Annotated in this window: 53 protein-coding genes (2 of these 53 cut by a window edge); 30 read left to right on the top strand and 23 right to left on the bottom strand. The window is 70.7% G+C overall.

All coding sequences use genetic code 11. The annotated features are described in order from the left end of the window. Positions 1–1,535: the 5' portion of an ATP-binding protein gene (locus ACWCRB_RS08025; RefSeq protein ID WP_450995217.1), read on the bottom strand. It extends 685 nt beyond the left edge of the window; only the first 1,535 of its 2,220 coding nucleotides appear in the window; it begins with the start codon at positions 1,533–1,535; its stop codon lies off the left edge, out of view. Between the two features lie 267 nt (positions 1,536–1,802). On the opposite strand from ACWCRB_RS08025, the gene ACWCRB_RS08020 reads away from it, so the two are divergent. From ACWCRB_RS08020 to ACWCRB_RS08010, 3 genes are all read left to right on the top strand, one after another. Then, positions 1,803–4,625, top strand: a complete 2,823-nt coding sequence (locus ACWCRB_RS08020) for an FAD-binding and (Fe-S)-binding domain-containing protein (RefSeq protein ID WP_450995216.1) — start codon at positions 1,803–1,805, stop codon at positions 4,623–4,625. After that, positions 4,622–5,416: a metallophosphoesterase family protein gene (locus ACWCRB_RS08015; protein WP_450995215.1), complete on the top strand. Its 795-nt coding sequence runs from the start codon at positions 4,622–4,624 to the stop codon at positions 5,414–5,416. Before ACWCRB_RS08020 ends, ACWCRB_RS08015 begins: the two co-directional genes overlap by 4 nt. 373 nt (positions 5,417–5,789) lie before the next feature. Next, a complete protein-coding gene (locus ACWCRB_RS08010; protein ID WP_450995214.1) occupies positions 5,790–6,851 on the top strand; it encodes an EamA family transporter in 1,062 nt (353 codons plus the stop codon). Between the two features lie 150 nt (positions 6,852–7,001). Here the strand turns inward: ACWCRB_RS08010 and ACWCRB_RS08005 are convergent, their stop codons facing one another. Next, on the bottom strand, positions 7,002–7,664 hold the full coding sequence (locus tag ACWCRB_RS08005; protein ID WP_450995213.1) for an O-methyltransferase: 663 nt from the start codon (positions 7,662–7,664) through the stop codon (positions 7,002–7,004). A 66-nt stretch (positions 7,665–7,730) separates the two neighbouring features. On the opposite strand from ACWCRB_RS08005, the gene ACWCRB_RS08000 reads away from it, so the two are divergent. Next, positions 7,731–8,381 carry a TetR/AcrR family transcriptional regulator gene (locus ACWCRB_RS08000; protein WP_450995212.1) on the top strand — a complete coding sequence of 217 codons (651 nt, stop codon included), beginning with the start codon at positions 7,731–7,733 and terminating at the stop codon, positions 8,379–8,381. A 35-nt stretch (positions 8,382–8,416) separates the two neighbouring features. Here the strand turns inward: ACWCRB_RS08000 and ACWCRB_RS07995 are convergent, their stop codons facing one another. Then, positions 8,417–8,668 carry a hypothetical protein gene (locus ACWCRB_RS07995; protein WP_450995211.1) on the bottom strand — a complete coding sequence of 84 codons (252 nt, stop codon included), beginning with the start codon at positions 8,666–8,668 and terminating at the stop codon, positions 8,417–8,419. Positions 8,669–8,808: 140 nt separating this feature from the next. On the opposite strand from ACWCRB_RS07995, the gene ACWCRB_RS07990 reads away from it, so the two are divergent. Continuing rightward, positions 8,809–9,567, top strand: a complete 759-nt coding sequence (locus ACWCRB_RS07990) for a GntR family transcriptional regulator (RefSeq protein WP_450995210.1) — start codon at positions 8,809–8,811, stop codon at positions 9,565–9,567. An 80-nt stretch (positions 9,568–9,647) separates the two neighbouring features. Here ACWCRB_RS07990 and ACWCRB_RS07985 read toward each other — a convergent pair whose 3' ends face one another. Together ACWCRB_RS07985 and ACWCRB_RS07980 are read right to left on the bottom strand one after the other, a co-directional pair. Further along, the gene (locus ACWCRB_RS07985; protein ID WP_450995209.1) at positions 9,648–10,013 is read right to left on the bottom strand and encodes an SDR family NAD(P)-dependent oxidoreductase; all 366 of its coding nucleotides are present in this window, start codon (positions 10,011–10,013) and stop codon (positions 9,648–9,650) included. A 385-nt stretch (positions 10,014–10,398) separates the two neighbouring features. Then, positions 10,399–11,340 carry a zinc-binding dehydrogenase gene (locus ACWCRB_RS07980; protein ID WP_450995208.1) on the bottom strand — a complete coding sequence of 314 codons (942 nt, stop codon included), beginning with the start codon at positions 11,338–11,340 and terminating at the stop codon, positions 10,399–10,401. A gap of 107 nt (positions 11,341–11,447) precedes the next feature. On the opposite strand from ACWCRB_RS07980, the gene ACWCRB_RS07975 reads away from it, so the two are divergent. After that, positions 11,448–12,068: a TetR/AcrR family transcriptional regulator gene (locus tag ACWCRB_RS07975; RefSeq protein WP_450995207.1), complete on the top strand. Its 621-nt coding sequence runs from the start codon at positions 11,448–11,450 to the stop codon at positions 12,066–12,068. Positions 12,069–12,290: 222 nt separating this feature from the next. On the opposite strand, the gene ACWCRB_RS07970 is transcribed toward ACWCRB_RS07975, so the two are convergent. Both ACWCRB_RS07970 and ACWCRB_RS07965 read right to left on the bottom strand, forming a co-directional pair. Then, positions 12,291–13,109 carry a class I SAM-dependent DNA methyltransferase gene (locus ACWCRB_RS07970; protein WP_450995206.1) on the bottom strand — a complete coding sequence of 273 codons (819 nt, stop codon included), beginning with the start codon at positions 13,107–13,109 and terminating at the stop codon, positions 12,291–12,293. A 21-nt stretch (positions 13,110–13,130) separates the two neighbouring features. Further along, on the bottom strand, positions 13,131–14,228 hold the full coding sequence (locus ACWCRB_RS07965; protein WP_450995205.1) for a DUF4037 domain-containing protein: 1,098 nt from the start codon (positions 14,226–14,228) through the stop codon (positions 13,131–13,133). Between the two features lie 169 nt (positions 14,229–14,397). Between ACWCRB_RS07965 and ACWCRB_RS07960 the strand changes: the two genes are divergently transcribed. The 8 genes from ACWCRB_RS07960 (at position 14,398) to ACWCRB_RS07925 (ending at position 24,591) form a co-directional block, all read left to right on the top strand. After that, entirely contained in the window at positions 14,398–15,204 is an 807-nt protein-coding gene (locus tag ACWCRB_RS07960; protein ID WP_450995204.1) for a TIGR03084 family metal-binding protein, read from the top strand. A 14-nt stretch (positions 15,205–15,218) separates the two neighbouring features. After that, entirely contained in the window at positions 15,219–16,916 is a 1,698-nt protein-coding gene (locus tag ACWCRB_RS07955; protein WP_450995224.1) for an acyclic terpene utilization AtuA family protein, read from the top strand. Beyond that, on the top strand, positions 16,913–18,517 hold the full coding sequence (locus tag ACWCRB_RS07950) for an acyl-CoA carboxylase subunit beta (RefSeq protein ID WP_450995203.1): 1,605 nt from the start codon (positions 16,913–16,915) through the stop codon (positions 18,515–18,517). The genes ACWCRB_RS07955 and ACWCRB_RS07950 overlap by 4 nt, the downstream gene beginning before the upstream one ends. A gap of 10 nt (positions 18,518–18,527) precedes the next feature. Next, the gene (locus ACWCRB_RS07945) at positions 18,528–20,375 is read left to right on the top strand and encodes an ATP-binding protein (RefSeq protein ID WP_450995202.1); all 1,848 of its coding nucleotides are present in this window, start codon (positions 18,528–18,530) and stop codon (positions 20,373–20,375) included. Between the two features lie 81 nt (positions 20,376–20,456). After that, positions 20,457–21,620 (top strand): acyl-CoA dehydrogenase family protein, encoded by a 1,164-nt coding sequence (locus ACWCRB_RS07940; protein ID WP_450995201.1) that lies wholly within the window; start codon positions 20,457–20,459, stop codon positions 21,618–21,620. A 36-nt stretch (positions 21,621–21,656) separates the two neighbouring features. After that, on the top strand, positions 21,657–23,258 hold the full coding sequence (locus tag ACWCRB_RS07935; protein WP_450995200.1) for a 4-coumarate--CoA ligase family protein: 1,602 nt from the start codon (positions 21,657–21,659) through the stop codon (positions 23,256–23,258). Further along, complete coding sequence (locus ACWCRB_RS07930; RefSeq protein ID WP_450995199.1) at positions 23,255–23,989, top strand: enoyl-CoA hydratase family protein; 735 nt, start codon at positions 23,255–23,257, stop codon at positions 23,987–23,989. Before ACWCRB_RS07935 ends, ACWCRB_RS07930 begins: the two co-directional genes overlap by 4 nt. Beyond that, on the top strand, positions 23,977–24,591 hold the full coding sequence (locus ACWCRB_RS07925; RefSeq protein WP_389351724.1) for a TetR/AcrR family transcriptional regulator: 615 nt from the start codon (positions 23,977–23,979) through the stop codon (positions 24,589–24,591). The genes ACWCRB_RS07930 and ACWCRB_RS07925 overlap by 13 nt, the downstream gene beginning before the upstream one ends. 22 nt (positions 24,592–24,613) lie before the next feature. Here ACWCRB_RS07925 and pdxH read toward each other — a convergent pair whose 3' ends face one another. Next, positions 24,614–25,321: a pyridoxamine 5'-phosphate oxidase gene (gene pdxH, locus ACWCRB_RS07920; RefSeq protein WP_450995198.1), complete on the bottom strand. Its 708-nt coding sequence runs from the start codon at positions 25,319–25,321 to the stop codon at positions 24,614–24,616. 199 nt (positions 25,322–25,520) lie between these two features. On the opposite strand from pdxH, the gene ACWCRB_RS07915 reads away from it, so the two are divergent. The 4 genes from ACWCRB_RS07915 to ACWCRB_RS07900 all read left to right on the top strand — a co-directional run bounded on the left by ACWCRB_RS07915 (position 25,521) and on the right by ACWCRB_RS07900 (position 28,280). Further along, complete coding sequence (locus ACWCRB_RS07915) at positions 25,521–26,621, top strand: citrate synthase 2 (protein ID WP_450995197.1); 1,101 nt, start codon at positions 25,521–25,523, stop codon at positions 26,619–26,621. Positions 26,622–26,729: 108 nt separating this feature from the next. Beyond that, positions 26,730–27,215: a hypothetical protein gene (locus ACWCRB_RS07910; protein WP_450995196.1), complete on the top strand. Its 486-nt coding sequence runs from the start codon at positions 26,730–26,732 to the stop codon at positions 27,213–27,215. Next, positions 27,212–27,571 (top strand): hypothetical protein, encoded by a 360-nt coding sequence (locus tag ACWCRB_RS07905; RefSeq protein ID WP_450995195.1) that lies wholly within the window; start codon positions 27,212–27,214, stop codon positions 27,569–27,571. Before ACWCRB_RS07910 ends, ACWCRB_RS07905 begins: the two co-directional genes overlap by 4 nt. 88 nt (positions 27,572–27,659) lie before the next feature. Beyond that, complete coding sequence (locus ACWCRB_RS07900) at positions 27,660–28,280, top strand: lipoprotein (RefSeq protein ID WP_450995194.1); 621 nt, start codon at positions 27,660–27,662, stop codon at positions 28,278–28,280. A gap of 14 nt (positions 28,281–28,294) precedes the next feature. Here the strand turns inward: ACWCRB_RS07900 and ACWCRB_RS07895 are convergent, their stop codons facing one another. From ACWCRB_RS07895 to ACWCRB_RS07885, 3 genes are all read right to left on the bottom strand, one after another. After that, positions 28,295–28,789 (bottom strand): hypothetical protein, encoded by a 495-nt coding sequence (locus tag ACWCRB_RS07895; protein WP_450995193.1) that lies wholly within the window; start codon positions 28,787–28,789, stop codon positions 28,295–28,297. 393 nt (positions 28,790–29,182) lie between these two features. Then, the gene (locus tag ACWCRB_RS07890; RefSeq protein ID WP_450995192.1) at positions 29,183–29,551 is read right to left on the bottom strand and encodes a DUF6415 family natural product biosynthesis protein; all 369 of its coding nucleotides are present in this window, start codon (positions 29,549–29,551) and stop codon (positions 29,183–29,185) included. Further along, positions 29,548–29,772, bottom strand: a complete 225-nt coding sequence (locus ACWCRB_RS07885; protein WP_450995223.1) for a hypothetical protein — start codon at positions 29,770–29,772, stop codon at positions 29,548–29,550. Before ACWCRB_RS07885 ends, ACWCRB_RS07890 begins: the two co-directional genes overlap by 4 nt. Before the next feature lie 314 nt (positions 29,773–30,086). Between ACWCRB_RS07885 and ACWCRB_RS07880 the strand changes: the two genes are divergently transcribed. The 5 genes from ACWCRB_RS07880 (at position 30,087) to ACWCRB_RS07860 (ending at position 35,964) form a co-directional block, all read left to right on the top strand. Beyond that, on the top strand, positions 30,087–31,535 hold the full coding sequence (locus ACWCRB_RS07880; protein ID WP_450995191.1) for a hypothetical protein: 1,449 nt from the start codon (positions 30,087–30,089) through the stop codon (positions 31,533–31,535). Between the two features lie 9 nt (positions 31,536–31,544). After that, a complete protein-coding gene (locus ACWCRB_RS07875) occupies positions 31,545–32,033 on the top strand; it encodes a hypothetical protein (RefSeq protein ID WP_450995190.1) in 489 nt (162 codons plus the stop codon). A gap of 27 nt (positions 32,034–32,060) precedes the next feature. Further along, entirely contained in the window at positions 32,061–32,684 is a 624-nt protein-coding gene (locus tag ACWCRB_RS07870) for a 2'-5' RNA ligase family protein (protein WP_450995189.1), read from the top strand. A gap of 118 nt (positions 32,685–32,802) precedes the next feature. After that, a complete protein-coding gene (locus ACWCRB_RS07865; protein ID WP_450995188.1) occupies positions 32,803–33,483 on the top strand; it encodes an HAD family hydrolase in 681 nt (226 codons plus the stop codon). A 111-nt stretch (positions 33,484–33,594) separates the two neighbouring features. After that, positions 33,595–35,964 carry an NACHT domain-containing protein gene (locus ACWCRB_RS07860; RefSeq protein ID WP_450995187.1) on the top strand — a complete coding sequence of 790 codons (2,370 nt, stop codon included), beginning with the start codon at positions 33,595–33,597 and terminating at the stop codon, positions 35,962–35,964. A 45-nt stretch (positions 35,965–36,009) separates the two neighbouring features. Here the strand turns inward: ACWCRB_RS07860 and ACWCRB_RS07855 are convergent, their stop codons facing one another. Next, a complete protein-coding gene (locus tag ACWCRB_RS07855) occupies positions 36,010–36,390 on the bottom strand; it encodes a winged helix-turn-helix transcriptional regulator (RefSeq protein WP_389351746.1) in 381 nt (126 codons plus the stop codon). Between the two features lie 108 nt (positions 36,391–36,498). Between ACWCRB_RS07855 and ACWCRB_RS07850 the strand changes: the two genes are divergently transcribed. Next, positions 36,499–36,906: a RidA family protein gene (locus tag ACWCRB_RS07850; RefSeq protein WP_450995186.1), complete on the top strand. Its 408-nt coding sequence runs from the start codon at positions 36,499–36,501 to the stop codon at positions 36,904–36,906. Here ACWCRB_RS07850 and ACWCRB_RS07845 read toward each other — a convergent pair. After that, positions 36,896–37,492, bottom strand: coding sequence for a YrhB domain-containing protein (locus ACWCRB_RS07845; protein WP_450995185.1), 597 nt, complete (start codon positions 37,490–37,492; stop codon positions 36,896–36,898). The genes ACWCRB_RS07850 and ACWCRB_RS07845 overlap by 11 nt on opposite strands. Next, the gene (locus tag ACWCRB_RS07840; RefSeq protein WP_450995184.1) at positions 37,489–37,932 is read right to left on the bottom strand and encodes a GNAT family N-acetyltransferase; all 444 of its coding nucleotides are present in this window, start codon (positions 37,930–37,932) and stop codon (positions 37,489–37,491) included. Before ACWCRB_RS07840 ends, ACWCRB_RS07845 begins: the two co-directional genes overlap by 4 nt. Positions 37,933–38,000: 68 nt before the next feature. Here ACWCRB_RS07840 and ACWCRB_RS07835 point away from each other — a divergent pair, with 68 nt between their 5' ends. Together ACWCRB_RS07835 and ACWCRB_RS07830 are read left to right on the top strand one after the other, a co-directional pair. After that, entirely contained in the window at positions 38,001–38,483 is a 483-nt protein-coding gene (locus ACWCRB_RS07835; RefSeq protein ID WP_450995183.1) for a GNAT family N-acetyltransferase, read from the top strand. A gap of 208 nt (positions 38,484–38,691) precedes the next feature. Then, entirely contained in the window at positions 38,692–40,149 is a 1,458-nt protein-coding gene (locus tag ACWCRB_RS07830) for a PAS domain-containing protein (RefSeq protein ID WP_450995182.1), read from the top strand. 28 nt (positions 40,150–40,177) lie between these two features. On the opposite strand, the gene ACWCRB_RS07825 is transcribed toward ACWCRB_RS07830, so the two are convergent. Then, the gene (locus ACWCRB_RS07825; protein ID WP_405536715.1) at positions 40,178–40,945 is read right to left on the bottom strand and encodes an SIS domain-containing protein; all 768 of its coding nucleotides are present in this window, start codon (positions 40,943–40,945) and stop codon (positions 40,178–40,180) included. A 293-nt stretch (positions 40,946–41,238) separates the two neighbouring features. Between ACWCRB_RS07825 and ACWCRB_RS07820 the strand changes: the two genes are divergently transcribed. Beyond that, positions 41,239–41,931: a metal-dependent transcriptional regulator gene (locus ACWCRB_RS07820; RefSeq protein WP_235477446.1), complete on the top strand. Its 693-nt coding sequence runs from the start codon at positions 41,239–41,241 to the stop codon at positions 41,929–41,931. A 557-nt stretch (positions 41,932–42,488) separates the two neighbouring features. Continuing rightward, entirely contained in the window at positions 42,489–43,397 is a 909-nt protein-coding gene (locus ACWCRB_RS07815) for an alpha/beta fold hydrolase (protein WP_450995181.1), read from the top strand. Positions 43,398–43,556: 159 nt separating this feature from the next. Here the strand turns inward: ACWCRB_RS07815 and ACWCRB_RS07810 are convergent, their stop codons facing one another. From ACWCRB_RS07810 to ACWCRB_RS07780, 7 genes are all read right to left on the bottom strand, one after another. Next, positions 43,557–44,216 carry a hypothetical protein gene (locus tag ACWCRB_RS07810; protein WP_450995180.1) on the bottom strand — a complete coding sequence of 220 codons (660 nt, stop codon included), beginning with the start codon at positions 44,214–44,216 and terminating at the stop codon, positions 43,557–43,559. After that, positions 44,213–44,377 (bottom strand): hypothetical protein, encoded by a 165-nt coding sequence (locus ACWCRB_RS07805; RefSeq protein WP_369033036.1) that lies wholly within the window; start codon positions 44,375–44,377, stop codon positions 44,213–44,215. Before ACWCRB_RS07805 ends, ACWCRB_RS07810 begins: the two co-directional genes overlap by 4 nt. A 38-nt stretch (positions 44,378–44,415) precedes the next feature. After that, positions 44,416–48,642 (bottom strand): CHAT domain-containing protein, encoded by a 4,227-nt coding sequence (locus ACWCRB_RS07800; protein ID WP_450995179.1) that lies wholly within the window; start codon positions 48,640–48,642, stop codon positions 44,416–44,418. A gap of 2 nt (positions 48,643–48,644) precedes the next feature. Next, positions 48,645–49,460 (bottom strand): hypothetical protein, encoded by an 816-nt coding sequence (locus tag ACWCRB_RS07795; protein WP_450995178.1) that lies wholly within the window; start codon positions 49,458–49,460, stop codon positions 48,645–48,647. Between the two features lie 152 nt (positions 49,461–49,612). After that, positions 49,613–51,211, bottom strand: coding sequence for a transporter (locus ACWCRB_RS07790; protein WP_450995177.1), 1,599 nt, complete (start codon positions 51,209–51,211; stop codon positions 49,613–49,615). Continuing rightward, positions 51,208–51,984, bottom strand: coding sequence for an ABC transporter ATP-binding protein (locus tag ACWCRB_RS07785; protein ID WP_450995176.1), 777 nt, complete (start codon positions 51,982–51,984; stop codon positions 51,208–51,210). Before ACWCRB_RS07785 ends, ACWCRB_RS07790 begins: the two co-directional genes overlap by 4 nt. Positions 51,985–52,129: 145 nt before the next feature. Further along, positions 52,130–52,783, bottom strand: a complete 654-nt coding sequence (locus ACWCRB_RS07780) for a bifunctional DNA primase/polymerase (RefSeq protein ID WP_235477456.1) — start codon at positions 52,781–52,783, stop codon at positions 52,130–52,132. A 327-nt stretch (positions 52,784–53,110) separates the two neighbouring features. Here ACWCRB_RS07780 and ACWCRB_RS07775 point away from each other — a divergent pair, with 327 nt between their 5' ends. Continuing rightward, on the top strand, positions 53,111–54,496 hold the full coding sequence (locus ACWCRB_RS07775; RefSeq protein ID WP_450995175.1) for a transcriptional regulator: 1,386 nt from the start codon (positions 53,111–53,113) through the stop codon (positions 54,494–54,496). Positions 54,497–54,626: 130 nt separating this feature from the next. Next, positions 54,627–56,738 carry a hypothetical protein gene (locus tag ACWCRB_RS07770; RefSeq protein ID WP_450995174.1) on the top strand — a complete coding sequence of 704 codons (2,112 nt, stop codon included), beginning with the start codon at positions 54,627–54,629 and terminating at the stop codon, positions 56,736–56,738. A 23-nt stretch (positions 56,739–56,761) separates the two neighbouring features. On the opposite strand, the gene ACWCRB_RS07765 is transcribed toward ACWCRB_RS07770, so the two are convergent. Next, on the bottom strand, positions 56,762–57,017 hold the 3' end of the coding sequence (locus ACWCRB_RS07765; protein WP_450995173.1) for an ABC transporter substrate-binding protein. Its footprint extends 1,049 nt past the window's final position; 256 of the gene's 1,305 nt are visible here — the last part of the coding sequence; the start codon falls outside the window, past its right edge; it ends in the stop codon at positions 56,762–56,764.

The raw sequence follows: 57,017 nt of genomic DNA, 5'->3' as shown, positions 1-57,017 counted from the left end.
GCGTAGGACGTCTCCGCGTAGGAGCCCTCCGCGTACGACGTCTCCGGGTACGACCCCTCCGCGTACGACGTCTCCGGGTACGGCCATTCCGGGTGGGCCTCTTCGGCGTACGACACGCGCGGACGCTGTTCCTGCTGCTGCTCCTCCTCCTGCTCCTTGGAACGTGCCTCCCAGGGTTCACCGGGCGTGGGCACCGGGGCCGCGGGAGTCTCCGGTACCGGCTGTGCCGCGCGCGTGGGCGGTGTCGGCATCGGCAACGGCTCCGCGGTCACCGCGCCCCCGGCCAGGATGTCCTGCGGGATGAGCACCAGGACGCCGGTGCCGCCGCGTGCCGAGGGGCGGAAGGAGACCTTGAGGCCGTACTTGCGGGCCAGCCGGCCGACGACGGAGAGACCGAGGCGGGTCCCGGTGAGGCCGCCGAGGCCGATGGCGTCGGCGTTCCTGCCCTTCCGCCCGTTGCCCTTACCGCGCTGCCCGCCGTCCCCGCGTGTCCCGGGTTCGCCATGGTCCCCGGACTCCCCGTCGTCGCCGGAGACGGCCCGTTCGGCGCGGCGCAGTTGTACCTCGCTCATGACCAGGCCGCTGTCCTCGACGGACACGATGACCCCGGAGGGGACCTCCTCCACGTACACGTGGACCTCGGCGGTCGGCGGTGAGAAGTTCGCGGCGTTGTCGAGGAGTTCGGCGAGCGCGTGCATGACACCCTCGGCGGCGTGTCCGGCGACGGCGGCGGTGCTGGCGGAGTGCACGCGCACGCGCTGGTACCCGCTGATGCGGCCCATGGCGCCGCGCAGGATCGACTCCATGACGATCGGGCGGGCCCAGCGGCGGCCGGAGCGGGCGCCCGAGAGGACGGCGATCGAGTCGGCGAGCCGGCCCGCCTGGGCGGTGCGGTGGTCGAGGTGGAGGAGGTCGGCGACGACGTCGTCGTCCGAGTGCCGGTCCTCCATGGCGCGCAGGTCGGCGAGGGTGCCCGTGGCCAGCGCCTGCATACGGCCGGCCGCGTTGGCGGTGGCCGCGAGGATCGCCGCGCGCTCCTGGCCGGCCCGGCGCAGCTCCTCGGTCAGCCGGGCGTTGTCCTCGGTGAGCAGGGTGATCTCGTACGCCTTCTCCTGCTGGAGGCGGGTGAGCTCCTGGGCGGAGGCCTCGGTGAGGCGGGCGCGTTCGCGGGCGAGATCGGCGGACACGCGCGCGCGTTCCCGTTCCAGGTCGGCGGTGAGGCCGGCCCGTACCTGGTTCAGCTCCTCGGTGAGGCGGGAGCGGTCGTGCAGCAGGCGGCCGGCGTCGTCGATGACGCCCGCGAGCTGTTCGCGCAGCAGCCGGGTGGAGTGGATGCCGCGGGCGGCCACGGCGACGGCCGCGCACAGCAGCAGCGCGGCGCAGGCCCCGCCCAGGGCGAGCGGGACGCGCACCTCGTCCGGCGCCCGGGCGACCGCGCCGGCCACCGCGAGCGCGGCGAGTGCGGCGGTGAGCAGCGGGGCGGGCAGGAGGGCGCGGTAGGCGGGGCGTTCGCCGGACTGTCGGGGCGCGGTCATCAAGCGGTCCTCGGTCGGGTCCTGGGGTGTGTCCCCGGTCTGTTCCTGGGGCGGTTCCTGGGTCTGTTCCTGGGGGTTCTGTGGGGCGCCTGTGCGATCAGTGCGATCGATTTGTGAGCGAGAAGTGACTGATGGTGTTCAACTCGCCGTCACTATAGGGGAGTTAGTGATCGAATTTGCGGTGTTCCGGTTCGGTTCCCACAAACTGTGCACGTTTCCCTGGCCGTCCGGACGGTCACTGTCAGTGGTGGGATGCATGCTGGGGTCATGACGGATCTTCGGCCGCTGGAGGCGGAACTGCGCGGGGCCGTCCGGGGCGAGGTCGGTTTCGACACCACGTCCCGGGCGCTGGCCACCATGGACGCGTCGAACTACCGGCGCGTCCCGCTGGGCGTGGTCGCCCCGCGCGACGCGGACGACGTGGCGGCGGCGCTGGCCGTCTGCCGGGCGCACGGCGTGCCGGTCGTGGCGCGCGGCGGGGGTACGTCGATCGCGGGCCAGGCGACAGGCACAGGGGTGGTTCTGGACTTCACCCGGCACATGAACCAACTCCTCTCCCTCAACCACGAGGAACACACGGCGGTGGTTCAGCCGGGCCTGGTCCTCGACCGCCTCCAGGAGGCCGCCGCCCCGCACGGGCTGCGTTTCGGCCCCGACCCGTCGACCCACGGCCGCTGCACGCTCGGCGGCATGATCGGCAACAACTCCTGCGGCGCGCACTCGGTCGCCTGGGGCACGACCGCGGACAGCGTGCGCGAGCTGACGGTGATCCGCGCGCGGGGCGACCGGCTCCGCCTGGGCCGGGACTGGGCGGGTGCCCCGGAGGGCCTGCGGCAGCTGGCGGAGGGCGAGTTGGCCCGCCTGCGCACGGGCTTCCCGGACCTCCCGCGCCGTATCTCCGGGTACGCGCTGGACGCGCTGCTCCCCGAGAAGGGCGCGGACGTCGCCCGCTCGTTCTGCGGCTCGGAGGGCACCCTGGGCATCGTCACGGAGGCGGTCGTACGCCTGGTGGAGGCCCCGCGCGCGCGTGCGCTGGCCGTGCTGGCGTACGCCGACGAGAGCGCGGCGGCGGAAGCGGCGGCGGGCCTGCTGCCGTACGGCCCGCTGACGGTCGAGGGCATGGCCGCCGACCTGGTCCGCACCGCCACGGACCTCCCCCGGGGCGGCGCCTGGCTGTTCGTGGAGACGGGCGGCGCGGACCCGGCGGAGGCACGCGCGCGTGCGGAGGCGATCGTGCGCGCGGCGGACGTCGTGGACGCCCTCGTCATGTCCGACCCGGCCGGCCAACGCGCCCTGTGGCGCATCCGCGAGGACGCGAGCGGCACGGCGACACGTATGCCGGACGGCACGGAGGCCTGGCCCGGCTGGGAGGACTGCGCGGTACCACCGCCCCGACTGGGCGCGTACCTACGGGACTTCAGGAGCCTCCTCCGGGCCCACGGCCTCCGAGGCACGCCGTACGGCCACTTCGGGGACGGCTGCATCCACGTACGCATCGACTTCGACCTGCTGACGCCCGGCGGGGTGGCGCGCTTCCGCCACTTCTCGGAGGAGCTGGCGGACCTGGTGGTGGCACACGGAGGCTCCCTCTCGGGCGAACACGGCGACGGCCAGGCCCGCGCGGAACTCCTCCCGAAGATGTACGCCCCCGAGGTGATCGCCCTCTTCGAGCGCACGAAGGCCCTCTGGGACCCGGACGACCTCCTGAACCCCGGCATGCTGGTCCGCCCGGCCCGCCTGGACGAGAACCTCCGCTTCGCGGTCCTCCCCCGCAAGCCGGTGGACGTGGCCTTCGGCTACCCGGCGGACGGCGGGAACTTCTCGGCGGCGGTGAGCAGGTGCGTGGGCGTGGCCAAGTGCCGCACACCGGCACTTGGTTCAGGCGGCTCGGACGTGATGTGCCCGTCCTTCCGGGCGACGGGCGAGGAGGCGCACTCCACGCGCGGGCGGGCACGGTTGCTGCACGAGATGCTCGCGGGCGAGGTGATCACGGACGACTGGCGGTCGGAGGAGGTCCGCGACGCACTGGACCTGTGCCTCTCCTGCAAGGGCTGCCGCTCGGACTGCCCGGTCGAGGTCGACATGGCCACGTACAAGGCGGAGTTCCTCCACCACCACTGGTCCGGCCGACTGCGCCCGGCGGCGCACTACGCGATGGGCTGGCTGCCGGTGTGGCTGGGAGCGGTCGCACGTACGCGCACGGCGCGGCTGATCAACTCCCTTGCTGGGGTGGGGGTGTTGGCGGCACTGGCGAAGAGGCTGGGCGGAATCGCGCCCGAGCGGGAGATCCCGGGGATGGCGGGGGAGACGTTCAGCAGGTGGTGGAGGAGGCGGAAGGCCGGGCGTGAGACTGGGGGGAGCGGGCCGACGGTCATGCTCTGGCCCGACACGTTCACGGAACACCTGACGCCGTCGGTGGGGCGGGCGGCGGTACGGGTGCTGGGGGCGGCGGGCTTGGGGGTGAGCCTGCCGCCGACTGGAGGGGCCCGGGTCTGCTGCGGCCTGACGTACGTCTCGACGGGCCAACTGGACCGGGCCCGCAAGGTATTGCGCCGCACGCTGGATGTCATGGAACCGATCCTGGACACGGGAACCCCGGTGACGGTCCTGGAACCGAGCTGCGCGGCGGCCCTCCGCACGGACCTGCCGGAACTACTGCCCGACGACCCCCGAGCACGACGCCTCGCGGACGCGGTCCACACCTTCGCGGAAACCCTGGAACACCACGCCCCCGACTGGACCCCGCCTCGCGTGGACCGCCCGGCAACGGGCCAGACGCACTGCCATCAGCATGCGGTCCTGGGCGATGCAGCAGACCGTCGTCTCCGTCAAGCCGCTCTGCTCTCGGGCGAACTGAGCGGTGGCTGCTGCGGTCTGGCGGGTAACTTCGGTTTCGAGAAAGGCCACTTCGAGGTGTCGGTGGCCTGCGCGGAGGAACAACTGCTGCCGGCGGTGCGGGAGGCGACACCCGACACGGTGATCCTGGCGGACGGCTTCTCGTGCCGGACGCAGCTTCAGCAGCTGGCGGGAGTACGGGGACGGCATCTGGCGGAGGTGCTGGCCGAGGGACTGGAGGGGGACGAAGCATGAGCAGCACCGAGCTGAAGCGGGTGGCCGTCCTCTCCGACATCCACGGGGTGCTCCCCGCCCTGGAAGCGGTGCTCGCCGAGCCGGAGGTGACCGCCGCGGAGCGCATCGTGCTCACGGGGGACATCACTGCGGGTCCCCAACCCGCCGAGGTTCTCGCCCTTCTCCAAGCGCAGGGTGACCGGGTGTTGTGGATCGCCGGGAACGCCGACCGGGAGCTGGTCGAGTACCGACGAGGGAAGCGGATGTCGATCCCGGACCCGATCGCCCCGTTCGCCGCCGACCGGCTCACGGACGAACAGGTCGAGTTCCTCGCAGCCCTGCCCACGTCCCTCACGCTCCCCGTCCGAGGACTCGGCGACGTCCTCTTCTGCCATGCCACTCCCCGCGACGACGAGGAGGTCGTCCTGGTCGACTCCCGCCTCGACCGCTGGACGGAGGTCTTCGCGGACGTCCCCGAGACGGTCCGCACGGTGGTCTGCGGCCACACCCACATGCCGTACGTCCGCCTGGCCCACGGCCGCCTCGTCGTGAACCCCGGCAGCGTCGGTATGCCGTACGGCCGCGCGGGCGCCCACTGGTGCCTGCTCGGCCCCGGCACCGACCTGCGCGTGACGCGGTACGACATCCCGGCCGCGATCACCCGCCTCGTCGCGGAGTGCGCGTACCCGGAGATCGCCGACTGGGCCGACCACTACCTGCACGCCCGGGCGACGGACGCGGAGGCGCTGGAGGCGTTCGGGCCGCGGGACGGGAGAGAAACGGCGCTGCGCGTCGAAGTGACTGAAGCGTGATTCCGACTGAGTGTTCCAGTTGCCTCTGACCGCGCTTCCGCGGCAGCTACGGCCGATGCACTGGTCGGGCTCGACAGCAGCGGATCGGTGAGCCGGCCGGAACAGGCGAAGGCGGCACGGTGGCGGGAGGAGTGGCCCGAGCTGAGCGTGTTGGACTGGCCTGGGTCGAGTGGTGTGGTGGCTGGGCCCGGCGACTGACGCGCTGCTCGCTGCTCGCGGGTCTGGTCGGCCGGGCTCGGAGGCGCCGGAGTGCAGGCCGGGGCGCGTCGGTTGTACATAGGTTCGTATGCTCTTCCTGGTCCATTACTCTGGACGGGAAAGTGCATCGCGTTGTACGGAGATCGCGCGTAAATTCTGGGAAGGCCCTGTAAAGATGCCCAGTGCTGAGCGTCTGCCCGCGTGGGTTGCCGTGGCCGGACCGGTCGTGCCCGCCACCAACCTGCCCGCTGTCGTCGAGCCCGCCCCCGGGGGCTCTCGGGGGCGGCATCGAGGGGCGCGCAAGGGGTGGGGGACCCTCGGGGCCGTCGGGCTCGTACTGTCCGGGGGGATATCCGTGCAGTTCGGTGGGGCGCTCGCCGTGACCCTGCTGCCCCGGGCGGGGGCCTTTGGCATCGTGACACTGCGGCTGGTGGCCGCCGCCCTGATCATGATGCTGGTCTGCCGGCCCAAGGTGCGCGGGTACTCGCGCGGCGACTGGGGAGTGGTCCTGCTGTTCGGGCTCACCATGGCCGCCATGAACGGGCTGTTCTACCAGGCCATCGGGCGGATCCCGCTCGGGCCCGCCGTCACGCTGGAGGTGCTCGGGCCGCTCGTGCTGTCCGTCGTCGCCTCCCGGCGTGCGCTCAATCTCGCCTGGGCCGGGCTCGCCCTCGCCGGAGTGTTCCTGCTCGGCGGCGGCGGCTTCGACACCCTGGATCCCGTAGGGGTCGCCTACGCCCTCGGCGCCGGTGCCATGTGGGCGGCGTACATCATCCTCAGTTCCCGTACGGGACGACGGTTCCCGCAGGCCGACGGGCTTGCGCTCGCCATGGTCGTCGCCGCGGTGGCGTTTCTGCCCCTGGGTGTCGTCGAGTCGGGCGGGAAGCTGCTCGACCCGACCACTGTGGCGCTGGGTGCGGCGGTGGGCGTGCTGTCGTCCGTACTGCCGTACACCCTCGAACTCCTTGCCCTACGGCGCCTGCCCGCCTCCACCTTCGCGGTCCTGATGAGCCTGGAGCCCGCCGTGGCCGCGCTCGCCGGTTTCCTGATCCTGCACCAGACCCTCTCCGCCCCCGAGGCCCTCGCCATCTCCCTCGTCATCGTGGCGAGCATGGGGGCCGTACGGACGCAGGTGGGGCGGGGGAAGGCCCCGGTCGGCCTTGTCGCGGAGACCGAGGAGTCCGCTGAGTCCCCTCACGTGCCGACGCCCAGGAAGCCCTTGGAGCTGGAGGCCTAGGAGCTGTGTGATGTCGTGACAGATCGGCTGCTCGCACGAGGCTCCGGCCACGTAGGCACGTCAGTCACGTAGGCACGTCAGTCACGTAGTCACGTAGGCACGTAGGCACGTAGGCACGTAGGCACGTCGGCTACATCGCCGCGCCTGCGCTCAGAGGCGGCAGCTGATCTCCATGCCGTCCTCGACGGGGAACGTCACGCTCTGATATCCGTTCGCCGGGTCGCGTACGTAGTCGAGGTACGGCCGCAGACTGCCCAGGTCGACGTCGTCGGCGACGACGAGTGTGCCGGGCCGCAGACGCGGCTCGAGAAGCCGCAGGACGGGCAGGCACAGGTCTTTCCAGCCGTCCAGCAGGACGAAGTCCGCGGGGGCGTCGAGGTCGCAGAGGGTGTCGCGGGCGTCTCCCTCCAGCACGGTGATCAGGTCGTCCAGACCGGTCTCGGCGAAGGTCCGGCGGGTTGCGGCGATCTTGTCCTTGCTGAGTTCCGTGGTGATGACACGTCCGGCGCCGTTGTCCCGTACGGCCGCGGCCAGGTACAGCGTGGAGATCCCGAAGGACATGCCGAACTCGACGACCGTGGCCGGGCGGACGGCCCGGACCAGGTTGTAGAGCAGTTCACCGCCCCTGGCCGAGATCGGCATGTAGACCTCCGCCACGGCGTCGGCCCGCTCCTGGGGTGTCAGCGGCGTGAACCCGCCGGGCAGCTGTGCGCTGACGCGCGCGTCAGTGACTTCGTCCTGCTCGGCGCGCTCGAACATCCGACTGAGGGCTGCCTCGATGCGGGGGTCGGCAAGCGTGTTGGTGTGTGTCATGGGCGCTAGAGTAGACGCAACGTTGCGTTAATTCTAGGGCCGATACTCTGACCGGCAGGAGGCGAAATGGCACCTACGACAAACGCCGCCGAGGCGAGCGGCACCGGCGGATCGGCGCGGCGCCACCACGGCAACCGGCACGGACGCAGCGAACAGGCCAGGCTGGCGGTACTGCAGGTGGCCGACGGTCTGCTCGTCGAGAAGGGTTTCGCCGGCGTCACGATGGAGGGCATCGCCGCGCGGGCCGGTGTGGCCAAGCAGACCATCTACCGCTGGTGGAAGAGCAAGACCGACGTCCTGATGGACGCCTTCCTCCAGGACGCGACCGAGGACCTCACGGCTCCCGATTCCGGCGACATCGCCCTCGACCTGCGCGACTACCTGCGGCGACTGGCGTGGTTCCTCAGCGAGTCCGACTCCGGCGCCGTCTTCAAAGCGCTGATCGCCCAGGCGCAGCACGATCCGGTGTTCGCTCAGGACTTCCGGTCCCGATACCTCGACGGGCAACGCCGCCGCGACCGCCTGCCGTTGGAGCGGGCCGTGGACAGGGGTCAGCTGCCTGCGGACCTCGACATGGCGGCCGAGACGGACCAGCTCGTAGGCCCTCTCTACTACCGCGTCCTGGTGACCGACGAGCCGATCAGCCATGAATTCACCGACGGGCTCGTCGACGCGTTCCTCCGACGGCACAAGTCGACTGCGCGGACGAAGTCCTGACCGATCGGCACACGCAGGCCCTGGACAGGGTGGTCCTACGCGTCGATGTCCAGTGCCGTCCCGTACAGCCGGTGTGTCCTCAAGCGGATCACCAGTTCCAGGCCGAGATGGTCCGCGAGGGTGTTCAGGTCCCCGGAGGCGGTGTCGGCCTCGGCGCGGCTTCCGGCCACGGAGCCGTACGCGCCGCGCCGCGAGTAGCCGATGACCCGGAAGCCCGCGGCGGAGAACACCGGTTGCTGGTAGGGCCAGCTCTCGCCGCTGCCCGAGCCGGGGTGGAGGAGGATCACGGGCTGACCGTCGCCGCCGGTGGTTGACTGTTGTCTGTCGACAGAAGGCCGGGAGATCGGGTATATGTCGGCTGGCGAGTGGGATAGTGTCGACACCGCGTGTTTGCTGTGTGTCGCTCTGAGTCAGGGAGAATTGCCGGATGGCTGCCGAAGAGGATGAGGACACGCACGCCGTGGTGCTCGCGCGCCTGCTGCGCCTGCGGGACAGACGTGAGCCGTTGGTCGCGCAGATCGCCGAATGGGTGGGGTCGGGCATCATCGAGGGCCGGCTGGAACCGGGCCAGGACCTCAACAGCGTTGATCTGTCACGCCGGTTCGACACCAGCCGTACGCCGGTACGCGAGGCGCTGATGGTGCTCGAACAGGAGGGCCTGGTCGAGATGAAGGCCCGCCGCCGGCCCCGGGTCGCCGCGCCCTCCCTCCAGGACATCCGCGACATCTACCAGGTGCGCCGCCAACTCCTTTCGATGCTGGCCGGGTTGCTCGTCGAGCGCGCCACCGACGAGGAGCTGGCCGAGCTGCGGCTCCGGGTCGGGCGGATGCGGAAACTGGCCGACGACGGTGACGTGGACGCGTACTTCTGGAGCCATGTGCAGCTCCAGGAGCGGATGACCGAGATCGTCGGCAACAGCACCCTGAAGCAGATCCTCGACTCCCTCGCCCTGCGCACCCTGATGCTGCGCCACCTCAGCCTGACCCGTGCGGGGCGTCTCGCCTACAGCGTCGACGACCAGGAACGCCTGCTCCAGGCCTGCGAGGAGCGCGACGGAGAGTTGGCGTCGGCGCTGATCGCCGGGGCGACGGTCCGTGCGCTGCGGGCGGTGGAGGAGCAGTTGGAGCAGGACGCCGTCGGGCGCGGACGGAAGCCGACGCGCCGGCGCCGGGCGGCGGCTTCCTGAACCTCCTGAACGGTGGCCTCTTGAACGGCGGCTTTCCGAACAACGGCTTTCTGAACCGCGGTTGAGGTCCGGCGCCCGTCTCACTTCGCCAATACCCCGCCGTCCACAGGGAAGTTGCCGCCGGTGACCCAGGCCGACTCGTCGGACGCCATGCGCGGGGCGATCGCACCGGCGGTGACCAGCGCATCCACCCGCCCGTGCCGCTCGTACGCCTCGTCCGCGAACCGCCGGGCGTCGTCGGGGACGGTCGTGTCGAGCGGCGCGACCACCTCGACGCCCAACCCCCGCTCGGCGGCGAGCTTCTGGGTCCGCTCGGCCGCCGCCGGGTCGATGTCGCAGCCGACGACGGTCGCGCCCTGCGCGGCGAAGAGCAGCGCGCACCCCTGGCCGATCCCGGCGCCCGCACCGGTGACGAGAGCGACCTTGCCGGAGAGTCTGTCGGTCACTTGGACCTCCTTGCTGGGGTTGGCTTACGTACCACCTTCTTCCTGGTGTCGACACTAGGGACGATTCAAGGGTTAGGTCATTGAATTTGCACTCAACTGTCGACAGTGCGGGCCCTTGGGGTAGCGACGGGCGCTCGACGAGCCGATGACGGTGAACGAGCGGCGCCCAGCCCCCAAGCCGGGCACCGCTCGCCCACCCATGAATACGTACGAACACGTGCGAATAGCGGGTGAATGCCTGCGAACTGTGGTCAGTCGCAGGAGCCGGTGAAGATGTCCACCTCGTCGCTGCTGCGGCGGTGGACCCGATGATTGACGTGTCACGGGACAGTGGTTTCGCACAGTGCCGCCGCCGGGACGGTGACGGTGACGGTGACGGTGACGGTCAGGGTTGCTGGAGATCGAGGACGGCCTTGCCGCGGAGGCGGCCGTCGAGCAGGGCCCCTACCGCCTCCGAATGGCGGGTCCAGGGGCCGCGCCAGCTGATGCCCGGATCGAGACGGCCCGCGGCGATCTCTCCGGCCAGCCAGGTCAGATCCGCGGAGTAGTCGGTGGCCGGGTCGCTGAAGAGGAAGAACGTGCGGATCGACCGGTCGTGCCGACCCTCCGTCCCCACCAGGGCGTCGGCCGTCAGCACCGAGTCGGTCCCGGCGGAGCGGCCCACGCTGAAGAGGGTGCCGTCGGCCGCCAACAAGGCGAAGGCGTCCACGAGTTGCTGTCCGCCGACGTTGTCGAGCACGGCCGACACGGGCTGCTTCACGGCGGCCGGCTCGGCGTGGACCTCGTGGGCGCCCAGGGCCCGTAGTCCGTCCGCCTGGGCGGGATCGCGGCTGACGGCGACGACGTGCGCGCCCGCACGGGCGGCCAGCTGGACGGCGTACCGGCCGACACCGCCGGAAGCACCGGTGACCAGCACACGGCGACCGAGCAGCGAGCCCATCCGGCGCAGCACGTGCAGGGCGCTGAGCCCGGCCACGGGGATGGTGCTCAGCGCACCGGGGTCGGTGTCCTTCGGGGCGGTGCCGAGCAGGGTGGCGGGGGTGGCCCGCAGCTCCGCCCAGCCGGCCTCGCCGAGGGTGACGACCCGCTCGCCCTCGGCCGGGCCCGAGCCGTCGGCGGCTGCGCGGACGACCACTCCGGCCGCGTCCCAGCCGAGCACGGTGCCGTCCGGCGTCGCCGGATCGGCCGCCCCGTGGAAGACCTCGCCGAAGTTCAGGGAGACCGCCTCGACGCGCACGAGCGCCTCATGGGCGGCGGGCCGCGGGTCGGGGACGTCCGTCAGCGACAGATGCCCGGGGGAGGTGTGGTCGACGGCGAGTGCGCGCACGAGAAAACCCTTCTGGAAGGCGGGGCGTCAAGCAAAATGCCACAGTGTGGCGTTTGCTCTATTGGAGCATACGCTCGATCTCGGCGCACTTGGTAAGGTGGCTGGTGATGACCACCTCGACCGCTCCTGGCGCCCCCGAAGAGCCCGTCACCCTGCGGGAACGCAAGAAGCTGCGCACGCGCCAGGCGCTGGCCGACACCGCCGTCACGCTCTTCGCCGAACGTGGATTCGACAGCACTCCGCTGGACGCGCTGCTCGATCAGGTGGAGGTGTCCCGGCGGACCTTCTTCCGCAACTTCCGCTCGAAGGAGGACGTGGCGTTCACCGCCGCCAAGCAGCTCTGGGCCGTCTACCTGGAGGTCCTGGACGACGGCGGTACGGAGAAATCCGGGCCGCTGGTCGACATCCTGTTCCGCGCCATGCTGACCACCCTGGAGCGCATGGACGAGGACTGGTACCGCCGCTTCCCGCTCACGCTCCGGCTGGTCGCCGACTCACCGGCACTCGACGGGTACGCGCTGCGCCACTGCGCCGAGGTCCAGTCCGAGATCGCCCGCCGTTTCGACGGCCAGAACCCCCTCGAACTACGGCTCCTCATCGAGTTCTTCGTGGCCACCTGGCGCTGCACCCTGGACGAATGGCTCCCCGACTGCACCCCGGGCGAACTCCCCGAACTCCTGCGGCTGGCCTGCTCGTCCATGAACTCGGCCCTCGCCCTGGAGGCATGAGCCGATTCCCGGCCGAGACCGGGGCCGGGGCCGAGCCCGCACACGCAGCGGTACGACCTCGCTGTGGCTGGCGGTCACACGGGAGCGGGAGGCGCAACTGAGGGGTCGGCCGGACGAGTTGGGGATCCCTGCGGGCGTACTCGCCGACTCCTCGCCGCGCCGCCGTGGACTCCGTGCGATCGCCGACGGAGGTGAACACCGACGTGACCTACGCCCGGGACCTCAGCCGGTGGCGGCCGGCTTCTCCCACACCGACACGTGCTTCGTGCTCTCGCTCGTGAACGGCTCCCGCGTCCACCCCTCCCACCGCTCACGCAGCCGCATCCCGGCAAGCTGGGCCATCAGATCCAGCTCGGACGGCCAGACGTACCGGAACGGAATGGACCGGTAGGACCCACGACCGTCCACCACCTCCACGTAGTTCGAGCTGGTGTTCTGGGTGGCGACGTCGTACACGTCGAAGGCCCAGCGCGTCGGGCTCGTGTGGAACGGCACGACGTTCTGCCCGGGCGGCAGATTCCGCAGCTTGGGCACCCCGACCTCGATGACGAAGGTCCCGCCGGGCGCCAACTGCGCCGCGACATTGCGGAAGCACGCCACCTGCGCCTCCTGCGAGGTCAGGTTCATGATCGTGTTGTAGACGAGGTACGCGACGGAGAACTCCCCGTCGGTCGTCCCGGCCCGCGTCGCCGAGAAGTCCCCGTACGTCACCCCGATCGCGTCCCCGCCCGGCTTGGCCCGCATCCGCGCCACCATCGCCCGGGACATGTCGATCCCGTGCACCTCGACCCCGCGCCGCGCCAAGGGCACAGCGATACGTCCCGTCCCGATCCCGAGTTCGAGGGCCCGCCCTTCACCGGCCGGCCCGGTCGACTCGGCCAGTCCGGCCAGGAAATCGGCCGTCGACTCGACGGTGGCCGGGGCGAACATGTCGGAGGAGGGGTCGTCGTACTCCGCGGCCACGGGTTCCCCGAAGTAGCCGTCCTCGTCGTGGTCGTTGTGTACGTCGTTCACGTCATGCGCGGTGTCGGCGTTGTCCACCGGCGGACCGTACTGCGGGGGTCAGCGGCGCCGCACCTCAATTTCCCGGTGCCGGACAAGGAAGTCGGTGCTGTCCGCCCACTGGTCCACGCTTCCGGTCAGGGGCAGGGCCCGCAGCTCGGGATCGGTGATCGTCCGTACGAGCGCCTGGGCGAACCGCTCCGCGTGCAGCACCTGGAACGGCCGGCTGTGGTACGCCCGCCGCGTCGGATCCACCGGCTCCGCGAGGCCCGTACGGTTCTGCAGTGCCGCCACGGTCTCGTACGCGTCGCACAGATGCCGTTCCCGGGACGGATAGTCCGGCGCCGTTACCGCTCCCTGCAGTGAGGGCAACAGCGCCTTGGCGACCGGCAGTTGCTGGAAGGCGCTGCCCAGCCATTTCCCGTACGGCGCATACCGCCGCCCCAGCAGCAGGCACAGCCGCATCAGGTCCCGCACGAGCCGGCCGGCCACCACGGCCGAGCCGAGTTCGTCACCGACCTCCGCGCAGCGCCCGACGAACGCCTCCTCCTGGGACACCCGTTGCCACTGGCAGGCCAGCAGATACCGCCACAACTCGTCCGGATACCACGCGAGCTTCCGCCGCGCGGCCGTGAGTGCACCGGGCCCATCGTGGAAGACGGCACCGCCGGTCACCTCGGCGAGCTTCTGCTGGGGCAGGGCGAGCCAGTCGGCGGTTGTCGGCCCCAAGGCCCCGGTGCCTACGCCCACGCCGAGTTGCGAGCCGAGCCAGTCGTCGACATCGCTCACGGAGACCCGGTGGTCCACCGGCCCGTCGGTCAACTCCATGACACCCACCGGGTCTTCCGGGGTGCCCGGCCGGAAGTGCGTCGGCCAGCCCCGTACCTGCTTGGGCAACTGCTCGCTCAGGAGCCGGCGCAATCCGGCTCCGTGAGCGGCGACGGCGTCCGTCGGGAGGAAGAGGTCGAGCCGTGGCCCCCACTCGTGATCGGCCGACCTCGGGCTGTCGAAACCCAGCACCTCGGACCCGGTACCGACCCGGGCGGCCGCGTACGCGAGCCCCGGGTGTTCCCGATCGAGAATCGGCCGTACGGCCTCCGTATAGAAGATCCGAGACAACTCGAGTCCGGGCAGAAACTCAGGATCAGGTGCGGTCATGCGATCACTGTGCCCCACGTGGCAGTACCCGATCGCTGTGCCCCCGCGCGGCAGGACCTACTCTCATGCAAGCACGCTTGCTTGTTTCTGGTGTCGCTGCCATGCTGCGGGCACGGACCGCACCACGCCGCAACGCCCGGCACGCCGTCGTGCCCGAAAGGAAGCGCCCGTGTCCGACCCGTCGGCCGTGATCGACGATCTGTGCGAGGAGGGCGCCCAACTCGACCGGCTGGTCGCCGAGTTGGGCAGCGAACAGTGGGCCCTCGACAGCCCCGCCCCCGGCTGGACCGTCGCCCACCAGATCGCGCACCTCGCCTGGACCGACCACTCCTCCGTGCTGGCCCTGACCGACCGGGCCGCCTTCAACCAGGAGGTGGAGAAGGCGCTGATCTCGCCCGGGGACTTCGTGGACAACGGCGCCGAGGAGGGGGCCCGGAAGCCGCCCGCGCAGCTGCTCGCGGACTGGCGGGCCGGGCGCGAGGCCCTCGTGGACGCCCTGCGCGCGGCACCCGACGGGGCGCGGTTCCCCTGGTACGGGCCGCCGATGTCCACCGCCTCCATGGCGACCGCCCGGGTGATGGAGACCTGGGCCCACGGCCTGGACGTGGCCGACGCCCTGGGTGTGCCCCGGATCGCCCCCACCGCCCGCCTCCGGCACATCGTCCGACTCGGTGTCCGCACCCGCGACTTCGCGTTCGGCGTGCAGGGGCTGACCCCGCCGTTCGACGAGTTCCGCGTCGAACTCGTAGGACCCGCAGGGGAGTTGTGGACGTACGGCCCGGAGGACGCGAACCAGGCGGCCGGCCAAGTCACCGGTCCCGCCCTCGACTTCTGCCTCCTCGTCACCCAACGAGCCCACCGCGCCGACCTCGACCTCCACACCGAAGGGGCCGACGCCGACCAGTGGCTCGACATCGCCCAGGCCTTCGCGGGCCCACCGGGCAACGGACGCGCACCGAAGGGGAGTACGCCGTGACAGCCCAGCCCCGGGTGACGGCCCCCCTCCGGATAGGCAACGCCTCCGGCTTCTACGGCGACCGTTTCGACGCCATGCGCGAGATGCTCACCGGCGGCGAACTCGACGTCCTCACCGGCGACTACCTCGCCGAACTGACCATGCTCATCCTCGGCCGCGACCGCCTCAAGGACCCGTCGGCCGGGTACGCCCGCACGTTCCTGCGGCAGCTGGAGGAGTGCCTCGGGCTCGCGCACGAGCGCGGGGTGAAGATCGTCAGCAACGCCGGTGGGCTGAATCCGGCCGGACTCGCCGGTCGAGTACGGGAGTTGGCCGACCGGCTCGGCATCCCCGTCCGCGTCGCCCACGTCGAGGGCGACGATCTCACCGCCGCCCACCCCGGCAGCCTCGCCGCCCACGCCTACCTCGGCGGCTTCGGGATCGCCGAGTGCCTGCGGCAGGGCGCCGACATCATCGTCACCGGGCGCGTGACGGACGCGGCCCTGGTCACCGGGCCCGCCGCCGCCCACTTCGGCTGGGGGCCGCAGGACCACGACCAGCTCGCGGGCGCCGTCGTCGCCGGGCACGTGCTGGAGTGCGGGACCCAGGCCACCGGCGGCAACTACGCGTTCTTCACCGAGGCTCCCGGAGACCTCCGACGCCCCGGCTTCCCCCTCGCCGAGATCCACGAGGACGGCACCGCCGTCATCACCAAGCACCCCGGCACCGGCGGCCTCGTCGACGTCGGCACGGTGACCGCCCAACTCCTGTACGAGACACAGGGAGCCAGGTACGCCGGCCCCGACGTCACCGCCCGCCTCGACACCGTGCGGCTCGTCCAGGAGGGCCCCGACCGGGTACGTATCCACGGCGTACGCGGCGAAGCGCCTCCGCCCACCCTCAAGTTGGGCCTCAACCGGCTCGGCGGTTTCCGCAACGAGGTCACGTTCGTCCTGACCGGCCTCGACATCGAGCACAAGGCCGCGCTGGTACGAGACCAGCTGGAATCCGCCCTGGACTCGGCCAAGTCCCGGCCCGCCGAGGCCAGTTGGACCCTCGCCCGCACCGACCACCCCGACGCCCCCACCGAGGAGACCGCCAGCGCCCTGCTCCGGCTCGTCGTACGCGACCCCGAACAGGCCGCCGTCGGACGGGCGTTGAGCGGCGCGGCCGTAGAACTCGCCCTCGCCAGCTACCCCGGCTTCCATGTCCTGGCCCCACCCGGCAAGGGCTCCCCGTACGGCGTCTTCGAGGCCGATCATGTCCCCCAGGACGAGGTCGACCACGTGGCCGTCCTGGCCGACGGCCGCCGGATCCCCGTACCCCCGCCGCACGACACCCTCGTACTGCGCGAACGCGGACTACCGGAACCGCCCCTGCCCACCCCCCTGCCCCCCGGCCCGACCCGCCGCGCGCCCCTCGGCCTCCTCGCCGGCGCCCGCAGCGGCGACAAGGGCGGCAACGCCAACGTCGGCGTCTGGGCACGCACGGACGAAGCGTGGGCCTGGCTCGCCCACACCCTCACCACCACCCTCTTCCGCGAACTGCTCCAGGAGACAGCCGACTTGACCGTCGTACGACACACCCTCCCGCACCTCCGCGCCCTCAACTTCACCGTCGAGGGCATCCTCGGCGAGGGCGTCGCCGCGCAACACCGCTTCGATCCGCAGGCCAAGGCGCTCGGCGAATGGCTGCGCTCCCGGCACGCAGACATACCGGAGGCCCTCCTGTGACGGTCCTGAACTCGGCGCTCGACCCGGCCGCCGCCGACCACGCCTCGCACCGCGAGTCCATGCTCGCCAAGCTCGCCGACCTGGACGCCGAGCACGCGAAGGCGGTGGCCGGGGGCGGGCCCAAGTACGTCGAACGGCACCGCAAGCGCGGCAAGTTGCTCGCCCGCGAACGCATCGAGCTGCTCCTCGACCCCGACACCCCCTTCCTGGAGCTGTCGCCGCTCGCGGCCTGGGGGAGCGAGTACGCGGTCGGCGCCTCGCTCGTCACCGGTATCGGGGTCGTCGAGGGCGTGGAGTGCCTGATCACGGCCAACGACCCGACCGTGCGCGGCGGTGCCAGCAATCCCTGGAGCCTGAAGAAGGCCCTGCGCGCCAACGACATCGCGCTCGCCAACCGGCTGCCCTGCATCAGCCTCGTCGAGTCCGGCGGCGCGGATCTCCCGTCCCAGAAGGAGATCTTCATCCCCGGCGGGGCCGTCTTCCGCGACCTCACGCGGCTCTCCGCCGCCGGAATCCCCACGGTCGCGGTCGTGTTCGGCAACTCCACCGCCGGTGGGGCGTACATCCCCGGCATGTCCGATCACGTGATCATGGTCAAGGAGCGCGCCAAGGTGTTCCTCGGCGGGCCGCCCCTCGTCAAGATGGCCACCGGCGAGGAGAGCGACGACGAGTCGCTCGGCGGCGCCGAGATGCACGCGCGAGTGTCGGGCCTCGCGGACTACTTGGCCCTCGACGAGCACGACGCCCTGCGCCAGGCCCGCCGCGTCGTGGCCCGGCTCAACCACCGCAAGGCGTACGCCGATCCGAGCCCCGTCGACGTGCAGCCTCCCAAGTACGACCCGGACGAGCTGCTGGGGATCGTCCCGGGCGACCTCCGGACCCCCTTCGACCCCCGCGAGGTCATCGCCCGTATCGTCGACGCCTCCGACTTCGACGAGTTCAAGCCCCTCTACGGGACCAGCCTCGTCACCGGCTGGGCGGCGCTGCACGGCTACCCGGTCGGCATCCTCGCCAACGCCCAAGGCGTCCTGTTCAGCGAGGAGTCCCAAAAGGCGGCCCAGTTCATCCAGTTGGCCAACCAGCGCGACATCCCCCTCCTCTTCCTCCACAACACCACCGGCTACATGGTCGGCAAGGAGTACGAGCAGGGCGGCATCATCAAGCACGGCGCGATGATGATCAACGCGGTCAGCAACTCGAAGGTCCCCCACCTGTCCGTCCTCATGGGTGCCTCGTACGGCGCCGGCCACTACGGCATGTGCGGGCGCGCCTACGACCCCCGCTTCCTCTTCGCCTGGCCCAGCGCCAAGTCGGCCGTGATGGGCCCGCAGCAACTGGCGGGCGTGCTCTCGATCGTGGCCCGGCAGTCCGCGACGGCGAAGGGCCAGCCGTACGACGAGGACGCCGACGCCGCGCTCCGCGCGATGGTGGAACAGCAGATCGAGTCCGAGTCCCTGCCCATGTTCCTCTCCGGGCGGCTGTACGACGACGGCGTCATCGACCCGCGCGACACCCGCACCGTCCTCGGCCTGTGCCTCTCCGCGATCCACACCGCCCCCTACGAGGGCGCCCGCGGCGGCTTCGGCGTCTTCCGAATGTGAGGAACGAAAAGTGATCACCTCTGTACTGGTCGCCAACCGGGGCGAGATCGCCTGCCGTATCTTTCGCACCTGCCGTGAGCTGGGCATCCGGACGGTCGCCGTGCACTCGGACGCCGACGAGAACGCCCTTCACGCGCGCGTGGCCGACGCGGCGGTACGGCTGCCGGGTGCGGCCCCCGCGGACACGTATCTGCGCGGCGACCTGATCGTGCAGGCGGCGCTGGCGGCGGGCGCGGACGCCGTGCACCCCGGATACGGCTTCCTGTCGGAGAACGCCGGCTTCGCACAGGCCGTACTCGACGCGGGGCTCGTCTGGATCGGCCCGCCGCCGGCCGCGATCGAGGCGATGGCGTCCAAGACGCGCGCGAAACAGCTGATGGGCCTCAAGCCGCTGACGGACGTCACGGAGACCGACCTGCCGGTGCTGGTGAAGGCGGCGGCGGGAGGCGGTGGGCGGGGCATGCGCGTGGTACGCGAACTGGCCCACCTCCCAGGCGAGTTGGAGGCGGCCCGAGCCGAGGCCCAGAACGCCTTCGGCGACGGCGAGGTCTTCGTGGAGCCCTACGTCGAAGGCGGCCGGCACATCGAGGTCCAGATCCTGGCCGACACCCACGGCACGGTGTGGGCGCTCGGCACCCGAGACTGCTCCCTCCAACGCCGCCACCAGAAGGTCATCGAGGAGTCCCCGGCACCTGGCATCCCGGAGAAACTCACGCACGAACTCCACGAGTTGGCGGTACGAGCGGCCAGAGCCGTCGACTACACGGGCGCGGGCACGGTCGAGTTCCTGGTGGAGGAAGGGACCGGCAAGGCCCACTTCCTGGAGATGAACACCCGCCTCCAGGTCGAACACCCGGTCACGGAGGCGGTGTTCGGCATCGACCTGGTGGCTCTCCAGATAAGCGTCGCGGAAGGCATCCCCCTCGCCGCCGACCCTCCCCACGCGCGTGGCCACGCGATCGAGGCCCGCCTGTACGCCGAGAACCCGGCCCAGAACTGGACCCCGCAGACCGGCACCCTGCACCGCCTGGCCGTACAGGCGGAAGGCGTACGCCTCGACACCGGCTACGCCGACGGCGACACGATCCCCGTCCACTACGACCCGATGCTCGCCAAGGCCGTCGTACACGCCCCCACGCGCACGGAGGCCATCCGCAAACTGGCGGGCGCCCTGGAACGGACGACGATCCACGGCCCGATCACCAACCGCGACCTCCTGGTCCGCTCCCTCCGCCACCCGGAGTTCACGACGGCCACCATGAACACGGCCTTCTACGACCGCCACCTCCTCGAACTCACCGAACAGACCCCGGACCCCCACGCCCCCTTGGCGGCAGCCCTCTCCGACGCCCACGGCCGCTCCCGCTTCGGCGGCTGGCGCAACGTCCCCGCCCAACCGCAGCTGAAGCGGTACGCGACACCGGACGGCAAGGAACACGAGGTGACCTACCACCACACCCGAGAGGGCCTGGCGGCGGAGGGGGTACGGGTAGTCCACGCCGACGCGAGCCTGGTCGTCCTGGAAGTGGCAGGTGTAAGAAGGAAGTTCGAGGTCACGAGGTACGCGGACCAGATCAACGTCAACACCACAACCCTCACCCCCCTACCCCGCTTCCCCGCCCCAACCCCCCAACACGCCCCCGGCTCCCTACTGGCCCCGATGCCCGGCACGGTGGTGAGGGTGGCGGAGGGCCTGACGGCAGGGGCGGCGGTAAAGGCGGGAGAGCCCTTGTTGTGGCTGGAGGCGATGAAGATGGAGCACAAGATCACGGCCCCAACAACCGGCACGGTCACGGCACTTCACGTAGTCGCCGGGCAACAGGTAGAGGTCGGCGCCTTGCTCGCGGTGGTCTTTTAGGGGCGCGGGGAACTGCGCGACCAGCCCCCACCGGCTCGCACCCACCACTCAACCGAACCCCCCTCCCCCTTAGGGACTTTCATGACCGCGATCGAATCCGAAGAGCACAAAGCCCTACGCACCGCAGTAGCCGCCCTAGGCAGCCGCTACGGCCGCGAATACCTCACGACAGTCACCAAAGAAAACCGCCACCCCACCGAACTCTGGCAAGACGCCGCAAAACTCGGCTACCTGGGCGCCAACCTGCCGGAGGCATACGGCGGCGGAGGCGGCGGCATAACCGAACTCTCCATAGTCCTGGAGGAGTTGGGCGCCGCAGGCTGCCCCCTCCTCATGCTCATCGTCTCCCCGGCCATCTGCGGCACAGTAATCGCCCGCTTCGGCACAGAACCCCAGAAACAGACCTGGCTCCCCGGAATCGCCGACGGCACCCGCACGATGGCCTTCGGCATCACCGAACCCGACGCCGGCTCCAACAGCCACCGCATCACCACCACCGCCCGCCGCGACCCGGACACCGGCGACTGGCTCCTGACCGGCCGCAAGGTCTTCATCTCGGGCGTCGACATCGCGGACGCCGTCCTCATAGTCGGCCGCACCGAAGACTCCCGCACCGGCCGCCTCAAGCCCTGCCTCTTCATCGTCCCGCGCGACGCCGAAGGCTTCACCCGGCGCCAGATCGACATGGACCTCGAATCCCCGGAGAAGCAGTTCGAGTTGACCCTCGACGACGTCCGGCTGCCCGCCGACGCGCTCGTCGGGGACGAGGACGCCGGCCTCCTCCAGCTCTTCGCCGGGCTCAACCCGGAACGCATCATGACCGCCGCGTTCGCCATCGGCATCGGCCGGTACGCGCTCGACGCGGCCGTCCGGTACGCCAAGGAGCGCACCGTCTGGAAGGAACCGATCGGCGCCCACCAGGCCGTCGCACACCCCCTCGCCCAGGCGCACATCGAACTCGAACTGGCCCGCCTGATGATGCAGAAGGCGGCAGCCCTCTACGACGCCGGTGACGACGTCGGCGCGGGCGAGGCGGCCAACATGGCCAAGTACGCGGCGGGAGAGGCCTGCGTCAAAGCGGTGGACCAGGCCGTGCACACCCTCGGCGGCAACGGCCTCACCCGGGAATTCGGGCTCGCCTCGTTGATAACTGTCGCCCGCGTGGCTCGTATTGCTCCAGTGAGCCGGGAGATGATTCTCAACTACGTCTCACATCAGACCCTGGGCCTGCCCAAGTCGTACTGAGAGCCGTGCAGCCGTACAGGCGAGGAGGAACCAACCATGTTCCGCAGCGAGTACGCAGACGTCGACCCCGTAGAACTCCCCATCCACGAAGCGGTGTTGGGCCGGGCCGCCGAGTTCGGCGAGGCGCCCGCCCTCGTCGACGGCGTCGACGGCACCACCCTCACGTACGACCAACTCGACCGTTTCCACCGGCGGATAGCCGCAGGACTCGCCGAGGCGGGCGTCCGCAAGGGCGATGTCCTCGCCCTGCACAGCCCGAACACGATCGCCTTCCCGACCGCCTTCTACGCCGCCACGCGCGCGGGTGCCGCCGTCACGACCGTGCATCCGCTGGCCACCGCCGACGAGTTCGCCAGGCAGCTGCGCGACTCGGCCGCCAACTGGATCGTCACCGTCTCCCCGCTCCTGGAGACGGCCCGGGCGGCGGCCGAACGGGCGGGCGGGATAAGGGAGATCTTCGTCTGCGACACCGCACCGCCCGGACACCGCTCCCTCATCGACATGCTCGCCTCGACCGCGCCCGAACCGGAGACCGACGTCGACCCGGTCGAGGACGTGGCGGTCCTCCCGTACTCCTCCGGGACGACCGGCATCCCCAAGGGCGTCATGCTCACGCACCGCTCGATCGCCACCAACCTCGCCCAGCTCATGCCGACCGTTCGCATGGGACCCGGCGACCGCATCCTGGCCGTGTTGCCGTTCTTCCACATCTACGGCTTGACCGCCCTCATGAACATGCCCCTGAAGCGGGGCGCCACCGTGGTCGTCCTGCCCCGCTTCGACCTCGACACGTTCCTCGCCGCCATCGAGAAGCACCGCATCACCGGCCTGTTCGTGGCCCCGCCGATCGTCCTGGCCCTCGCCAAGCACCCGGCCGTAGAGCGGTACGACCTCTCCTCCCTGGAGTACGTCCTCAGCTCCGCCGCACCCCTGGACGCGGCCCTCGCCGCCGCCTGCTCCACCCGGCTCGGCCTGCCGCCCGTCGGCCAGGCGTACGGCATGACGGAACTCTCCCCGGGCACCCACATCGTCCCCCTCGACGACATGAGCACCGCCCCGCCCGGCACGGTCGGCAGGCTCCTCCCGAGCACCGAGATGCGCATCCTGTCCCTCGACGACCCCGACCGGGACGCCGACGCCGACGAGGCCGGCGAGATCGTCATCCGCGGCCCCCAGGTGATGAAGGGCTACCTCGGCAACCCCGACGCGACGGCCGCGATGATCGACGAGGACGGCTGGCTGCACACCGGCGACGTGGGCCGCGTCGACGCCGACGGCTGGCTGTTCGTCGTCGACCGCGTCAAGGAACTCATCAAGTACAAGGGCTTCCAGGTCGCCCCCGCCGAACTCGAAGCCCTCCTCCTCACCCACCCCGGCATCGCCGACGCGGCCGTCATCGGCGCCTACAACGCCGACAACAACGAGGTCCCGCACGCGTACGTGGTCCGCCAGCCGTCCGCCACCGACCTCTCCGAAGGAGCGGTGATGATGTACGTCGCCGAGCGCGTCGCCCCGTACAAACGTGTCCGCCAGGTCACCTTCATCGACGGCGTGCCACGGGCGGCCTCGGGCAAGATCCTGCGCCGCGAGCTGAGGGACCTCCGAGAGCTGGAGCAGAAGGCGGGGGAGAAGCAGTGACCCTGGTCGTCGACACGCGCGCGCGGGGCATCGCCACCCTCACCCTGGACGCGCCCGCGACCCGCAACGCCCTGTCCGCGTACCTCGTACGGGACCTGGCGGACGCCCTCACGGACTGCGGCAAGGACCCGGCCGTACGCGCGGTCGTCCTCACCCACACCGGGAGCACGTTCTGCGCGGGCGCGGACCTGAAGCAGCCGCCCGACCCGGCGGCCTTCGTCGGCCTGCTCCGGCAGCTGCTGGAGCTGCCGAAACCGGTGATCGCCCGGGTGACCGGCCACGTACGGGCGGGCGGCCTCGGCCTCCTGGGCGCGTGCGACCTCGCGATCGCCGGCCCGGCGGCCTCCTTCGCCTTCACGGAGGTACGGATCGGAGTGGCCCCCGCGGTCATCTCCATGCCCCTCCTGCCCCGCCTCGACCCCCGCGCCGCCGCCCGCCACTACCTCACCGGCGACCGCTTCGACGCCGTGGAGGCTGCGCGCAGTGGCCTGCTCACGGAGGCGGCCGAGGACGTCGACACGGCCCTGGAGCCGATCCTCGACGGACTACGGCGGTCGGCACCGGGCGCCCTGGCGGAGACCAAGCGGCTGCTCACGGCTAAGGTGCTGGAGATCTTCGACCGGGACACCGCCGAGCTGACCGCCCTGTCGGCACGGCTGTTCGCCTCCGCCGAGGCCCGCGAGGGGATGACCGCCTTCCTCGAACGACGGGACCCGGTATGGAAGTTGTAGCGACCGAGCGCGCCCCCCGGACACAACGTGCCCCCAAACAGGACCGCAGCCGCGCCACCCGACAGCGCCTCCTCGAAGCCGCCGTGTCCTGCCTCGCCGAACACGGCTGGGCGGGCTCCACGGTCTCGGTCGTGGCGGAACGCGCCGGCGTCTCCCGGGGCGCCGCCCAGCACCACTTCCGTACCCGCGAGGACCTGTTCACGGCCGCCGTCGAGTACGTCGCCGAGGAACGCTCCACCGCCCTGCGCGCCCTCTTCCCCGAGGGCGCCGCCGACCGCCGCGCGGTGGTCGCGGCCCTGGTCGACCTCTACACCGGCCCCCTCTTCCGCGCCGCCCTCCACCTCTGGGTGGCCGCCTCGAACGAGGAGCAACTACGCCCGCGCGTCACGGAGTTGGAGGCCCGGGTGGGCCGCGAGACACACCGCATCGCGGTCGACCTGCTGCGCGCGGACGAGTCTCGTCCGGGCGTACGGGAGACGGTCCAGGGCCTGCTGGACATGTCCCGGGGCCTGGGCCTGGCGAACCTGCTCACGGACGACGGGGGGCGGCGGGACCGGGTGGTGGCACAGTGGGCGAAGCTGCTGGACGCGTCCCTGGACTGACGGCGGTAAGTGCCTCTGTGGGTCAGGGACTGAGGCGCTCGACGCGCCAGCTCCCGTCGGCCTCGGCGACGTACCGCAGCCGGTCGTGGAGCCGGTTCTCGCGCCCCTGCCAGAACTCCACGGTCTCCGGGGCCACCCGGAACCCGCCCCAGTTCGGCGGTACGGGCACCTGCTCGCCCTCCGGATACCGGGCGGCCAACTCCGCGTACGAGGAGTCGAGTTCGTCCCGGGAGAGGATCACCGAGGACTGCTCGCTGGCCCAGGCGCCGAGCTGGGAGCCGTGCGGCCGGGTGCGGAAGTAGGCGGCGGTCTCGTCCCGCCCGGTGCGACGGGCGACGCCGGTGACGACGACCTGGCGGGCCAGCGGAAGCCAGGAGAAGAGCAGCGAGACGTACGGATTCGCGGCCAGGTCGCGCCCTTTGCGGGAGCCGTAGTTGGTGAAGAAGACGAAGCCCTGGTCGTCGTACTGCTTCAGCAGCACGGTACGGGAGGAGGGCCGCCCGTCGGCGTCGGCCGTGGAGACGACCATGGCGTTGGGTTCGAGGAGCCCGGCATCCGCGGCGGCCTGCCGGAACCAGCGCGCGAACTGCTCCATGGGCCCGTCGGCCAGCTCGGTCTCGGAGAGGCCGTCGGCGCGGTACTGCTTGCGCATGGCGGCGGGATCGAGAGGGGCGGCGTCCCGGGGGTCATGGCGATCGGTCACATGGTCATCCTGCCGTATCGGCGACATCACTGAGCGGCATTGAGCGACCACGCATGGCACTGAGTGCCGCGGGGCTCCCCAAAGGTGGCACTCGGGGATATCGTGCAAACAATCGCGCACCTTGGCCACGCGGGCGTACACCGTTCGGAACAGCTGCCGCAAAATCTGACGCAGATGTCGCACGCGCACCTGAACACCTGTCGCACACATCAAGAGGAGCCGCCTGATGTCCGACTTCGTACCCGGACTTGAGGGAGTAGTCGCGTTCGAGACGGAGATCGCCGAACCGGACAAGGAGGGCGGCGCACTCCGGTACCGGGGCGTCGACATCGAGGACCTGGTCGGCCATGTCTCCTTCGGCAACGTCTGGGGCCTGCTCGTCGACGGCGCCTTCAACCCCGGCCTGCCGCCGGCGGAACCGTTCCCGATCCCGGTCCACTCGGGCGACATCCGAGTGGACGTGCAGTCGGCGCTGGCGATGCTGGCCCCGGTCTGGGGCCTGCGCCCTCTGCTCGACATCGACGAGCAGACGGCCCGCGACGACCTGGCGAGGGCGGCCGTAATGGCCCTGTCGTACGTCGCCCAGTCGGCGCGCGGCCAGGGCCACGCGATGGTCCCGCAGCGTGAGATCGACAAGGCGCAGTCGGTCGTCGAACGCTTCATGATCCGCTGGCGCGGCGAACCGGACCCGAAGCACGTGGCCGCGGTGGACGCCTACTGGACGAGCGCGGCCGAACATGGCATGAACGCATCGACATTCACCGCGAGGGTGATCGCGTCGACGGGCGCGGACGTGGCGGCGGCGCTGTCGGGTGCGGTAGGAGCGATGAGCGGCCCGCTGCACGGAGGAGCCCCGTCCCGAGTGCTGGGCATGATCGAAGAAATCGAACGAACAGGCGACGCGGATACGTACGTAAAACAGGCCCTGGACAAGGGCGAACGCCTGATGGGCTTCGGCCACCGCGTCTACCGCGCCGAGGACCCACGCGCGCGCGTGCTGCGCCGTACGGCCCGCGAGCTGGGCGCCCCGCGCTTCGAGATCGCCGAGGCACTGGAGAAGGCAGCCCTCGCCGAACTCCACGCCCGCCGCCCGGACCGCGTCCTGGCGACGAACGTCGAGTTCTGGGCGGCGATCGTCCTGGACTTCGCCGAGGTCCCGGCCCACATGTTCACGTCCATGTTCACGTGCGCCCGCACGGCCGGTTGGTCGGCCCACATCCTGGAACAGAAGCGCACAGGCAGGCTCGTACGCCCGTCGGCCCGCTACATCGGCCCGGGGACACGGGATCCGCGGGAGATCGAGGGGTACGGGGACATCGCCCGCTGAGGCCGCGTATCCGGCTACCCGGCACCCGGCTACCCGGCTATCCGGAAGAGGGCTAGCCCCTCTTCCGGGTGATGGCGGAGCCAGGAGTTTCGAAGTACTTTCAAAGTCATGGCGACCGACAACGCGGCAGTATCAGTGAACTTCTCCGAGCTGGTGAACAAGAACAAGCAGACGCTCGCCCGGCTCAAGGAATCGTCGCGGCTGCTGCTGCACCGCAGGGACGGGGAGGACCTGGTCCTCACCACGGCGGCACGTGCCGAGCAGGACCGGACCGTGGTGTCGGCTGCCACCCGGATGCTGGCCGCGATGGCGCGCAGGGAGCCAGGCAGCACCGAGCTGCTCCTGGACATACTGCCGGACGCGTTCCCCTGGGTGCGCTTCCTGCCCGAGACCGACGTCCACGCCTTCGCTGTCGAGTTGGTCGACACCATGCGGGCGGCCGACTCCGTCGGCAACAGCGCGTCCGTCGCGCAGCTGCTCATCGCCTGGCAGCACACGGCCGAGGTCTACTCCGACCCGGACCTCCTGGCCGTACTGACCAGCGACCACGGTGACGATTACGGTCCCGTTCCGGACCCCCGGGACGCGATGTGAGCACGGGACGAGGAGACCGGGCCGCGCCGCCGGCACCGGAGGGCCACTGGGAGGTCCGCTTCGCGGACGCGGCCTCGGCCAAGGGCTGGGAGAACCTCGCCCAGCAGGCGCAGGAGAACACCTACCGTGCCTGGCTCATCATGCGCACGGACCCCAGGCCGGCCACCGGGACACCTCGCCACCACCGCCTCAAGGGCAGCCTGGCCCACGGCACCCACCGCGGACAGACCTGCGAGCAGTGGCAGATCGAGGTGACCAGCGGCGGACGCGTCTGGTATCTCCTGGACATCGCCCGCGAGACCTGCTGGATCACCTTCGCGGGGACGGGTCACCCACGCGCCACGGACCACACCTGACGCAGGCGACCCGCGAACTCGGTCCCTCTCGGGAAGGGCCATTACCGCTCCGATAGCGTGTCCGCCCAAGCGAGGGGAGACACGTCACATGCTGGTCGGGGCGGGGAACAGGCGGCGCGGACTGATCCAGGCGACGCTGCTGATAGGCGTACTGGCGGGCTGTACGGACACACCGGACGACGACGCGAAGCCGAAAGCGAAGGCTTCGGCGACACCGGCGGACGGAACAACCACCAAGAGCGGCGGCAGCCTAGGAGCCGCAGGCTCGGCGTGCGAACTCCCCGTCACGTTCGACATCGCCGAGGAGTGGACCGCGGAGGCCGTCGACGCATCCCTGAGCCAGGGCCTGGTCACCCTCGCCTGCGAGGTGGACGCCAAGCCCGCCGGCCACATCGGCTTCCTGCGCGTCTGGACCGGTACCCCGGGCAACAACGACGCCCGCACCGCCCTGGAGGCCTTCGTGATCGCCGAGAAGGGCGCGAGCAAGGCGAAGTACAGCGATTTCAAGGCGAACGGCCTGACCGGCGCAGAGGTGGAGTACGTCTACTCGGACGAGTTCGTGGAGACCCCGAAGAAGGAACGCGCCTTCGCGGTCACGACCGAGGACGGACCGGTCGTCGTACACCTCGGAGGCCTGGACACCGAGGAACATGAGGCGATGCTCCCGGCGTACGAACTGGCCAAGCGAACCCTGAAGGCTGACGCCTGACCTAGAGCTTGTCCTTACTTGGGGTTCGCCCGCTTGCGCTTGCGATTGGGGCGACGCGGGCGGACGAGGGTGTCGAGCGCGCCCACGGCTGCTCGGACATGGGCCGGGCCGCGACGCAGCCGTTCTCCAGCGCACCACCAGGAGAGCTGCCCATCCGCATCCCTCACATGCATGCCCAGGCCGTGCTCGGCACACAGGGGCCACGCCTGCCACAGCCGCTCGGTGACGGTGTCCTGCGCGGCATCGGCGACGATCGACAGCGCGGCGGCAGGGCCGTCCGCCCAGTCCTGGTCCAGGTAATTGCCGTGCCACTCGCCGTTGGCCAGAGCGACGTAGACCTGCTCCGGCTCGTCCGCGTCGTAGGGCGGCAGGGCCAGCAGTTGCAGGGGTTCCTGCTCGGGAAGTGTCACCGCCAGGTCCCGGTTGAGGAGGGCGAGAGCCTGGTCCCACACGGGGTACTCGCCCGGCGAGACGCGACGGGGCTCGGGGGCGTGGAAGAGAGCGTGCACGGGCACCATCCTCCGTCACACCAGGAGCCGCCCCTGGTTCCAGAGGCCGGAAAGCAGGCGACCCGCGAACTCGGTCCCTCCGAAGGAAGGGCCGGCCGGACGTACCGGCGAGCTCGCGGGTCGGGTGACTGCGTTGGATTCGGCCGGCTGCGTGTCAATCGCCCACGCTGGTCCGGCACCGCACTGAATGTGGTGGCGGGCCGCTAGCCCGCAGCCACCTCACGCGTCCGGGTTTCACTCATTTGCCCGACCACCTCCCTTCGTGTGTAAACCACACCCTAGGAAGCGACCGACCGCGCATCAACCGATTTTCCGAGACCTTGGTGAGGGAGATGCCGAGGGCGAGCGTGCACTCGGTGGACAGCGCCGGAGGGCCGGTGGCCTTGGAGGCGCTCACCGGCCTGCCTCCGGACGGACGCCGCACAGTTCCTCGTAGTGGTCGCACAAGGCGTTCAGCGAGCGCGAGAGGCGCCGGGCGTATGCGAGATGTGCACTCAGAGTGGGGCCGGGCGTGATCCCCAGCTTCCTGCGGCTCTCCGAGATCGCCATCCGGGCACACACGCGGGGCATGTCGTCGTCATCGCCCTGCCCTGCGGCAACCCGCTCCAGTTCGGGGATGATGAGCGCGAGGTGCCCTGTCAGCAGGAGCGCCAGGGTTTCCAGTTCCTGTGCGGAGGGCGCTGCGGCGTCCGGCGCGAGCACCCGGCGGGCGCTTGCACGCATTGTCTCCATGTCGATGGGATGGGAGATGCCCGCCGTCACAGCCGCTCTCCCCGTGAACGGGCGTTGGCCACCGCGACGGCCGAACTCAGCGCCTCTGCGCCGGTGACAGGCTGGAGGTTCTCCGGCCGCGCATCCCACTCCAGTCCACCGCCGACCGGCCGTACTTGCACATACGGCCCCTCGAAGCCCATGACCTTGCCGATTTTCCCGGTGCTCGTGTCCTCGACGATGTCGCCGGGGCGCGGCTTGTACGCGGTCATCGTCACGTGGCCTCCCTCCGGGGCGTGCCCCGCGTCGGAAAGCCCTGACGGCCAGATCGGAGCGGCCAGGTCAGGAGCGTTCTCGCCTGTGCGAGCAGCCCTGGTGCAGAGTTCACCGTTGACTCCTTTGCAGTCAGCCACGCCCTCGGACCGTTCGCGCAACCGCCGAGGGTGCATCGTGTTCACGCATTGAGCGTCGTCGTCTGCGTGCAACTACGGGATGACCGGCGGGGGTTACCGATGCGGTAATACACTCGTTTCGCCTTCGGAACAGCGCTTCATCGCGCATACGATCACTCCGGAAGTTGAGCCGCATGGACGCCATCACCCCCGGCCCGCTCGATCCTGACGTCCTCGACCGGGACGACCTGCGCCGAGCCTTGGCGGAACACGACTTCGCAGGAGCGTTCTCACTGATCAAGAAGTGGGGCGGTCTCTCCCAGAACCGGATCGCCTCGGCCTGCCGGCTCACCCCCGGCAAGGTCTCCACCATCATCCGAGGCAAGCACCAGGTCACCAGCTTCGACGTCATCTGCCGTATCTCCGACGGCCTCCGCATCCCCGGCCGCATGCTCGGCCTCGCCGACCGATCCTGGGAAGGACAACCCACCAGCCCAGATCCGCCAATGCCCCCGGCTTCACGGTCATCCCAGGACTCGTCCTGGCGCCCCACCACGACCGTGAAACTGACCGCAGACCTGACTCGGAGTGACCTCGTGATGGACCGCCGCGCAGCAACGCGCGCCCTGGCCGGCGCCGCCGTCACCGGTGCTGCCCTGCTCGACTCCCTCGAAGGGTGGCTGCAAGCGGCACCTTCCACGGAGCGGGCGCGCAGGCGCGGCCGTCTCGGTCGGCGTGAGGTCGAACAACTCGAAGCGACGGCACGTGCGTTCCGCGCCTGGGATCACAGGTTCGGCGGAGGGCTGCGCCGCAAGGCCGTCATCGGCCAGCTCAATGAAGTAGTCGGGCACCTCGAAGAACACCAGGCCCCGGACATCGAGCGGGGCCTGTTCCGAGTCATGGCCTATCTCGGTGGTACGGCTGCGACCATGGCATGGGATTCCGGCATGCAGAAGCAGGCACAGAGCTACTACCAGCTGGCGCTGCGTGCCGCGCATGCTGGGGGCGACCATGCGTTTGGCGCCAACGTGATCGCGGGCATGGCCCGCCAGATGCTGTATCGGGACCGGCCGCATGACGCCCTCGAACTTGTGCACCTGGCCCAGAAACGCACGCGCCAGACCATCGGCGGCCCACGCGTGCACGCGATGCTCCACACGCGGGAAGCATGGGCGTACGCGGCCATGGGTCGCGATGCTGCCTTCCGGCGAGCCACGGAGGAAGCAACTGCCGTACTGGCCGAAGCGGAACGTGGCGAAGAACCGTACTGGATCGCGTACTTCGACGAAGCAGAGCTGGCCGGTGTGACCGGCGGGCGCCTCCTGGATCTGGCCAGGCAGGACCCACGGCAATACGCGGAGAACGCAGCGGACTCCATCCGGCAGGCCCTCGCCACGCGCGGGCCGGAAGCCGGGCGCAGTCACGCCCTGGACCTGATCGGCCTGGCCGAGTGTGATTTCCTGCTCGGCGACGTCGTCAGTGCCGTCGACCACACCCGCCAGGCGGTTGCCGTCGCTGAGCGAACACAGTCCGTTCGAGTTCGCACCCAGCTTGGTCAGTTGTACCCGTACACCGTCGGCAAGGGTTCGTCTCGGGCCGTGAGTGAGGCACGCACTATGATCCGCGACCTGTTGTCGAGCTGAGGGAGCAACGTGACCACCATCGCCGTGACCGGGCACATGGACCTGACCGACGCCAGTGTGCCCCTGGTGCGCGACGCCCTCCGGGAAACGCTGAAGCCGTTCGTCGGCTCCGGTCTCACCGGTGTGTCATGCATCGCCAAAGGCGCCGACTCCCTGTTCGCCGAGGTCGTGCTGGAACTCGGCGGGCATCTGATCGCGGTCGTACCCTCGCGGGACTACCGGCAGAACAAGGTCAAGCCTGACCACGCCGAGACCTTCGACCGTTTGACGGAGTCCGCCGACGAGGTCCTCGTGCTTCCTAACGAGACGGCCGACCGATCAGCGTACGAGGACGCCAACCGCACACTGCTCCAGCGCGCCGAACGCCTTGTGGCCGTATGGAACGGCGAACCCCCGACCGGCAAGGGCGGCGGCACTGCGGACACAGTCATCGAGGCGCGTGAAGCCGGCCTGCCTGTCGACGTCGTCTGGCCGAACGGCGCCTCGCGGCAAGGCTGACCATCGGACTGTTGGGGAGTTCTGCCTATGACGACTCAACCAGAGACCATGCGGAACCACTGGTGGTGGCGGCCCGGTTGGAGTGTCGGACGTCGCTTCTACACCTGGCACCTGACATTCGAAGGCCAGGACGACGTGCACCGGCTCTCCGCCGAGTACCGGTCCGCTCTCGCCCCGCTGAGATCGGCTTTCACGCCCATCCCGGACAAGTGGCTGCACCTGACCATGCAGGGCATCGGCTTCGTGGGTGAAGCTGAGGAGAAGAGTGTGCAGGCCATCGCCGACGAGGCTCGTGACCGCCTGGCAACCGTCCCCGCCTTCGACCTCCGGATCGGGCCGGCCGTACTCGACCCCGAAGCGGTTCTCCTGGAAGTCGCGCCGGAAGGCCCGGTCCGCGCCGTCCGGGACGCGATTCGGGAGGCGATCGGTGCCGTCCTCGACAATGTCCCGGAGAAGGCCGACAGCTTCACCCCGCATGTGTCTGTCGCTTACAGCAACAGCGAAGGCCCGGGAGCACCGATTGCCCAAGTCCTCGGCGGGCTTGACATCATGCCTGCCAGAGCGCGTATCTCCGCTGCGGAACTGATCGTGATCAACAGGGACAACAAGATGTACGAGTGGGAGTCGTTCGCGAAGGTCCCGCTCGGCTGACTCCGAGCCGGGAATGCGACCAAGCCCCGTCGTCCGCCTGAAGTCCGCGTGAAGTGGGCGGCGGGGTGCGGTTGTTCAGAGTGTTACCCGGTGGCGGACGGGGAGTTGAGGAGGCACCATGGCGCGACTGGTCCTGTGGGACATCGACCACACCCTGATCGACACCGGCGGAGTAGGCCGTGAACTGTCGGCCGCAGCGTTCCAGAAGACCACCGGACAGCCCATGCGCGAGCAGTCGAGGATCGACGGAATCACCGAACCCGTGATCTTTCGGGAGACCGCGAAACTGCACGGACTCACCACGGACCGCGCGGACTTCGAGCGCTTCGCCCAAGCTCTGACCGAGGAGCACCTGCGCCGGGCCACCGATCTACGGGAACGTGGCCACGCCCTGCCTGGCGCAGCCGCCGCTCTCGACGCGCTGAACTCCGTCGGCGTACGTCAGACGGTGGTGTCCGGAAACATTCGCCCGGTCGCTGAGATCAAGCTCCGGGTGTTCGGGCTCGACTGGCACGTCCTATGGGACGTGGGCGCTTACGGCGAGGACGACGACACCCGCAGCGACCTGGTCCGCCTCTCCCTCCAGCGCGCCGACACGAGCCCGTCGGAGGTCGTCCTGATCGGTGACACACCGGCTGATGTGGAAGGCGCTCACGCCAACGACGCACGGGTGATCGCCGTCGCGTCGGGGCGCAGCGACGAAGCCGCACTACGGGATACCGGGGCGGAAGCAGTGCTTGCGGATCTTCGGGATACGGAACTGCTGGTGAGGCTCGTACGAGGTGGCATCGAGCGGTAGTAGACGTCAATGTACTGGTGTGGCCTGTGTGATCTCTCTGCCTGCCACCCTTTTGGGTGGATAGCGAACTGACCCTCCTTTCCGCTCTGCTAGTCGGGCAGGATTCGGTGCATGCGTAGGGGGACTTCATGGGTTCAGCAGTTGCTGTTGGCTGTTGGGCTGGTGTCGGCGTGTGCTGGTTTGGCCGGCGTGTGGTGGACAGCACGCGAGGCGCGGAATGAGGATCTCGACCTCGGTGCGACAACCGGAGTGTTCAGTCTCGGCTTGAGCGCTCTGGGGTTGATCGTCGGCGTGGGCTCGCTCGCGGTCTCCTGGCTCAGCTACCGGGCTGACCGGCGTGAGCATGCGGGCGAGATGACGATTGGTGACATCGCGGACAGACTGGCGCTGGCTGTACGCGGCCAATGGGAAGCTGAAGCCCAACTGCGTCGACTGAACGACCCCTACCCGCTGCCCGTTTCCTGGCGCCCTGCCGACCAGAACCTGGTGGAGCCCTGGCCGCTGCTCCTCCAGATGGCTGCCCGCCATGGCCGCGAGACCCAGTGGGCCTTGTCTCCCGACGGCCTTGCCGGCACCGATTCCGAGATTACCGATGTCCTTACCCGCCGAGCCCCTGGCCGCCGCCTGCTAGTTCTGGGCGAACCCGGGGCCGGTAAGACCATGTTGCTCGTTGTCCTCCTGCTTGGCCTGCTCGACCGCCGCACTCCAGGGGACCCCGTTCCGGTCATCTTCCCGATTGCGTCGTGGAACCCCGCCCAGGGCCTGGAGTCCTGGATGGCGGACCGGCTCACGACTGACTATCCCGCCCTGCGCCAGCACGCCACCGAACAAGACCGGCAGAATGCGGCCCGGGCTCTGCTGGACAACCGAATGATCCTCCCGATTCTGGATGGGCTCGACGAGATCGCGCCCTCCATCCGCAGCAACGCGCTTGTGGCCATCAACGCAGCCCTTCCCCCCGGCCGTCCCGTGGTTCTTTCTTCCCGAAGTGCCGAGTACGGTGAGGCGCTGCGACCGGACACTGGTGTCCCCCAGCGCCTCAACGGTGCCGCGGGCATCGTCCTTGAGCCGCTCACGCGGGACGTAGTTGCCGCTTATTTGCGCCGAGACGCGGGTGGCGAAGGCGCACCGGCCGCCGACCGATGGAATCCGGTCTTGGAGCAACTGACTCGCCATTCGCCGCTTGCAAGAGTTCTCGTCACGCCCTTGGCGCTGTTCCTGGCCCGAACCATCTACAACCCGCGCCCCGACGAAGCTGGTCCTTGTCTGCCCGACCCCGCCGAACTCTGCAACGAGGAGTGCTTTCCCGACGAAAGAGCCTTGCGAACCCATCTGTTGAACGCCTTTGTGCCTGCGGCCTACCGCTCGCACTCCCATCGCCCTTGTCCTTGGACGCCCGCCCGAGCTGAACACATCCTGTGCAAGCTCGCCCAACATCTGGAGAGCCGACGGTACGGGCGGGTCGACATTGCGTGGTGGGAGTTGAGGTTCGCCCTCCCCGCCCCAGTACTCACGATCCTGACCGCATCCACCGTCAGTTTGGTTACGCTCGTGCTATCGGTTGCGGGGTACATCGCTAGCGATGTACGTGCGCTCGACCCGATCGACGAAGACCCGTGGCTCTATGAGCAATTATTAAGTCCTTGGTTCAGTGGCTTTGGAATCTTTCCGGAATTCATCGCCGATAAACAGATATACCATCAGGTCCGCTCTTGGGAAGACTTCCGGTGGCTGTTTGTGGCCGGGCCCTTTGGCTTTCTGGTCATCGGGGTCCTCATCGCGCTCAGTTTTGTCATTGATGGTGTTGCGCGGCTGAGGAGCCGCTTTGCCCCTGCAAGGCGCCTGCGCCTGTCCTTCAACTCGCATACTTTCATTGTGAGTCTACTGTGTGCACTAACCGCCGGGCTGCTGGTGACCTGGGGCTTCGATTGGTTGGTAGGCGTCACCTGGGCCGCTGTTGCCCTGTCCATCTGCGCCATCATCATGGGGTTGACGGCCATTCCTGCCGACGCTCGCACGGCTGCCTCGCCGAGGGCTGTTTTCCGCGAAGACAGGCGCAGTTGTGCGCAGTTCCTCCTCGCTCCTGTCCTTGGTGGAGGGCTTCTGCTTGCTCCGGGAATTATGCTGGGTCATGGCTCGGCCAATGCAAATTTCGACCTGAGTAGCTATTCGTTCTCCGTCGCGAGCGGGGTTGGATTCTGGGTGGGAACCGCCATCGGTCTGGCGCTCGGGCTGAACAGAACTGCTTGGGGACGGTTCACCCTGATCCGCCTTTACCTGGTCCTGCGGTGGAGGATCCCCTGGAACGTAATGGCGTTCCTCGACGACGCTCACAGGCACCGTGGAGTGCTACGGCAAGCTGGATCGGTCTACCAATTCCGCCACGTCGACCTTCAGCGACACCTCGCATCCCCGGCGGCCACTCCAGCGGTCAGACAGCCTGTGAACACGGCCCCACCTACCACCGATCCATCAAGTTGACCTGAACAGGGAAACCAGATCAGTGAGCGCGGCGTGTGCCCCATGTCAGACGTCGAACCGCCGCCGAGCCCCCTCGATGTGCCCCAGATACTGATGCGTCCAGTCGCACATCCCGTCGACCGTAGCCCGCAGCCCCTGCCCCGCCTCCGTCAGCGTGTACTCGACCCGTGGCGGCACGGTCGGGTACACCTTCCGCTCCGCCAGGCCGTTGCGCTCCAGCATCCGCAGGTTCTGGGTGAGCATCTTGTGGCTGACGCCCTCCACCTCGTTCCGCAACTCGCTGAAGCGCAGGGTGCGTTCGCCGAGGGTTTCGATGATCAGCAGGGCCCATTTGTTGGCTACGTCGGAGAAGATCTCGCGGGCCAGCGAGTCCGCGCGTCGCAAGTCCGCGTCCTCGGGTGAGCCGCTGAACTGCTTGGTCACCATCTGGTTCCCCAGTCACTGAAAAGTGCGTTCTTCCATGTCGGCGCTCACTCTCCTACGGTTCCTGAGTAACCACAAGAGAGCTAAGGAAGAAGGAAGGCGGACAGGCACATGGCCATCACCCTGCTCAACCCCGAAGGACTGCCCAAGATCGACGTCTACCGGCAGGTGTCGGTCGCGACCGGATCGAAGCTGGTCTTCGTCTCCGGGCAGGTCTCCTGGGACGCCGATGGCGTCACCGTCGGCGAAGGCGACCTCGCCGCACAGGTCGAGCAGTCCTACGTCAATGTCGGCACCGCCCTTGCCGAGGCCGGCGCCACCTTCGACGACGTGGCGAAGCTGAACTTCTACGTCGTCGACTGGACCCCCGACAAGATGCCCACGCTCCTGGAAGGCGTCTCCCGGGCGGCCAAGACACTGGGCGTCACCCCGGTCCCGCCGGTCACGATGATCGGTGTGGCGGCACTCGACATCCCCGACCACTTGGTCGAGATCGAGGCCACCGCGGTCATCGACTGATGGGCCTGCCCGGGCGGATCGTGCTCACGCCGAGCACCGGGTTGATGGGGGCGACGAGTTGTTCGGCGGCTACGGCCACCAGGTCGGCCGGTGCGGAGCCGCTCTCCAGTAATCCGCTCACGTACGTGAGGGCCCGCGCCGGGGACAGCACCGGCAGCCTCCGCCGCAGGGCGCGTACCGCGTGCACGCGCCCCCGTGCGGCGGCGAGTTCGCGTATCTCGTCGTGCAGGTCGTCCACGGACGTACGGACGGTCAGGCCTCGGATGCGGACGCGGTAGTCCGTCTCCCACTCCCCGGCCGCCATGGCGGCGGACCCGATCACGTGCAGCCCTCCGTCGACGCGGTCGACGAGGTACGGGCCGCTGCCGATCAGCATCGCGCTGAAATCCCCGGTGCGTACGTACTCCTCGGACTGGGACGAGACGAGCCACACCAGCTCATGCTCCTTGGCACCCGTCACCACCACGCGTACCGGGTCCACGCCCAGCGTCGACCACTTCTGACGCTCGCGCTCCAGCTCCTCCTCGACGATACGCACAGCCGCCTCGCGCCCGATCACGCGCGAGCCGTCCTCATCGCCCGTCACACCCGCTCACGCACCATGAACACATCCACCGCGTCCTCGCTCTCCACCACGAACCCGTGCCGCTCGTACAGCCGTCGAGCCGGGCTCCCCTGGAGGACGTTCAGGCGGACGGACCGGACCCCCGTGCCGTCGCAGCGCTCCAGCAACTCGCGCAGTACGGCCGAGCCGATGCCTGTGCCCTGGAAGCGTGGGTCCAAGTAGAAGTGCTCCAGCCAGTGGGCGTCCTCGGCCGGGCGCAGGGCCACGCAGCCCGCGAACTCGTCGGTCACCTCGATCATCCAGGTGTGGGCCGCGTCGAACCCGTCCCGGAAGCGCTGCCGGACGCGGTGGTCGTCGTACCGGCCGAGTCGTTCCAGGTCCGGCCGCATCACCACCGCCCGCAGTTCCGCTATCGGCTCGATGTCCGATGCCGACGCCGGTCGTATGTCCCAGTCCGCCATGATCGGCACGCTACCGCGCGGGACGCGGAGCGTTGACGGGTGCCCGCAGTGTGCGATTTTCTGGCGCCGTGTCTGATCTTCGTATCGTCTCCGTGGGTGGCTCCGATGTCGATGCCGATGTCGACGAGGTCGTGCTTCGCGACTGGCAGTACGTCCACAACCTGATCGTTCCGCCCGCCGCCCTGTCCCTCGACGAGGTACGTGTGCGCAGTGCTCGCAATCGGCTGGAAGTCGCGTATCTCGGGGACGCCCTCGTCGGGTGCTCCACTGTTCGGCCTCCCGCCGGGGACGGTGATCCAGCCGTCGCCACCGTCATCGCGCGCGTGCTGCCCGGTTTTCGGCGGCGCGGGTTCGGGACGGAGATGTACGTGAGAGGGCTCGCGCTTGCGCGGGAACTCGGGGCCGGGGCGATCGAGACCGTCGTACTCGCCGCCAACCACGACGGGCTGTCCTTCGCGCTCAAGCGCGGGTTCGTGGAGGTCGAGCGGTATGTGCTGGACGGGGAGAGCGACCTCTGGGTCGATCTGCGGCTGGTCGGAGCAGGAACCTGAAGGCCCGGACATTCCGGATGGTCGGTTTGGTCCGGGGGCGGGAGGGGCAAGAGGGGCTTGTTCCCGGACTACGGCGAATTTCCGCCGTACAACGATTTCCATCAATCTTGGGGGAACGCGATGTGTGCTGCGTCACGTTCGAGTTGAATGATGGTGAGTGAGCGAACCGTCGCGCAGTACGTGCGGACGCAGCCTGCAGGGGGTCCAGGTGAGTGCTTCCCGGCGTAGTGGGACCACCGACGAGCTGGGGCCGGACGAGCCCGAGAGGGACGGCCCGGACAGCCCGGTGGGTTCGGACGGCCCGGTGGGTTCCGACGGTGGTGGGTCCGACCTGCTCGCGGCCCTTCTCGACGGCATGGACGCCGCCCTGTGTGCCTTCGACGCCGACGGCGTCGTCACGCACTGGAACCGGGAGGCCGAGCGGATTCTCGGCTGGACCGCGGAGGAGGCCGTCGGGCGGCACGGGTTCGCCGGATGGGCCGTGCGCAGCGCCGACGCCGAGGACATCGAGGGGCGGCTGCTGTCCGCCATGCACGCCCCTGGGCGTCAGGTGCATGAGTTCGCGCTGCTGACCAAAGACGGGGGGCGCGTGCTCGTGCGTACGCAGTCCGCCGCCGTGCGCGGGCCCGACGGCAAGCCCGCCGGGCTGTACTGCGCCTTCAGCGAGGTGCACGCGCAGATAGACCTTGAGCGGTCGATCGCGTTGAGTGAGGCTCTCTTCGAGGACGCCAGTTGGGGGGTTGTCCTCGTCGATGTCGATCTGCGGCCCGCCGTCGTCAACTCGCATGCCGCCCGCGCGCTCGGCATCGGGCGTACGGCCGTCCTTGGGCGGCCTCTCGGCGAGCTGCTCGCGCAGGGTGTCGAGGAGCTGGAGAGCGCGCTGACGCACGTCCTCGCCGAGGGCGCGCCGCCCGCGCCCGCCGAGATGTGGGTGACCGTCCGGACGGCCGAGGGCGAGAAGCGGCGCTGCTGGCGGAGCGGGTTCCTGCGGCTGGCCTCGCCGCTCACCGAAGAACCGGTTCCGCTCGGGGTGGGCTGGCTGTTCCAGGACATCACCGAGGCCAAGCTGAGCGAGCAGGAGGCGGCTCAGCTGCGGTTCCGTACCAACCAGCTGCACCGCGCCGCGCGTGCCGCCGCCGAGTGCGAGGACCCCGCCGAGGCCGCGACCGTCCACCTGGACTTCGCCCTCGCCGGCTTCGCCGACCACGCGCTCATCGACCGGATCGCCGTCATCGGCGGTACGGCGGGCGATGGCTCCGCCGACTCCGCGGGCGACGGCGAGGGTCCCGTACGGCTGGTCCGTGCCGCCGCCACGCCCTCCGGTGCGCCCGGGCCCAGCGTCCTCGCCGGGCATGCCGGACTGCCGGTGCGCTACGGCGACGCGCACCCCGCCGTGCAGTGCGTGGAGCGGGCAGGGTCGGTGCGGGCGAGCGCGGGGTCGTACGGCGTCGAGCAGGCCCGCGCGTGGGCCGTACAGCGACGGTGGCCGCCGGACACGGTCCACGCGCTGTGCGCGGTGCTGCGCAGCCGGGGGCGCACCCTGGGCGTCGTGACGTTCCTGCGCGGCGGCGGACGGACCCAGTTCGAACGTACGGACGCCGTGTACGCGGAGGACGTGGCCGTACGGATAGCGGCGGCTCTGGACCTGGCCGGCCTCGGCAAGTAACCGGTCGGCTGCCCCGTAACCGCGCGGCTCAGCGCTCGTAGAAGATCCGGTCGCCGTACTGCTTCAGGATGCGGGCGTTCCAGTCGTGGCCGCCGTCCACGTTGCCGGAGCGCAGCAGCGGGGGCTCGATGCCCCGGTCCGCCAGGATGCCCGCCGCCGTCGCCATGACCGACTGGAGCACCGCCGAGGTGACGACCGTGGACGCGGGCGCGAAGGGCGCCGGGACGGTGTCGAGGGTGAGTACGGCGTCGCCGGGGGCGATCTTCGAGTCCAGTACGACGTCGCAGTGGTCCTTGAGGAACGTGCCCGAGGCGTTGCGGGGCGTCGTCTCCGTCGCGTACGCCACCGAGGTCACGCCGATGACCCGCACACCGAGGGCACGCGCGTGCAGCGCCATTTCCACCGGGAGGGTGTTGCGGCCGGAGAGGGAGATGATCACGAGTACGTCGCCCTCGCGCAGCGGAGAGGTGTCCAGGACGGTCGTGGCCAGGCCCTCGACGCGCTCCAGGGCGGAGCCCAGGGTGGCCGGCATGACGTCGACGCCGACGACGCCGGGTACCGCCAGCAGGTTCATCAGGGCGAGACCGCCCGCGCGGTAGACGATGTCCTGCGCGGCGAGCGAGGAGTGCCCGGCGCCGAAGGCGAACAGGCGGCCCCCGGCGGCCACGGTGTCGGCGATGAGCGTGCCGGCGGCCGTCACGGCCTCCGCCTCCTCGTCGCGCACCCGCCGCAGCAGGTCGATCGCGGCGTCGAGGAACTGTCCGGCCAGTTGGTCGGCAGGCTTGCTGTCGCTCATCGGTGAACCCTTCGGGAGATCGGCCTGACGGTCGGCTGTCGGTCGTCTGTCGGTCCGTGCCGCCGATCACGGTGAGGTCTGGACCAGTGCCCTGTCAACACGACCGTCCGCCGTTGTCGCCGCCGCCCCCGTACCCTCGGTGAAACGCACTGTCTACCCGGCCACGGGGATCCGTAACCGTGTGGTTTCAACGCGGCGGCACGGTTGTCAGTGGTATGCGTCAGAATTGAAGCCAGGGCCAGCGCACGCGCCGGAGCCGTCGAGCCTCCGGCACATCTCATCAAGGGGCACGTATGTCCGGACTGATCGATACGACGGAGATGTATCTCCGCACCATCCTCGAGCTGGAGGAGGAAGGTGTGGTCCCCATGCGCGCCCGGATCGCCGAGCGGCTGGACCAGAGCGGCCCGACGGTCAGCCAGACCGTGGCCCGGATGGAGCGAGACGGTCTGGTCGCGGTCGCCAGCGACCGGCATCTGGAGCTGACCGACGAGGGCCGCCGCCTCGCCACCCGCGTCATGCGCAAGCACCGCCTCGCGGAGTGCCTGCTCGTCGATGTGATCGGCCTGGAGTGGGAGCAGGTCCACGCGGAGGCGTGTCGCTGGGAGCATGTGATGAGCGAGGCCGTCGAGCGCCGCGTCCTCGAACTGCTGCGCCACCCCACGGAGTCGCCGTACGGCAACCCGATCCCGGGCCTGGAGGAGCTGGGCGAGAAGGACGGCGCGGACCCCTTCCTGGACGAGGGCATGGTCTCGCTGGCCGACCTCGACCCGGGTGTCGACGGCAAGACGGTCGTCGTACGCCGGATCGGCGAGCCCATCCAGACGGACGCGCAGCTGATGTACACGCTGCGCCGGGCGGGTGTGCAGCCCGGTTCGGTGGTGAGCGTGACGGAGGCGGCCGGCGGGGTGCTGGTCGGCAGCGGCGGCGAGGCGGCCGAGCTGGAGGCGGAGGTGGCCTCGCACGTGTTCGTGGCGAAGCGCTGATCCGGGGCGCCGTCGCTCCCGCGATCAACTCCCGCGATCAACTCCCGCGATCAACTCCTGTGATCGCAACTGCTGTGGCCGAGGGGGAACTTGCCGCGTCCCGGGGTCCGTGCCGCTCCGGGGCGCCAATCCAAGATTCAGTGTGCGGAATCGCAGCGCTCGGACGCTTCGCGTGCCACGCTGTCGCGAGAGGCATATGACTTGAGGGCTCTTCGCCGGGCGCGGCAGCGGTGCCGCCCGGCGGGGGAGGGGGAGCGTGAGGATGTGCCGCGGACGTGAAGAGGGCCCCGGCGCCAAGTGGCGCCGGGGCCTGTCCTCCCCTGTGCTGACCCGGAGCCCCGAGCTCCCAGGGTCATCCCCTACGGACCGCTTTCCCCGAGCGGTCCGCCTCCCGCAGAAGATCTCCCCCCGGCCGCGCGGATCATTCCTGGAACGTGGTCACTCGAACGAGGGGTGTTGCGGCCGGAGACCGCATTTTCGAATAGCCATTCGATAATCTGTGGCGGTAGAGGAACCAGGCAGAGGAAACTTCGATAGCTAGGGGGGTGCCAGGAACTGTGGCGCGGCGTATCGACGTGACCGGAGCAGGCGGCGTGCGCCTTGCCGCCTGGGAGTTCGCCGACCCTCCCAAATCCGGAGAGGCCGGAGAGACGGGAGAGGCCGGAGGGGACCAGGCCCGGGCGGGAGAGCCCGAGCGAGCCCCCGGCGTGCTGTTACTGCACGGGCTCATGGGCCGTGCCTCGCACTGGGCGTCCGCCGCCCGCTGGCTGGGCGAGCGGCATCGGGCCGTCGCACTGGACCAGCGCGGCCACGGCCAGAGCGATCGTCCGCCCGGTGACATCTACACCCGTGAGGCGTACGTCGAGGACGCCGAAGCGGCGATCGAGCAGCTCGGCCTCGGGCCGGTCGTCCTTATCGGCCACGCCATGGGTGCCCTGACGGCTTGGCAGCTCGCGGCGAAACGTCCCGACCTGGTGCGGGCTCTGGTCATCTGCGACATGCGGGCCTCGGCGCTCGGCGGGGCCTCCCAGCGGGAGTGGGAGGACTGGTTCAAGGCCTGGCCGGTGCCCTTCGCCACGCTCGCCGACGTACGCAAGTGGTTCGGCGAGGACGATCCCTGGGTGGAGCGGCCGACTCCGTCGCGTGGGGAGTTCTACGCCGAGGTGATGCAGGAGTCCGCCGACGGCTGGCGTCCTGTCTTCGAGCCGGAGCAGATGCTCAAGTCCCGGGAGACGTGGGTGTTCGACGCGCACTGGGAGGAGTTGACGCAGGTTCAGTGCCCGGCGCTTGTTGTGCGGGGGCTGGATGGGGAGTTGGGGCGGGCGGAGGCGCAGGAGATGGTTCGGGTGCTGCCTCGGGGGGAGTATGCGGAGGTGGCTGATGCGGGGCATATCGTGCACTACGACCAGCCGGATGCGTGGCGCGCGGCGATCGAGCCGTTCTTGGACGGCGTGCTGACGCGCTAGCGCTTCGCTCGGCAGGTGGTTCTTTGGCCGCGGGCCGGTGGGGGCTGGTCGCGCAGTTCCCCGCGCCCCTTGTGGGGGCGCTCCGCGCCACCCACAAACAGGCTCAGCCGCCCCTGCCCGTGGGGACGGGTTCAGCCGCCCCTGCCCGTGGGGACGGGCTCAGCCGCCCCCGCCCGTCACCGTCAGGAACGCCACCGCCCCCGTTGCCACCAGGGTCACCGCCAGCACGCACCAGCGGCGGGCCTCCTGGAAGGCCACGCGGATCTGCCAGACGTGGGCCATGGCGAGGAGCCAGCGTACGAAGGGGTCTGTGCGGGTGATGTTGGTCTTGGCTCGGTCCAGGTGGCGGTGGAGGTGGGCCCGGCGGGTGGGGTCGGACTCCGTCGTGAGGGCGCGGTGGATGTTCACGGCGACGGCGCGGTGGCGCAGGAGGTCGTCGATGTCGGTGGCGGCGGAGCCGAAGAAGTCGGCCGGGGAGGCGTCGATCAGCTCGCGCAGGCCGCGTGCTGCCGGGGTGTTGAGCGTGGCGGTGGTGGTGATCGGCGGTACGAGCACCCGGCTGACCTGCCAGACGGCGAGGCACACCCCGGTGAGCGCGACGAGCAGTGCGCCGCCCGCGACCAGCGCCTCGCCCAGCCCGTGCACCTTCCCGACCGCCACCAGCGGCCCACCGCCGACGAGCGCGGCCCCGACGACACCGAACGAGGCGATCATCCACCGCGCGGCGGCCCGCAGTTCGGGCACGGCGTCGAGGGGGGAGGGCAGGGCGTCGAAGGGGGTGACCATACCGGGGTCGGGCGGGGGCGGGGCGGTGGTCATCTGGGCCGGTCCTCGTCGACGGGGGAGTCCTTGGTCAGGGCCTGGGGCGGCCCGTCGTCGTCCGGCACGTCCGGGTACACGACCCACGCCGTGCCGTCGTAGAACTCCAGTACGCCGTTGTCGCCGAGCCGTACGTCGTTGATCTTCGGGGCGTCCGCCATACGCGCAGTATCCCAGGCCACAGCCCTTCGATGGCCGGTCAACGGGACGTCTCCTCCGCTTCGTTGAGGTAGTGCAGCACCGCGGCGACCGCCGCCCGCTGGGTGGGCTGTTGCAGGCCGGTGGCCAGCCGGGGGTCGCGTTCGCCGGAGAGGATCCGTTCCAGGACCGTGGACATCGGCGCCAGCAGCGGATCCGCGGCGAACCCGTCCAGGTTCTCGCGGGTCACCTCGTCGGTCCCGGTCCCGGTCCCGGTCCCCGTCCCGGTCCGGTCGAGGGCGGAGGCGACGAAGCTGCCGAGGGCGATGCCGAGATACATCGCGGTCCACAGTTCGACGGGTACGGTCACCCGGCCGGCCAGCGCGTCGAGGGCGCGCCGCGCCACCGGGGCGTCGAGGGGCCCCAGCCCGAAGAGCACACCGGGCCCGCGCTCACCGCCCTGGATCCGGCCCAGTACGTCGGCCAGCGGCCCGAACATCGCGTTCATCGCGGCGAGTTCGGCGAGGTGCTGGCGCAGCTTCACCTTCGCCGCCGTGTTGCGCCGCTCGGCGGCCACCAGCGCCGCGAGCACCGGCTCCCAGAGCATGCCCCAGGCCGCCGCCCGCACGGCGCCGAGCCGGTCAGCCCCCGTTACCCCGTCCTTCGCCTCCCGCACCAGCGCGTCGAGCGACTCCCGGGCCCGGACGAGCCCGGGGTCCAGGCCGGCGAGCAGCCGGTCCAGGGCCACCCCGGGCACCTCGGCCACCCGAGCGCACAACTCCTCGACCCCGGCGGGCAGTTGAGCCACGCCATCCGCCCCGAACTCCTGGAGGTCGCCCGCGAGGGACTGCGCCGCGTTCATCGTCCGGCCGCCCCCGCTGAGCGTGGCGAGCAGCGCCGCCGCGAGATGGTGGGCGACCGCGCCCGCCGCGTCCCGTGCGTGGCTGTGCAGATACGTGCCCAGGTTGGCGTGCCCGACGGCGACGACCGGCGGAACGCCCGCCCGGTAGGCGTACCGCAGGCTGTCCCGCTCCCGTGCGATCGCCACCTCGCCGTGTCCGCGCGCGTCCGCCACATTGGCGAGCGCCCCGAACACCTCGCCCAGGGAGAGGAAGTCCCCGGCGTCCTCGAAGACCTGCCTGCACTCGTCCAGCAGCCGCAGCGCGTCCTCCGTACGGCCCAGGCGCAGCAACGGCATGTACGCGGGCAGCCGGGCCGCCGCGAGGTCGGTGACCGGCGCGCCGCGCGCCCGCTTGGAGGCGCTCAGGTCGTCGGCGTACTCCAGGGCCCGCCGCCACTCCCCGGCCTCGATCGCGGCGCGCTGCCCGGTGTCGCACAGCTCCTCCCAGACCTCCCACCAGTCGACTCCCTCGCCCGGCCCGCGTCTCCGGGGCACGTCACGCATCCGCCGGTGCAGTGCGTCGGCCTCGGCCAGGGCCTCGCCTGCCCGGTCGGTCTCCGACAGGACGTGCAGGCGCTGGACCTCGTACAGGAGCGTCGTCCAGGTGCCCAGGCCGGCCAACCGCGCGTGTTCGGCGCCCTGTTCGGCGAGGGCGAGTGCCTCGGTCAGGCGTCCGGTGCGTACGCAGAGGGCGACCAGGCCGCTGGTCGCGGAGGCGGCGGCAGAGTGGTCGCCGCGTGCCGACGCCGAGGCCAGGGCGGCCCGTTCGTGGCGTTCGGCGGCGGCCGGGTCGATCTCGCCGAGTATCCGGGCGAGCGCGTCCGTCGGCGGGACGACCCCGGTGCCCGGCGCGGACGCGGCGCGGGTCGCGATCCTGCGCAGCAGGGGCAGCACTCGGGCCCGGGTCGGGGCCGAGGTGTCCCGGCGCAGCACGGCCTCCAGCAGTACCGCGGCGGACGACTCCTGTCGCAGCCGGAGCAGATAGGGCGCGGCGGACAGCGCGGCGAGCGTCAGCAGCGGCCCGGCCAGCCGGGCATTCTCGGCGTCGGTGCCCTCGCGGGTCCACGCCATCTCGAACACCCGCAGCCAGTATCCCGACAGCCGCGTGTCGACCAGCTCCCGGACCCGCGCACCGGCCCGCGCCCGCCCCTCGGCGGCCACGGCGGCCTGGATCTCGTACGACTGTCCAGGGCGCGGGGTGAGCAGCCCGTGGGCCACCAGTGTCCGCAGGGCCGCGTCAACCGGCGTGTCCGGATGGCCCAGTTGGGCGCGCAGGTCGGGCCAGTTGTGGTCGACGGCCACCTGGTTGCGGTCGGTCTCGTCGAGGCAGCACAGGACGTGGAACAAGTCGCGGTCGACGGGCGCGAGTTCGGCGGCGACACCGTCGGACCAGGCGCGCAGTACGCGCAGATGCTCGTCGTCGCCGGATGCCTCCGCCGCCCGGTTTCCGGCGGCCAGCAGCCGTTCCAGGCGCTCCGGATCGGCGGCCTGGGCGTCGGCCAGCTCCAGCAACTTCGGGTGGCCCTGGGCCAGTTCGAGGAGACGGGTGGCGAGTCGGCGGGCGGCCGCGGGTGTCGTACCGGGGAGCCGTCCGTCGATCAGCCAGGCCAGGTGGGGGAGTTCGCGGGCGAGCAGCAGGGCCTCGTCGGGGGTCAGCAGGTTGACCGGTTCGGTCCGTACGCGCGCCCCCAGCTCGGCCGGCCGCACCCGCCCGCACAGAATCACCCGCCCGGCCCCGGACCGATCGGACAGCGCACCGACCAGAGCTCCCCAACGCCGGTCCCGCCAGGCCCTGTCGGGGGTCAGCAGGGCGTCGATGCCGTCGATGACCAGCAGTACGCGCTCCCGCTCCAGCCACGAGGAGACGGCGGCCACGAACTCCGTCGCCGACCCGTCGGCCGCCTCCAGGAGATGCAGACAGCGCAGCCCGGGCACCGCCTCTTCCAGGGCCAGCGCGAAGGAGGCGAGCACCGCCTCCTCGTACCGGTGGTGGTCCTGCTCCTGGGGAGCCGTGAACCAGACGGTCCGCTCGAAGGCGTGCGCGTGCGTCGCGACCAACTCCCGTGCGCACGCGGTCTTTCCGGCCCCGGGCATACCGTGCAGCAGCACTCCGCCCAGCCCGCTGCGGGGGGCCAGTACGGCGCCGGCGCGAGCGAGGAGAGCGACACGGCCGACGAAGTGCTCGGGTATGGGAGGTAGTTGGGCAACGGTGATATCCAGGCCGGATGCATCCTGACCGGAGGCGTCCGTGCGACCCGTCGGCGCGTTCAGCGTCAGCCCCACCGCCCGCGCCCCGAACAGCGCCGGGGTGCCCGCCCGAAGTGCGGAACCGGGCACCCCGTCCGCCTCCCCTGCCAACTCACCCAGCACCCCCGCCAGCGCCCGGGGCAATACCCGTCCCTCGACGACCAGTTGGCGGTAGAGCCGCTCGGCGAGGGCGGTCGCGAACCCGTCCTCCACCGGGTACCGCATGGCCAGCACCGCGCACCCCAGCCGCTCGACGAGATCCCCGGCGACAGCCCCGACGACCGGTTCCCCTGAGCCGCCGGAAGCCTCGACCGGACCGGGGGCCGCCGCCGACCAGCACGCCGACAGGGTGACGAGGGAGACGTCACGGGCAGCGGTGAGGAGGTCGACGAGTTCGGGCGCGCGGACCCGGTCGGGGTGCCCGGCGTCGGTCTCCAGGAGGAGTTCGCCGGGGCTGCCGTGGCCGGAGACGTGCACGAGGTCCCAGCCGGCCGGCCCCGCCAGTACGGCACGCAGCCGCTCGCGCGTCACCCCGTACTGCAGCGTGTGCATCTCCACCGCGCGCCCGGCGTTCGCCGCCTCCGTGAACAGCCGTGTCAGCGCGAGCCGTTCGCGCCGCAGGTTCAGCGCCCGGCTGCCCTCGGGCAGACTGAACAGCGCCAGCACCCGCACCGGACTGTCACCCCGCTCCCCGGCCGCGCGGCCCGCACCCCACTGCGTCACGAGGGTCACGTCCTGGACGGCCAGTGGCCGCCCGTCCGCGTGCGCCAGCTCCAGGGGTACGGACATCAGGCGCCGTGCGCCCGGTACGTCCGTCGGCACGACGACCCGTACCACCGCCGGGGCCGCCGCGAGCAGCGCGGGCGCGACCGGCCCGAGGACCTCCGTGCCGATCCACGCACCCACCTCCCGGACGATCTCCTGTTCCCGCGCGGCCCGTACGTCCGGGGGCGCGTGCCGGCGCAGATGTCCGGGCAGGTCGAGGAATGCCTCGTACAGGGGGCCGGTCGGGTCCAGGCGGACCTCGTGCCGGGCGAGGACCTCGCCGTCCGGCGCCACCAGCACCCACTGCCAGTGGTCCGGCCCGGCGAAGTCCTCGACGAGCAGCGTCAGTTCGACCAGGGAAGGCTGATCCGGCACGGTCAGATCCCGAACTGGCTGCGCAGGCCCTTGATCATGGTGAGCGTCTGTTCCATACCGGGGCGCACGGGATGGCCGGCCGGGAACTCCCGCAGCCCGCGCGCGTACATCTCCTCGGCCTCGCCGATGTGTTCGGGACGGCCGGTCTGGACGAGCCCGAGGAGGACTCCGCCGAGGTTGACGAGACGCACCGCGTGCATCGGATGGTCGTCGGGGGTGTCGCGCAGTGCGGCTCGGGCGTGTTGGACGGCCTCGTTCAGGATGTCGCTGTCCCGGCTCTTGCGCCCTTTGCGGAGCAGGGAGTTGGCGAGGTTCGACACCTGGCCGACGCGCTGCTCGGCCCGCTCGGCGCTGCCGCCCGTCGGCATGAGGTCCAGGCAGCCGCGGTACAGGGCGATGGCCTCGTCGATGGACTCCTCGTCCTCCGTCCTGTCGTAGGCCTCCTGGAGGGCGGTGGCCAGGGAGGACATGTGCCGGGAGAGTTCCGGGTCGCCGGGCGGGGACTTGTCGACGGCCTGGCGGCCGTAGTCGATGGCCTTGACCAGATCGGCGGTGCCGTGGTCGCGTTCCCAGCTCAGCCGGTGCAGCATGCACAGCGAGGAGAGGGCGGCGGCGTGGCGGAAGTCGGTGACCGGGTAGACCTCCACGGCCAGTTCGGCGGCCTGTATCGAGCCGCGCAGCAGCTTCGGGTCGCCGGTACGGCCGTACGCCAGCCGCAGGTCGTCGGAGACACCTAGGGGTTCGAGGTGCTCGGACTCCGCCGCGTCCCCGGCCTTGTCGTTGCCCCTGGACTTGGATCTGCCGAACCATTTGGCCATGCGCAGGCTCCCCCCTTACTCGCTTCCGTTCACTCCCTCCCTCCCCGCGATCGGCGGCCCAAACCCCCTATGCCGCAGGCAAGTTCGAACAGTGGCAGTGGCAGTGGCGGTGACAGGGATCAGGGGGAAGGGCGGGCCGGGGCCCCGGGGGTTCAGCCCCTGCTGACCGCTGCCAGGATCTCCGGGAGGCGTCCCGCCGTGCGTGGGGCGGCGAGCCGTAGGCCGAGGAGGGTGAGCAGGGCGCCGTAGCCGACGCCGACCGGCAGCAGCAGCCAGGTCCAGCGGTCGCCGCCCGAGTCGGCGTTCAGCCAGATGGTGAGGGCGATGACCGGGGCGCACAGCAGGGAGGCTCCGATCATGCCGCCGAAGATGGCGACCGTGGCGAGCCCGGACTGCCCGGGAGCGACGTTCTTGTACCCCTCCTGCGGGATGGAGTACGGGAACCGCGCCGACGACCAGGCCCCGGCCGCCAGCATCGCCCCGAGCAGCGCGAGGGACAGCCCGAGCGCCTCCGGCAGTGTGGCCCAGTCGTCGAGCAGCGCGGTGGTGAGGACGACCACGAGGGTGGCGTACGGCAGGCTGATCAGCAGCAACGCCAGGGCCCGGCCGCGCAGTTCGACGTACGCGTCCCGGGTGGACGAGATCGTCATCGCGACCATCCAGAAGGCGGAGGTGTCCTGGCCGAACTGGTTGTACATCTGGATGCCGAGCATTCCGGCCGCGAAGCACGCGAAGTAGATCGACCCGGTGCCCTGCAAGGCGTTGAACACCGGCACGATCAGCCCGATCGCCAGCGAAGTCACCCACGCCGCCTTGGTCTTGGGGTCGCGCCACGCGTACCGCAGACTCCGCTCCATGACGGTCCCGGTACGCCCGCCCGGCAGCAGCCGCCCCAGCCCGCCGGAGCCCCGCTCCCGAGTACCGGAGGGCTCCGCGGCCTGCAGGGTGGACCCGTCGGGGGAGGTCATCAGCCGGGTGAGGGTCCGCGACCAGGCCCCCAGCAGCAACACCAACGCCCCGCCACTGATCGCGAGTTGGGCGACCGCGACCCCGTACGACCCCTCGCTCGCCGAGTCCACGGCCCCGATCACCGAAGCGGGCGGCACCCACGCCAAGACCTCGGCGGCCGGGTCGAGTTGCCCGAACCCGGCCGAATTGAGCTGCTGCGCACCGAAGTTGACGACCTGCGCCCCGATCGCGATGACCAGCCCGCTGAGTACGGCGAGATCGCGGCCCTTGCGACTGCTGAGCAGCCGGATGTTGGCGGCGGCGACGGCCCGCGCGAGCGCCACGCAGACGAGCAGCGCGAGCGGGACGGCGACGAGCGACACGACGTACGCCGCCCCGCCGCGCGCCACGGCGATCACAGAGCCGACGAGCAGCGACAGCGTGAACAGCGGCCCTATCCCGACGAGCGAGGCGGCGAGGAGCGCCCGGACCAGCGGCCGGGGGCGCAGCGGGAGCATCACCAGCCGGGTCGGGTCGAGGGTCTCGTCGCCGCTGGGGAAGAACAGCGGCATGACGGCCCAGCCCAGCGCCATCACCGCGAGCAGGAGGACGGTGACGGACGCGGCGTGCGCGTCGCCGCGCAGGGCGATCAGCCCGATGAACTGGAGCGCGGCGAGCAGCAGCACGACGACGACGGAGGAGATGTACGCGGCCCGCCGCCCGGCGGACTGCCGCAGCCCGTTGCGCAACAGCGACAGCTTGAGCCGTACGACGACAGGGGTGATGGACCCCGCCGTACTCATCGGGCGCCGCCGCCCAGCCAGTCGAGGTGGGACCCGTGGTCGCGCCCGCCCGCGCCGACGAGTTCGAGGAACGCGTGCTGGAGGGAGGGCGCGTCACCCCGTACCTCGGCCAGCGGCCCGTGCGCCCGGATGCGCCCCGCCGCCATCACCGCGACCCAGTCGCACAGCGACTCGACCAGCTCCATCACATGGGAGGAGAAGACGACGGTGGCGCCGGAGGCCGTGTACCGCTCCAGCACACCCCGGATGATCTGTGCCGACACCGGGTCCACGCCCTCGAACGGCTCGTCGAGGAACAGGACTTCGGGGTTGTGGAGGAGAGCGGCGGCGAGGCCGATCTTCTTGCGCATACCGGTCGAGTAGTCGACGACGAGCTTGTGCCGGGCGCCGGCCAGGTCGAGGACGTCGAGCAGCTGGGCGGCCCGCTTGTCGACCTCGGCACCGGGCAGTCCGCGCAACCGCCCCGAGTAGGCGAGGAGTTCACGCCCGGACAGCCGCTCGAAGAGCCGAAGTCCTTCGGGCAGCACCCCGATCCGCGCCTTCACCTCGACGGGGTCCCGCCACACGTCGTGCCCCACGACCTCCACGGTGCCCTGATCGGGCCGCAGCAGCCCGGTCACCATGGAGAGAGTCGTGGTCTTCCCGGCCCCGTTGGGCCCGACAAGCCCCACGAACTTCCCCGCGGGCAACTCCAGATCGATCCCGGCAACAGCGACCTGCTGCCCAAACCGCTTCCATAGCCCCTGCACGCGCACGGCAGCACCATCGACCATGCGGTCACCATATGGTTTTTACGGTGCGATGGAGGTTGTTAGGGCGCGGGGCTGTGTCTGATCTGCGGCTCCGCCGCGGGGCGCGACCAGCCCCCACCGGCCCGCAGCCGCCACACAACCGAAACCAGGCACCCCAAGAGGCGACTTACCGATCGCGCCCGCAAGCGTAAGCAAGCGGCGAGATCAACTCCTCCGCATCCGGCAGCCACCGATTCGCAGGCGTAGGCCGGCAGGCCCACTGCACAGCCCCCCGAGACCCGTACCGAGTAGGCGGCGCAGCCACATACGCCCCCTCCCCCAGCGCGACCAGATCAAGCGAAGCCGGTGCCCACCCCAACTTGCGCACCAGATCAGGCACCTTCACCGAAGCCCCCGGCAGCACAAAGAACCGCATCCGCCGATCCGGCGTCAACGTCACCGGCCCCAGCGTCAGTTCCATCCGCTCCATGCGCGCCAGCGCGAGGAACCCCGCGGTCTCAGGCACGTCGATCGCGTCGAACGTGTGGCCGGTCGGCAGCAGGATCGACGCCGTCGGCTGCTCGGTCCACAGCCGGCGCGCGACAGTCGCACTGCCCGTGGCCTGCGTGATCCAGTCGGGCCGTGTCGGGTGTGCGCCGGGCAGCGCGCACGCGGCGTCGCCGCAGGAGCAGCGCTGCACCCCGTCGACTGCTTCCAGCCACGTACCGGGAAACACGTCCCAGTGGCGCTCTTCGGCGTAACGGACGGCGGTTTCCAAGAGGGATTCGCCGCGTTGCTTCGGGATTTGGGCAGCATCAGGGCCCGCGATGGTCTCTTCCACGATGAACTCAACTCTAGTGGGAATCATGAGTTACGCATGTCACATGCGCGGGGGAGGAGCATCGATTCCGCATCTGGGGCGCATGGATGCATGTGCGGGGGCGCGCGGGAGGATCCGCGGCGGGGCTGGGTAGGCAGGTGAGGGGCTGGGCATCCGTCTTTACCCCGGCAATCCTCACAAGCCTCGCATTTTCGGCATGCGCGCGGGGCACTGATCTTCAAGGCCGGATCTTTTCGCCGTACGGATCTCTGTACGGAACGGACCCGGGCACGGAAGACACGTCAACTCGGTGCGTGGGCACGGCACCGCAGCCACAGGGGGTACGCCATGGCCGCAAGGCCTCTCGTCGCGCGGCAGCCGAACGAACGGTTGCAGGCGCTCATCCAGGAAGCGGGCTGCTCGAACGCCGGGCTGGCCCGCCGGGTCAACATGTGCGGTGCGGAGCACGGCCACGATCTGCGGTACGACAAGACGTCCGTGGCCCGTTGGCTGCGCGGACAGCAGCCGCGGGGCCGGGCGCCCGCGATCATCGCCGAGGCCCTCGGCCGCAAACTGGGCCGTACGGTCACGATCGACGAGATCGGCATGGCCAACGGCAAGAACCTCGCCTCGGGCGTCGGGCTCCAGTTCTCCCCGACCGTCCTCGGCGCCATCGAGCAGGTGTGTGAGCTGTGGCGCAGTGACGTGGGCCGGCGGGACTTCCTCTCCGGTTCGTCCGTCGCCGCGTCCGCGCTCGTGGAGCCCAGCCGCGACTGGCTGATCTCGTCCCCGGACTCCCAGGTGGCGCGCCAGGCGGGGCCGCGCGTGGGGCCGTCGGACGTGGCGGCGGTGCGCGCGATGACGCAGGCGCTCACGGATCTCGACCACCAGTACGGCAGCGGGCATGTGCGTCCGGTCGTCGTGCACTACCTCAACAGCGTCGTCTCCGGGCTGCTGGCGGGCTCGTACCGGGAGGCGGTGGGACGTGATCTCTTCGCCGCCGTCGCCCGGTTGACCGAACTCGCCGGGTACATGGCCGTCGACACCGGTCAGCCCGGGCTCGCCCAGCGCTACTACATCCAGGCGCTCCGCCTCGCCCAGGCGGCCGGGGACAGAGGGTACGGAGGGTATGTACTCGCCGCGTCCATGAGCCATCTCGCCGCGCAGCTCGGAAACCCGCGGGAGATCGCGCAGTTGGCGCGGGCGGCGCAGGAGGGGGCGCGTGGGAGGGTCACCCCGCGCGCGGAGGCCATGTTCTACGCGGCGGAGGCCCGCGGGCACGCGTTGATGGGCGACGCGCGGGCGGCCCAACTGGCGTCCGGGCGCGCGGTGAACGCCCTGGAGGCGGCCGATCCGGAGTCCGGGGACGACCCGGCGTGGATCGCGCACTTCGACGCGGCCTACCTGGCCGACGAGTTGGCGCACTGCCACCGGGACCTCGGCCAGGCCGAGGCGGCGGCGCGGTGCGCGCAGGAGTCGCTGGACGGGCACCCCGAGACGCGGGCGCGACGCCGGGCCATCGGGCTGGTGCTGCTGGCCTCGGCACAGGTCCAGCAGCGCGAGGTCGAGGAGGCCTGCCACACGGGTCTGCGCGCGGTGGAACTCCTGGGCACCCTGCGCTCCAACCGGGGCGCCGAGTATCTGGAAGACCTGCAGCTGCGCCTGGAGCCGTACCGCGACGAACCGGTGGTCCGGGAGTTCGGGGCACGGATGGATCTGCGGGCGGCGGCGTGACGGGAGACACAGCCGGAGGCTGAGTCGCTGGTGGGGCAGTGGTCTGGTCCAGTGCTGCGTGGAAAGGGATTCCGGGGACCCGGTAGCGTTAACCGACGATTCCGAAGGTCCCCCATTAGTAGGAGTCCCGGTGACGCAGAGTGGACAGGGCGAGGAGCCCTCGCCGCGCGTGGCGCGCGAAGGCATCGTGCTGCCCTCCGACGGCGGCGAACCGCTGCTGCCGGGCATGACGGGGGAAAGCGCCGCCCGGCCCGTCCCCGCGCAGGCGCCGCCCCCGCCCCCGCCGACCCCGACCGGCGGTCAGGCCTGGGGCCAGCCGTGGGGCCCGGACATGAACCAGCACCAGGGGCAAGGTCAGGGGCAGCCTCAGGGCCTGTACGAGGGTCAGCCTCAGGGGCAGTCCCAGGGTCGGCCTCAGGGCCTGTACGAGGGTCAGCCTCAGGGGCAGTCCCAGGGTCGGCCTCAGGGCCCGTACGAGGGTCAGCATCAGGGACAGGCCCAGGGGCGGCCGCAGGGCCCGTACGAGGGTCAATCTCAGGGCCAGAACCAGGGCCAGCCTCAGGGTCTGTACCAAGGGCAGCCCCAGGCCCAAGGCCAGGCGCAGGGTCAGGGACAGCCTCCGGCGGCCGAGGGCTGGCCGGCGGCGCCCGACGCCCAGCAGCACCAACAGTGGGGCACCCAGGGGCAGTTCCAGCCCCAGTCCCAGGCCCAGCCTCAGTCGCAACCGCAGCAGCCGCAGCAACAGCCCGAGCAGCAGGCGCCGTCGGCACCGGCGTGGAACAACGACCCGAGGGCGACCGGGGATTGGCCCCAACAGCCCGGATACGGCGCCCAGCCGACCCCGGGCGCCCCCCTCCCCGTACCGCACGCCCCGCAGGGCGCCGGGTCCGCGCCGCTGCCGCCCGCGACCGGGGGCACCCCCATGCCGCAGCACCAGGAGCAGCAGCACCAGCAGCAGCCGTACGGCCAGGGCCAGCACGCCGGCCCGTACGGGTCGTACGGCGGCGCCCCGTCCGCCCCGCTGCCCCCCGAGGGCGGTGCGGCCGTCCCGTACGCCGCCGCGCCCGGTGCGCCGCTGCCGCCCGCCGACGAGGGCGCGACGCAGTACATACCGCCCGTTCCCGGCACCCCCGGCCCGGTCGTCGACCAGGCCACCCAGTACCTCCCGCCGGTCGCGGCGCACACCCCCGCACCCGCACCCGCTCCCGCGCACGTCAACGAGGCGGCGACGCAGTTCCTGCCGCCCGTGGGACCCGGCGCGCTGCCGCCCGAGACGAACGCCGAGGCGACCACGTTCCTGGGCCGGGTGCCGCAGGCGGCCCCCGCCCATCCGGACGCCGAGGCCACGCAGTACATCCCGCCGGTGCCCGGAGGGCCGTACGGCGCCCCCGACGACCGTCAGCCGCCCTCCGCCTTCGACAACCTCTTCCGTGGCGGCCCGGGCGGCCAGGGCGCCGACGCACCGGCCGGCGCCACCCAGCAGCTGCCCCGCATCCAGCCCCAACAGCCCGGCCCCCCGGCCTACGCCCAGCAGCCCTCGTACGGCTTCCCGAACGCCGCGCCTCACGCGCCCCACGATCTGGACGACCGGCACGATGGGCGAGGTGGGGGCAGACGTTCGCGGGTGCCCGTCATCGCGGCCCTCGGGATCGGGATCGCCGTGCTCGGCGTCGGGGCGGGTGCCCTGCTGAGCAGCGGGGGCGGGGACAGCGACGACGACGCGGGCAACAAGACCGTCGCGGCGACCTCGGCCGCACCGGAGGAGTCCGGGTCACCGGCCGCCGATCCGGCCCAGGCGCAGGCCGTCGAGCTGGACAAGCTGCTCGCCACCAGCAACAACAGCCGGGACGCGGTGATCAAGGCCGTGGCGGACGTCAAGTCCTGCGACAACCTCGGCCAGGCGGCCACGGACCTGCGCGACGCCGCCCAGCAGCGCGGCGAGCTGGTCACCCGGCTGTCGTCGCTCCCCGTGGACAAGCTCCCGAACAACGCGGAGCTGACCGCCGCCCTCACCAAGGCGTGGCAGGCGTCCCAGTCGGCCGACAACCACTACGCGGCCTGGGCCGACCAGATGGCCCGCAAGAACGGCTGCAAGAAGGGCCAGGCCCGTACGACGAGCCAGACCCAGAACGGCAACAAGCAGAGCGGGATCGCCACCACCCAGAAGGCCAAGGCGGCCGAGCTGTGGAACGCGATCGCGAAGTCGTACGGCCTGACGGAACGCCAGTCCACCCAGCTCTAGCCGCTCTGCCGGGGGCCGGCTGGTCAGCCGTCCGCCGCGCTCTCCAGGAGCTTCGTCGTGTTGATGAAGCCCTTGCGGGCGGCGACGAGCCGGCCGTCGCGGACGACCTGGAGGGTCACCTGCGCGTTGACCAGGCGCGGGAAGCCGACCACCGACAGCAGGTCCTCGAAGCGCCAGCGCAGGGTCGGGGTGAGGCCGCCGGTGGTGACCTGGAGGCCGTCGTCGAGGGCCCGCCGGACGGTGGTCGAGGAGACCTCGCCGTCCAGTGACTCGACGACC

It is taken from the genome of Streptomyces sp. NPDC002156 (assembly GCF_053593675.1).
Note: the sequence above shows the minus strand (reverse complement) of the source record. Positions and strands in the feature narration are given on the sequence as shown.

Coding starts and splice junctions, on each gene's coding strand:
- ACWCRB_RS07910 (WP_450995196.1), top strand. CDS start 26,730: ATGGCGACCGACAACGCGGCAGTATCAGTGAACTTCTCCGAGCTGGTG.
- ACWCRB_RS07825 (WP_405536715.1), bottom strand. CDS start 40,945: ATGAGCGACAGCAAGCCTGCCGACCAACTGGCCGGACAGTTCCTCGAC.
- ACWCRB_RS07820 (WP_235477446.1), top strand. CDS start 41,239: ATGTCCGGACTGATCGATACGACGGAGATGTATCTCCGCACCATCCTC.
- pdxH (WP_450995198.1), bottom strand. CDS start 25,321: ATGTCGCCGATACGGCAGGATGACCATGTGACCGATCGCCATGACCCC.
- ACWCRB_RS08015 (WP_450995215.1), top strand. CDS start 4,622: ATGAGCAGCACCGAGCTGAAGCGGGTGGCCGTCCTCTCCGACATCCAC.
- ACWCRB_RS07805 (WP_369033036.1), bottom strand. CDS start 44,377: ATGGCGGACGCCCCGAAGATCAACGACGTACGGCTCGGCGACAACGGC.
- ACWCRB_RS07775 (WP_450995175.1), top strand. CDS start 53,111: ATGGCCGCAAGGCCTCTCGTCGCGCGGCAGCCGAACGAACGGTTGCAG.
- ACWCRB_RS07990 (WP_450995210.1), top strand. CDS start 8,809: ATGGCTGCCGAAGAGGATGAGGACACGCACGCCGTGGTGCTCGCGCGC.
- ACWCRB_RS07840 (WP_450995184.1), bottom strand. CDS start 37,932: ATGGCGGACTGGGACATACGACCGGCGTCGGCATCGGACATCGAGCCG.
- ACWCRB_RS07975 (WP_450995207.1), top strand. CDS start 11,448: ATGACCACCTCGACCGCTCCTGGCGCCCCCGAAGAGCCCGTCACCCTG.
- ACWCRB_RS07790 (WP_450995177.1), bottom strand. CDS start 51,211: ATGAGTACGGCGGGGTCCATCACCCCTGTCGTCGTACGGCTCAAGCTG.
- ACWCRB_RS08010 (WP_450995214.1), top strand. CDS start 5,790: ATGCCCAGTGCTGAGCGTCTGCCCGCGTGGGTTGCCGTGGCCGGACCG.
- ACWCRB_RS07965 (WP_450995205.1), bottom strand. CDS start 14,228: ATGACCGCACCTGATCCTGAGTTTCTGCCCGGACTCGAGTTGTCTCGG.
- ACWCRB_RS07940 (WP_450995201.1), top strand. CDS start 20,457: ATGACCGCGATCGAATCCGAAGAGCACAAAGCCCTACGCACCGCAGTA.
- ACWCRB_RS07885 (WP_450995223.1), bottom strand. CDS start 29,772: ATGACCGCGTACAAGCCGCGCCCCGGCGACATCGTCGAGGACACGAGC.
- ACWCRB_RS08000 (WP_450995212.1), top strand. CDS start 7,731: ATGGCACCTACGACAAACGCCGCCGAGGCGAGCGGCACCGGCGGATCG.
- ACWCRB_RS07935 (WP_450995200.1), top strand. CDS start 21,657: ATGTTCCGCAGCGAGTACGCAGACGTCGACCCCGTAGAACTCCCCATC.
- ACWCRB_RS07925 (WP_389351724.1), top strand. CDS start 23,977: ATGGAAGTTGTAGCGACCGAGCGCGCCCCCCGGACACAACGTGCCCCC.
- ACWCRB_RS07810 (WP_450995180.1), bottom strand. CDS start 44,216: ATGACCACCGCCCCGCCCCCGCCCGACCCCGGTATGGTCACCCCCTTC.
- ACWCRB_RS07795 (WP_450995178.1), bottom strand. CDS start 49,460: ATGGCCAAATGGTTCGGCAGATCCAAGTCCAGGGGCAACGACAAGGCC.
- ACWCRB_RS07915 (WP_450995197.1), top strand. CDS start 25,521: ATGTCCGACTTCGTACCCGGACTTGAGGGAGTAGTCGCGTTCGAGACG.
- ACWCRB_RS08005 (WP_450995213.1), bottom strand. CDS start 7,664: ATGACACACACCAACACGCTTGCCGACCCCCGCATCGAGGCAGCCCTC.
- ACWCRB_RS07870 (WP_450995189.1), top strand. CDS start 32,061: ATGACGACTCAACCAGAGACCATGCGGAACCACTGGTGGTGGCGGCCC.
- ACWCRB_RS07860 (WP_450995187.1), top strand. CDS start 33,595: ATGCGTAGGGGGACTTCATGGGTTCAGCAGTTGCTGTTGGCTGTTGGG.
- ACWCRB_RS07880 (WP_450995191.1), top strand. CDS start 30,087: ATGGACGCCATCACCCCCGGCCCGCTCGATCCTGACGTCCTCGACCGG.
- ACWCRB_RS07855 (WP_389351746.1), bottom strand. CDS start 36,390: ATGGTGACCAAGCAGTTCAGCGGCTCACCCGAGGACGCGGACTTGCGA.
- ACWCRB_RS08020 (WP_450995216.1), top strand. CDS start 1,803: ATGACGGATCTTCGGCCGCTGGAGGCGGAACTGCGCGGGGCCGTCCGG.
- ACWCRB_RS07865 (WP_450995188.1), top strand. CDS start 32,803: ATGGCGCGACTGGTCCTGTGGGACATCGACCACACCCTGATCGACACC.
- ACWCRB_RS07785 (WP_450995176.1), bottom strand. CDS start 51,984: ATGGTCGATGGTGCTGCCGTGCGCGTGCAGGGGCTATGGAAGCGGTTT.
- ACWCRB_RS07850 (WP_450995186.1), top strand. CDS start 36,499: ATGGCCATCACCCTGCTCAACCCCGAAGGACTGCCCAAGATCGACGTC.
- ACWCRB_RS07900 (WP_450995194.1), top strand. CDS start 27,660: ATGCTGGTCGGGGCGGGGAACAGGCGGCGCGGACTGATCCAGGCGACG.